Source organism: Paracoccus bogoriensis, from assembly GCF_019431455.1.
In the GTDB taxonomy this organism is placed as follows: domain Bacteria; phylum Pseudomonadota; class Alphaproteobacteria; order Rhodobacterales; family Rhodobacteraceae; genus Paracoccus; species Paracoccus bogoriensis.
Genome location: NZ_JAHYSR010000018.1, coordinates 1 through 55,499, shown reverse-complemented (window position 1 = coordinate 55,499; position 55,499 = coordinate 1). Strand labels below are relative to the sequence as shown.

Here is a 55,499-nt window from a genome sequence, read left to right as displayed (position 1 = left end):
CCGGCGAAGCCCGCGATCCCCAGCGAGGCCACCAGTGCCGTCTGCAACAGCACGTAAAGCGCATCGAACCCCATGATCGAGGGTGTCAGCACCCGGTTCGCGGCGACGGTCTGGAACGTCACTGTCGAGACCCCGACCGAAACGCCCACCAGCGCCAGTGCAGCCAGCTTGTTCGCCCTCAGCCCCAGGACAAAGCCGCGATTGCCGCCGCCCCCCAGCCCCTGCCACATCCACAGCGCCGACACCGCTGCCAACAGGCAGGCCAGCCCCGCCAGCACCCAAACGGGGCGCAAGGCGGCGGGACGCGCCGCAAGCGTCAGTGCCTCAGCCATGCGCGGGCCTGCGATGCAGAAGCCACAGGAACAGACCCGCGCCCAGAACACCCAGGATCAGTCCGGCGGGCAGCTCGTAGGGCGCCACCACGACGCGCGCGACCAGATCACAGGCCAGAACCAGCACAGCCCCGGCAAGCGCCACGACCGGCAGCGTCTGGCGCAGGTTGTCGCCCATCAGCCGCGCGACCAGATTGGGCACCACCAGCCCTACGAAAGGCAGCATCCCCACCGTCGTCACGACCATGGCCGTAACCACCGACACGGCCAGCAGGCCAAGACGCATCACCGCATCGACGGAAAGACCAAGTCCCGTCGCCACTGAATCGCCCAGCCCCAGAATCGCGAAACGATCGGCCGCAAGCCAGGCCAGCACCGCCGCTCCGCCCGCGATCCACAGCAACTCATACCGCCCCGCAATGGCGCCCGAAAATTCGCCGCTGCCCAGCCAGGTGCCAACGAACTGCATCAGATCATGCTGCCAGGCAACAAAGGTCACCACCGAGCCGACGACGCCCGACAGGATGATCCCCGCGATGGGGACCAGCATCACCTCTCGCGCGGGAAGGCGGCGGATCACCGCCAGAAACAGCGCCGTCGCGGCCATTGCGGCCAGGCTGGCCACCACCATCCGCAGCCAGAGCGGGCTTGCCGGTGCCCAGATCGTGATGGCCAGCAGGCCCAGGGCCGCGCCCTCGGCCGTGCCCGACGTGTCCGGCCCGACGAAACGGTTGCGCACCAGCGCCTGGATCAGCACGCCCGCCACCGAAAGGGCAGCCCCGGTCAGGGCCACGGCCAGCATCCGCGGCAGGCGCGATTCCACTAGGACCAGCATCGCCAGCGGATCCTGCCGCAGCATCCGCAGATCGACCTGCGCGGCGCCGATGGTCAGGCTGGCCAGCATCAGCGCGATCAGTGCCAATGACAGGGCTGGCAGGATGCGCATCAGTTGCGGGTTTCGGCGCCCTCAAGCGCCTGGGTCAGCTGGCCGATCAGCGTCATCATCGCACCGTATCCCCCGGCCGAGATATAGGCCGCGCCAGGGTCCAGATTGACCACCTGCCCCCGCGACCAGGCTGTCGTCTGCTCGACCAGACCAGAGCGCAAGGTCGCCTCGGCCCCCTGCCCTTCCTCGCCGATCGCGGCGCTGCGATCGACGACGATCAGCCAGTCGGGATTCACCTCGGCGATGAATTCATGGGTGATCGCCTGACCATGCGTGGCCGTGTCCAGCCCAGGCGCGGCCTCTTCCAGCGCGGTCGCATCGAAGATCCAGCCGAAGCGCGACCCGGCCCCATAGGCCGACATGCGCGTGCCGTTGGTCAGCACGATCAGCGCCCGCCCCTTCGCCTCCGAGGCCGCCCGCAACCGCTCCAGCGCAGCGTCCAGTTCGCGGGTCAGCGCCTCGGCCTCGGCCTCGCGCTGGAAAAGCCGACCATAGCCTGCAATTCGCGCCTTGGCGCTGGCCATCAGGTCTTCCTCCAGCGTCATGTCGATGGCGGGCGCCACCTGCGACACCGCCTGCAATTGCGCCGCCGATCGGCCGCCGACGATGATCAGATCCGGTCCGACCCCGGCCAGCGCTTCCAGATCGGGCTCGAACAGCGTGCCGACGCGCTCGGCCCCGGCCACGGCCTCGGCCAGAGCGGGCACCGTCACGCGCTCGATCGTGGCCACAGGCGTCACACCAAGCGCGATCAGCGTGTCCAGCGCGGCCATGTCATGGACCGCCACCCGTTCGGGCGCGGCCTCCAGCGACACCTCGCCCTGGGCGGTGGGGATCACGACGGTATCGGCCAGTGCCGCCGAGGACAGGCCAAGGGTTGCAAGAACAGCAACTGCCAGAAGTCGCATGTCATTTCCTTTCGGGTCAAAGCCGGGCTTCTGGTTACGCCCCGGCCGCTTGCACGGCTTAGCGCGTCATCATCGCAGGGTAAAGAATAACAGTGCATTTTTGTCAGGTTATAAGGTCTGTTTGTTGACAAATTGCATCAACATTCGCTACCCGCCCTGCAGGACCGCATGACAGGAGTTCCCATGCAACTCACCGCCACCTTCCCGACGGAACGCGGCCCCGCCCTGATGGGGACGATGGCCAAGCATTTCGGCCACAAGATCCAGGTCGAGGCCTCCGACACCCGGGCAAGGCTGCACTTCGCGGCAGGCACTGCGACCATCGCGCTGACCCCGACCGGCCTGCACCTCACCGTCGAAGCGCCCGAGGCCGAACCGCTGGACATGCTGCGCGGCGTCGTCGAAAGCCACCTGCTGCGCTTTGCCCATCGTGAAGCCCCGCACCCGCTGGACTGGCAAGCCGCCTGAGCCCTTTGCCTTGGGCCAAGTATCCCGGGGGCAATCCCCGGAACAGGGATGGGGGGCAGCGCCCCCTGCCCGGCGCCCCCCCGCGACGCCCTTTCCTCTGGTTCTCGGGCGCCCTTCGCCCTATGTCAGAGGCCATGCATAAGATCGCCCTGCCCGTCCGCCCCGACCTGGCCGCAAAGGCCGAAGACGTTGGCTTCACCTTCGCCACCATGCATGGCGAGCCCTATTGGGATGAAAGCTCGGCCTACCGCTTCACGCTGGCCCAGATCGAACAGGATATCGAAGATCCGGCGACCCAGCTTCACGCCATGACGCGCGAGGCCGTGGCCGCCATCGTCGGCTCGGAAAGGTTGATGGCGCGGCTAGGCATCCCCCCGGCGCATTTCGACCTGATCGCCGACAGTTGGGCGCGCAACGAGCCCGAAATCTATGGCCGCATGGATCTGGCCTATGACGGCACCGGCCCGGCGAAGCTGCTGGAATACAACGCCGACACCCCGACCTCGCTTTACGAAAGCGCAGCCTTCCAGTGGCAATGGCTCGAGGATCAGATCGCGGCCGGCCACCTGCCCGAAGGCGCCGACCAGTTCAATGGCATCCACGAGGCGCTGGTCGAACGCTTCCGGGGCCTGTTCGCGCCCGATACCGATATCCACTTCACCGCCATCGCCGGCAACCCCGAGGATTACGCCACCGTCGAATCCATGGCCTGGGCCGCGCGCGAGGCCGGGATGGGCGCCCATTACAGCGATCTCGACAAGATCGGCGTCAGCCATGGCGGCCAGTTCCTCGACGCCGAAGGACGGGTGATCGGCACGCTCTTCAAGCTCTATCCGTGGGAGGACATGCTGGCCGACGACTACGCCCGCCATATTGCCGGTTCGGGCTGCCTGTTTCTGGAACCCGCCTGGAAGGCGGTCGTGTCCAACAAGGGGCTTCTGCCGGTCCTGTGGCAGATGTTCCCCGGCCATCCGAACCTGCTGCCCGCCTTCTTTGCCGATGACGTGGCCGATGCGCTGGTCTCGGGCGGACGGCCCGCGCCCGAGGTAGCCCGTGCCTTCGACATGGCGGCCGCGACGCTGCGCCGGGGCCATGTGGTCAAGCCGCTCTTTTCGCGCGAAGGGGCAGGCGTCAGCATCGTCGAGGCGGGCGAAGTCTCGGAATCCAGCCCGGCGGGCGATTACGACCGCCACCCGCGCATCGTGCAGGCCTATCACCCTCTGCCCGCGTTCGACGGCTTCCACCCGGTAATCGGCGCCTGGATCGCGGGCCATGATTGCGTCGGCATGGGCCTGCGCGAGGACCGTTCGCGCATCACGCAGGATCTGTCGCGCTTCAAGCCGCATTTCATCGCGGATTGACCCGCGAAACGTCAGGCGTAGCGATGCGCCAAGGAGGGGATATGAGAAAACGTTCCAGAACCGTCGCGCTGACCATTCTCGGCGCCGCCGCCTTTACCGTCGCCGGCTGCCGCGAGGAACAGGTCGAGGCGCAGGCCTTTCCCGATCTGGCAAGCTGTCAGGCCGCCGCCGCGCAGGGCGGGCTGTTCACCGCCGCCGAATGCGAGGCGGCTTTTGCCGAGGCCGAGGCCCTGCATGTCGAGGCCGCGCCCCGCTATGACAGTCTCGAAGTCTGCGAGGAACAGCATGGCGTCGGCAATTGCAGTTCCGAGGCACAGCAGGCGGGCGGTTCGGGCAGCATCTTCATGCCGCTTCTGGCAGGCTACCTGATTGGCTCGATGCTGGGGCGCGCAAGTGCCGGTCAGGCCGCCGCGCAACCGATGTATCGCAACGCGCAAGGCGGATATACCAACGCCGCACGGACCACGAATTTCGGCAGCAATACGGGCCGCGCGACGGTCAGCGGGCAGCAATTCACCCGCCCCGCCGCCACTGCCGGACAGCCGCCCATGACCCGCGCCACCGCCGCATCCAGGGGCGGTTTCGGCGGCACCGGCAGCGGCGCGACCCGCAGCTTCGGCGGCTGACGGTCAGGCGCTTCGGATATCCGGGAACCGGACCGCGTTTCGTGCATTAAGCCAAGGCCCTGCCTGATTCTGAAGGGTTCCCGGCACATGGGCCACGACCAGGACAGGAGTTTCCGATGAGCCGACGCCACCTTGCCCTTGCCGCAATCCTGACGATGGGGGCCGCGGGCGCCTCGGCTCAGGATATTACCGTTTCCTCGAAGATCGACACCGAAGGCGGGCTTCTGGGAAACATGATCCTGATGGCCTTGCAGGATGCGGGCCTGCCGGTGCGCGACCGCCTGCAACTGGGCGGCACGCCGATCATGCGCGATGCGATCACCACCGGGCAGATCGACATTTATCCCGAATATACCGCGAACGGCGCCTTTTTCTTCAACGAGGCCGACAGCGAGGTCTGGAAGGATGCCGAGGCGGGTCTGGCCCGCGTGGCAGAACTGGACCTGGAACAGAACAACATCGTCTGGCTGACCCCCTCGCCCGCCAACAACACCTGGGCCATCGCGCTGCGGCAGGACGTGGCCGAGGAGAACGGGCTGACCACCATGTCCGAGATGGGCGCCTGGATCGCGGGCGGCGGGCAGATCGTGCTGGCCGCCTCGACCGAGTTCGTGACCTCGCCCGCCGCCCTGCCGGCCTTTCAGCAGACCTACGGTTTCACCCTCGCGCCGGACCAGCTGATCCAGCTTTCGGGCGGCGACACGGCGGCGACCATCGCGGCGGCAGCACAGCAGACCTCGGGCGTGAACGCCGCGATGGTCTATGGCACCGATGGCGGCATCGCCCCCGCAGGCCTGGTCGTGATGGAGGACGACCAGGGCGTGCAACCCGTCTATCAGCCCGCCCCGATCGTCCGGGCCGAGGTGCTTGAGGCCCATCCCCAGATCGCCGAAATCCTCGAGCCGATCTTCCTGGCGCTGGATCTCGAGACCCTGCAGGAACTGAACGGCCGCATCCAGGTCGGCGGCGAGCCTTCGGACGCGGTCGCCCGTGAGTGGCTGACGGAAGCGGGCTTCATCGACGGATGATCGCCCGGCTGGACCGCCCCGGCCTGCTGTTCGCGCTGATCGGCCTGGCCGGGTTGGCCCTGCCGCTGGTGCAGTTCCGGCCGAACCGCATCCTGCCCGGAGAGGGTCTGGCCCTGCATCAGGCCCTGCCTTGGGGCTGGGCGCTGACGGCTGCGCTGGCGGCACTGTTTCTGGTCGCGCCGCGCCTGCCCCTGCGGGCGCGGATTGCGCTGCCGCTGGCGGGGGTGCTGGGGCTGATGCTGGCCCTTGGCGCGGCGGCTGCGGTCTTGACACCCGAGGGCGACCGGATGGCCCGCATTTCGCCATCAACCGGGTTCTGGCTGGCGGGTCTGGCTTTGTCGCTGATGCTGGCCGATGCCATCGCGCGGTTGAACCCGCCCCTGCGACTGCGCTGGCTGATCCTCGGCGGTGCGATAGCGGGGATCGGCGCGGTTCTGGCCTCGGGCGCGCTGGATCAGGTCTCGGTCATGCGGGAATATCAGGCGCGTCAGGCGGTCTTTCTGCGCGAGGCGCGGGCGCATCTGGCGCTGGCCTTCGGTTCGCTGGCGCTGGCGCTGGCGGCGGGTCTGCCGCTTGGCGTGCTGCTGCATGGCCGTATGCGGATGCGCGGGCCGGTCCTGTCGGCGCTGAATATCCTGCAGACAATTCCTTCGCTGGCCATGTTCGGCATCATGATCCCGCTCTTTGGCTGGATCGCGGCGACCATCCCCGGCGCGGCGCAGGCAGGCATCTCGGGCATCGGTCCATTTCCCGCGCTGGTCGCGCTGTTTCTTTACGCATTGTTGCCGGTCGTGGCGAATACCCTGGCGGGGCTGGCCTCGGTCCCGCAGGCTGCGCTGGAGGCTGCGCGCGGCCTGGGCATGACCCGCGCGCAGGTGCTGGTGCAGGTGATGCTGCCGCTTGCGCTGCCCGTGCTGCTGGCGGCGGTGCGGATCGTCCTGGTCCAGAGCATCGGCCTGGCCGTGATCGCCGGGCTGATCGGGGGCGGCGGCTTCGGCACCTTCGTCTTTCAGGGCCTGAATCAGACGGCGATGGATATGGTCCTTCTGGGCGCGCTGCCCACCATCGCGCTGGCGCTGGTCGCAGGCATCGCGCTGGATCTGCTGACCCGCGCCAGCCGCCGCGAAAGGACCGCCCCATGATCGAGATCCGCAACCTGACGCGCCGTTTCGACGAGGTTCTGGCCGTCGATGATGTCAGTCTGACCGTGCCGACCGGCCAGATCGCGGCGCTGGTCGGCACGTCGGGTTCCGGCAAGACGACGCTTTTGCGGATGATCAACCGGCTGGTCAAGCCAAGCGCCGGACAGGTGCTGATCGACGGAGAGGACACGGCCGACCAGCCCGCCCACCTGCTGCGGCGGCGGATCGGCTATGCGATCCAGGGCCACGGCCTGTTCCCGCATCAGAGCGTGGCGCGCAACATCGCAACGGTGCCGCGCCTTCTGGGCTGGCCGCGCGACAGGATCGCGGCGCGGGTGGACGAGCTGCTGACCCTGTTCCAGCTGGACCCCGCCGCCTATCGGGACCGGATGCCGCAGGATCTGTCGGGTGGCCAGCAACAGCGGGTAGGCGTGGCGCGGGCGCTGGCCGCGCGGCCCGACCTGCTGCTGATGGACGAGCCCTTCGGGGCGCTGGACCCGGTGATCCGCGCACAGGCGCAAGAGGATCTGCGCGCCGTCCAGCGCCGCCTTGGGACGACGGTCATCCTGGTGACGCATGACATGGACGAGGCGATCCGTCTGGGCGACCGCATCGCGGTGATGGATCAGGGGCGGCTTGTCCAATATGCCCCCCCGGCCGAGATCCTGACCGCGCCGGCCTCGGATTTCGTCCGCGACCTGATCGGCGACAAGCAGCGGCCCTTCTATCTGCTCTCGCTGTCGCAGGTGGATGCCCTGCGCAGCCCAGGCCATGCCTCGGGCGCGCCGATCCCGCCCGAGGCCAGCCTGCGCGACGCGCTGGCCGAATGCCTGTGGCGCGGGGCCGAGGCGCTGCCCGTGGCCGGGGGCGGCATCGTCACGCTGGCCGCCCTGCGCGCGGCCGCCCGGCCCGAGGCAGGGACGGCATGACGGGGCGCATCCTTCTGGCGCTGGCCGGGATCGGGCTGCTGGCCTTTCTGGTCCAGCCCCAGGCCTTCGCGCCTCTGTTCCAGCCCTTCACCCGCAACGGCGCGCCCGCGATCTATACGCAGACCCCGCTTCTGGCGCTGACGCTGTCGCATCTGGCGCTGGTCGCGCTGGCGGTGCTGGCCTCGACCATCGTGGCATTGGCGCTGGCGGTTCTGGTCACACGGCCTGCGGGGCGCGAATTCCTGCCCCTGGCGCGCACGATCACAAGCGTCGGCCAGACCTTTCCGCCCGTCGCGGTGCTGGCGCTGGCCGTGCCGCTGATGGGGTTCGGCACCGGACCGACGTTGCTGGCGCTGTTTCTCTACGGCCTTTTGCCGGTCTTCGAGAACGCGCTGGCCGGGCTGACCGGCCTGCCCGCCCCCGTGCGAGAAGCCGCCCGAGGCATGGGCCTGACGGCCCGTCAGCGGCTATGGCAGATCGAGCTGCCTCTGGCCCTGCCGGTGATCCTGACCGGGATGCGGCTGACGGCGGTGATCTCGCTTGGCACGGCGACGATCGGATCGACGGTCGCGGCCCGCACTCTGGGCGAGGTGATCATCGCGGGGCTTCTGTCGGGCAACACGGCCTTTGTGCTGCAAGGCGGGCTGATCGTGGGCATCCTGGCCGTGATGATCCACGAGGGGTTCCAGCGGGCCGAACGCATCGCGGCCCGCCGGGCCGGTGCGGCTTAGCCCGTGACGGCTGCACATCCCGGATGTCGCGCATTCAGCCCCGGATCGTGCAGTCGCACAGGCAATAGCCCGAGCCGGCGATGTCAGGACGGCCATCCGGTCACACCCCGCAGCGTCACGACAGGCACGGTTCCCATCGCGCTGCGCGGCGAAACAGGCGTCGAAATCCGAGGCGCCCGGAACAGACTGTTGTTCCTTGGTCCGGTCCAGCAACAAATAACGGCTTTCGGCCCGACCGAGCCGCTCTTCGGCGATCAGCTTCAGGGCGATCCTCATATCCTCGGAAACCTCGATGAAATGGCGGGCATGGCGGGTTCGGGCCTTTTCGGCAGCGGCATCGGCATCGGCGGGCTTGGCCACGTCACCATCGCTTGCCCTGTCCAGAGGGCGGTGCCAGCGCCCGCCAAGCGTCGTTTCGGGCAGGCGCGCCCGTGTTTCAAGGCCGTTGCGGATCGCCACAAAGGCCGTGCCGGGCAAGGCCGCGTCATCCGCTGTCCCCGAGGCCATCCGCATCTCGACCGTCAGAAGGCGACGATTCGGGTCGTCCAGTCCTCGGGCTGCATCGGCGCGCCGTCCTCGCGGCGCCAGAAGATGTCGGGCAGCCGTCCTGTGGACATGGCTGGCTGTGCAGGAACCGCTTTTGCCGCAAGGACCGGATGGGACGCGCGAAAGGCGATGACGCGGCGAAGAAAGGCCAGAAGATCCGGATCAGCCCTGCCCCGGTTCACCCAACCGGTCGGATTATCCTGGGCATGGGCATTGTCGTTACCGCCCTGCGAATTGCCCAGATCATCGCCCGCCCGCAGCATCGGCCTGCCCTGGGCCAGCATCAGCGTGGCGTCAGGTTGCCGCGGCAGCGGTCGCGGCGTGCCAGGATGACGGGATCGCCGATCGGCCCTTCGGCACCCATGTTATCTGTTATCGGACAAGTCATGGTTGTGTCCGTCGCGATGATCCACGCCATGAGCCTTGTTGTGCCTGTCGTTGTCGCTGACAATGTCCATCAGCGTGAAACCCGTCATGGCCACGACGAAGTTCACACGGAAGGTCGCGGGCCGCCCGTCATGGTCGAACCGCACCGCAAATACCGCGACGCGCTTGGCGGGCTTGTCGATCAGGAAGCGATCATCGCCAAAGGCAAGAACGGCAAGGGCTCGATTGCGGTGATGCCCAGTCCGGTCAGATGATCCACCGGGCCCGAGGCCAGGCCGGATAGGCTCCGGCGTCGGGGATGTCGCTGCGCCCGGCGGTCAGGCCCTTCACATGCGCCATTCAGATCACCGTCCCGGTCATGGGGCATCATCAGCCGAAAGGGCGGGGCACCAGGATCGGTGCGGCGATCTTCCTTGATCAGCCCCGCCTGCCAGTCATGGCCGTGCAGGATGTCGGGCGGCCAGCCGCCTGCGCTTTCGGCGCCGATCCGGGCAGCGATCCAGGAGAGCGCCGCGAAACGCTGCGGATTGCCGGGGCAGTCGCGCCCGTCTGGTCCCAGATAGGGTCTGTCCGGCGGCACAAATAGATGCGGCGCATTGCTCGCCAGAAGCTCCAGACCGCCCGCCCTTCCCGTCAGCAGCAAGGTCGCCAAAGATTCGGCCACAACCTGCCTGCCCCCAAGCCAGTCTCGATTGTTCGGGATCGCTCAGCCCCATTCAAAGCTCTCGAACCGGATCGTCTGCGCATAGAGCCCGACCGGCTGATAGCACCAAGACCCTGTTCAGAAATCATTTTCACGCTCAACATGCAGAAACCGGAACGCAGATCCGGACTTGCTTTTCGTGAACGCTAACACCTTGCCTTGCCTCCCGCTATAGTCGCGGCCTGGCACTGGGAATCACCCGCGGCAGGAGGTCGAATGATGGTGGAATGGTGGCGAGATGCAGTGATCTACCAGATCTATCCACGCAGCTTTCAGGACAGCAACGGCGATGGCATCGGCGATCTGCCGGGCATCACGCGCCGGCTGGACCATGTGGCGGCGCTGGGGGTGGATGCGATCTGGCTGTCGCCCTTCTTCACCTCGCCGCAAAAGGACATGGGCTACGATGTCAGCGATTACTGCGACGTGGACCCGCTCTTCGGTACGCTTGCCGATTTCGACGCGATGGTGGCGCGTGCGCATCAGCTTGGGCTGAAGGTCATCATCGACCAGGTGCTCAGCCATTCCTCGGACAAGCATCCGTGGTTTCAGGAAAGCCGCCAGTCGCGCGACAATCCCAAGGCCGACTGGTATGTCTGGGCCGATCCGAAACCCGATGGCACGCCGCCGAACAACTGGCCCTCGGTCTTCGGGGGCCCGGCCTGGGAATGGGAGCCGCGGCGCCGGCAATACTACCTGCACAATTTCCTGATCGAGCAGCCCGACCTGAACCTGTGGAACCCCGATGTGCAGGACGCGCTGCTGAAGACGATGCGCTTCTGGCTGGAACGCGGCGTGGACGGCTTCCGGCTGGACACGGTCAACTACTATTTCCATGACGACAAGCTGCGCGACAACCCGCCCAATCCCGACCACAAGGGCCCCGAAACCTACGGCTTCCAGCGCCATGTCTATTCCAAGAACCGCCCCGAGAACATCGCCTTCCTCAAGCGGATGCGGGCGCTGACCGACGAATACGATGCCCGCATGATGGTCGGAGAAGTGGGCGATAGCGGCCAGTCGGCCATCGACATCATGGCCGCATACACGGCGGGCAGCGACCGGCTGCACATGTGCTACAGCTTCGAGATGCTCAGCCCGGAATTCACCGCCGCGCATTTCCGCCGCTGCATCGAAGGCGTGCACAAGGGCGCCCCGGATGGCCATAGCTGCTGGTCCTTTTCGAACCATGACGTGGTCCGGCATGTCACGCGCTGGTCGGCTCATGCACGCGACCAGGACGCGCTGGCGCGGCAATCGGCGGCCATGCTGCTGTCCTTCCCCGGCACGATCTGCCTCTATCAGGGCGAGGAACTGGGCCTGACCGAAACCACCCTGGTCTATGAGGAGCTGACCGACCCGCCCGCCCTGCGCTTCTGGCCCGAGGTCAAGGGCCGCGACGGCTGCCGCACGCCGATGGTCTGGGATGCAAGCGAACCCCATGCCGGCTTCTCGACCGTCAAGCCCTGGCTGCCCATCAAACCCGAACAGGCCGCGCGCGCGGTAGCGGGCCAGACGGCAAATGACAGCGTTCTCGCCGCCTATCGCGACACGCTGGCCTTCCGCAAATCGCAGCCCGCCCTGCGCTATGGCGCGACGACCTTCCTCGACCTGCCCGAGCCGATCCTCGGCTTCACCCGAGCCCATGACGGGCAGAGGCTGACGGCGCTCTTCAACCTCTCGCCGGACCCGGTCGCGTTGACGGTCAAGGACGAAACCGCGCTGACCGGCCCCTCGGCCGCCACGCTGAGCGGCGAACGGCTCGACCTGCCGGCCAACGGCTTTGCCTGGCTCGCCGGCGCACCCAGGCTTTCGGTCTGACATCACGTCCGGTCCGGCGCTCAGCCGCCGGGCCGCCGCACGAATAGCGCAAATCCCAGATACAGCCCCGCCGCCGCAAAGATCATCCCCCAGAAGGGGCTGGCAAACCAGAACTCGACCCCCGCCCAGGCCAGAGGCAGCACGACGCACAGAACCCGCACCCAGAGCGGGCGAAAGAACGGTGCCTCGGGATCGACCAGCTTCATGTGCAATCCTTCCCTTGCCTTGGCTCAAATGTCCCGGGGGGCCGGGGGGCTGGCCCCCCGGCCGTCGCGGGACGCAAAAGACCCCGCTGCCATGGCGGGTCGGCGGCGAAGGCCGCCGCGATATGATCGACAAAGGCGCGTGTCTTGCGCGGCATGGGCCGGATCTGAGGCCAGACCACGCTGATCGGCAGAGGCTCACGCACCAGTTCCGGCAGAACCTGCACCAGCCGCCCCGTCCGCAGCGCATCATGCACGATGAACAAGGGCAGCAGCGCCAGCCCCAGCCCGCCCACCGCCATGTCGCGGATCGCCTCGCCGTTATTGGCCGAGACGCGCCCGCTGCGCGGCGGCGCGACCCCCTCTGCCCAGGGCCAGATCTCGCCCAGTCGTGCATTCAGATAGCCGATCGCCTCATGCCCGGCCAGATCGGCGGGCGTCTCGATGGCGCCATGCAGCGCCAGGTAATCGGGGCTGGCGACCAGCACGCGCGGATCTTCGCACAGACGCCGCGCCATCAGGCTGCTGTCCTTCAGATGCCCGATCCGCAGCCCCAGATCGAAACCCGACCGGCCCAGATCGGTATGGCGGTCGTCGTAATCCAGCACGATCTCCAACCGCGGATGGGCGCGCGCGAAATCCGCGATGACTGGCCCCAGATGGCGGATACCGAAACTCATCGGCGCGGCGATGGCCAGCCGCCCCCGCAGCTCGGCCTCGGGGTCCGAGGCGCTTTCGGTCGCGGCGATCAACTCGGCCAGCGCCGGGCGCAGCCGCTCGGCCAGGGCCAGGGCGCTGTCCGTGGGGGTGATCCGCCCGGCATGACGGGTAAACAGCGCGACGCCCAAGGCGGCCTCGAAATCGCTGATGCGCTTGCTGACCACGGATTTCGAAAGATCCGCCCGCGCTGCCGCCCCCGAGATGCTGCCCGCATCCAGAACCGCCAGAAAGGTCTCGATATCCGCGATGTCCCAGCCCATGGGGAAACCCTATCACGACCGGATGAGTTCGCAAGAACCGAACGCGGCGTTGTCAGCCTGACGGGTGCCGCGAACGCCCGCCTTGCCCCATATTCAAGGGCAAGCACGCACAGGAGGCCCCCATGGAACTGACCGGAATCCATCACCTGACGGCGATCACGGCCGATGCGCCCGCCAACAACCGCTTCTATACCGAAACGCTCGGCCTGCGCCGGGTCAAGAAGACGGTGAACCAGGACGACACCTCGGCCTATCACCTGTTCTTCGCCGATGGGGCGGGCAGCCCCGGCACCGACATTACCTTTTTCGACTGGCCCGCGCCTCGCGAGCGGCGCGGCACGAACGCGATCACCCGCACCGGGCTGCGCGTCGCCGAGGACAGCCTCGATTACTGGGCCAGTCGCCTGAACGGGCTGGCGGGCAAGATCACGACGCTGGATGGCCGCGCGACCCTGGATGTCGAAGACCCCGAGGGCCAGCGCCTGCGCCTTGTCGCCGCCCCCGATCCGCAGGGGCAGCCTTGGCAGGGCACCGACATCCCCGCCCAGCACCAGATCCGCGGCTTGGGGCCGATCACGATTTCCGTCCATGACCTTGCGCCCACCGAGGCGGTGCTGACCCGCGTGATGAACATGCGGCGGGTGCGCGACTATGCCAGCCCCGACGGCGAGGGTCAGGTCCATGTGTTCGAGATGGGCCCGGGCGGTGCCGCCGCCGAACTGCATGTGGCGGTCCAGCCGGGCCTGCCGCAGGCCCGTCAGGGCGCGGGCGGGGTTCATCACGTCGCCTTCCGCGTGCCGGACAATGCGGCGCTGACGGAATGGGCGCGCCATATTGCCGGTTTCCGCATCCCGAATTCAGGCGAGGTGGAACGCTTCTACTTCCGGTCGCTTTACTTCCGTGAACCGGGCGGCAATCTCTTTGAACTGGCCACGGACGGGCCCGGCTTCGATGTGGACGAACCGTTCGAGACGATGGGCCAATCCCTCTCGCTGCCGCCCTTCCTGGAAGGCAAGCGCGCGCAGATCGAGGCGGGGCTGAAGCCCTTGGCCTGACACGCCGCGCCTGGCGAAAGGAGACGCGATGACGACGATTCTGGGGATTTCGGGCAGTCTGCGAAAGCTGTCCTTCAACACCGGCCTTCTGCGCGCGGCGCAGGAGGTGGCGCCCGAGGGCGTCACGCTGCGGATCGGCAGCATCGCCGAGGTTCCTCTTTACAATGCCGACGACGAGGCGGAGCATGGCGCGCCACCTGCCGTCATCGCCCTGCGCCAGGCGCTGGAACAGGCCGACGGGCTGCTGCTGGTCAGCCCGGAATACAACAACGGCGTTCCCGGCGTCTTCAAGAACGCGATCGACTGGATCGGCAGCGGCAAGGCGGCCGCCCTGTTTCAGGGCAAGCCTGTCGCGGTGATCGGCGCATCGCCCGGCGGCTTCGGCACGATGCTGTCACAAGCGCATTGGCTGCCCGTGCTGCGCGCTCTTGGCACGCGCCATTGGCAAGAGGGGCGGCTGCTGGTGTCGAAGGCGGGCGATCTCTATGACGACCAGGGCAACCTGACCGACGACGAGACGCGCCGCAAGCTGGCCGATTTCGTCGCGGGCTTTGCCGCCAGCATCAGCCGCCGCGACCAGGACACCCGACATTGATCGTGTCGCGCTGACAGGCATCGCAGGACCGTATCCCCACGACCGGGTCTGATCTTCTGCGTCATTCGGGGATGACAGGCCCCCATCGCCGGGGGCCTTGAGCTTACGCCCTGGCCAGCCAGGCGCTGGCCGCCTCCAGGTCCGCCTGCGTCATTTCGTGGCCCGCTGCGATCACGCGCGCATCCAGGTCCGCGCCCGATCGCGCCAGCCAGTCGTTCAGCGCCGGAGCATGGGCGCCATAAGGGTCACGGGCGCCTTCCAGCGTCAGCACCCGCAGCCCGGACAGGTTGGCCTCGGGCACGGGGTCCAGCGCCAGCATGGGCCGTATCAGGATCGCCCGCCGGATCAGGTGGGGATGCAGCGCCATCACCGCCCCCGCGAAATTCGCGCCGTTGGAATAGCCCAGCACCGTGATCTGTTCGGGGTCGAGGTCATAGGCCAGCATCGCGCCCTGCCAGAACGCCGCGAAAGTCTCGGCCTCGCTGCGGATGTCGGCCTGATCGAAGCGGGTCATGGTCAGGCGGCGGAAGAACCGTGTCACGCCTTCGTCGGTCGAGCGGCCGCGCAGGCCCAGCAGGTTCGCACGGGGAGCGACGCGATGGGCCAGAGGCATCAGGTCGGTCTCGGAGCCGCCGGTGCCATGCAGCAGGATCAGGGTCGAGCCGTCCGGCTCCTCGGGCGCGTAAAGGCGGTGAATGAAGGGCAGGTCGCGCATGGGTTTCCTTTCCTCGCCCGGTCGGGCGAATTGCGGCAGGCGCAGCCGCAGGTTGGCCGTGTCGGTCGCACGAGAGTGAACGCGCAGGGCCTGGCCGGGTTCGGCCTTGTCCACCGCCATGCCTGATCCGTTGGCCGTCGCCGCGACCAGCAACCCCCCAGAATCGCGCATGTAGAGGGGTTCAGAGGGATGCGAAAGACCGCTCGGTCGCGCTGTATGAGGCGCTTGGCAACGAAAAAGCGCTGCATTTCGCGCGCGATCACCGCGACATCATCGCGCGCTTTGGTCGTTTTCCTCATCGCAACGCCATCCTTGGACGCGACACCACCCCGGACGAAGCCGCGTTCCTGAAAACCCATTCCGGCTTCTGAGATTCTGGATGCAGCGGGGATGATCGGACTGTAAATGTCGCCAGAAAGGGGGCGACATGCGGATCTGCGTCATCAATACCGGCGGCACCATCAGTTGCGTGGGCGCGCCTCTGGCGCCCATGCCCTCGGGCCGGTTCGCGGATGCGGCGCGGCAGGTGCTGGGCCCGGCCCTTGACGCGGCGCTGCCCGGCATGGCGCTGCATTTCGACACGGGCCTGCGCTTTGACAGCCCCTCGGGGATGCTGGACAGCACCGATCTGCGCCCCTCGGACTGGTGCCGCATCGCGCGCCGCGTGCTTGAGCTTTACGCCGATCACGACGCCTTCGTGATCCTGCACGGCACCGACACGATGGATTACAGCGGCGCAGCGCTGGCGCTGCTGCTGAACGTGCCCGATGCGCTTGGTTTGCCGCGCGCCTGCCTGTCGAAGCCCGTGATCCTGACCGGCGCGCAGCTACCCCTGTTCCGCGAGACGCCGGACGGGCTGGTCCTGAACGCGGGCAGCGACGCGCTGGCCAACCTGACCGGCGCGCTTGAAATCGCGCGCCTGCGCCTGCCCGAGGTGGGACTGTTCTTCGACGGACGCCTTCTGCGCGGCAGCCGGGCGCTGAAGGTCTCGACCACACGATTTGCAGGCTTCGACAGCCCGCATCTGGCCCCCCTGGCCGAACGCGGCATCGGCATCCGCATGGGCGCAGCGCGCCCCCTGCCCGGCCCCGCCGCGCCCGAACTGGCGCTGGATGCGCCCGAGGCGCGGGCGGTGGCGCTGGCGCGGCTGGACCGGATCGCCGCGCGGATCGACGCCCAGCGGATCGTGCAGATCCCCGCCGTGCCTACCGATCACCGCGCCTCGGCCCCGCTCTTGGCGCAGATGGTCCGCGCGGCCTTGGCGGATGGCGCCACGGGGCTGGTGCTGGAGGGCTTCGGCGCGGGCAACATGCCCCAGGGCGCGGGCGCGCTGGAACAGGCGCTGCGGGCGGCGCGCGTGCCGGTGCTGATCGCCAGCCGGGCGGTGGCGGGGCAGGTCGGCGCCTTCGATTACGCGGCAGGCGCGTGGCTCGCGGGGACCGGCGCGATTGCGGCGGGTGACATGACGCCGGTCGCGGCCTTGGCCAAGCTGATGATCCTGAACGCCGACCCCGACACGCCCGATCTGCGCGCGATGCTGCCCCGCAGCCTTGCCGGCGAATGCGCGGCCCCCGACCGGATCCAGGATGCGCTGTGGCCCGGTCAGGCGATCAGCGCAGCCGACGCCGCTTTGCGGCTGGAAAACGACCCCGCGCAAGGCCCGCGCCTGGTCCGCAAGGGCGCGGTCCTGTGGCAGGCCCCCGGTCCGGGGCGGCTTGAGATGCAGGGCGACCGGCTGGCCCTGATCGCCCCTGACGGCGCGATCCGGTGGCACAGCGCGCCGCAGCCGGGCGGGCTGCCTGTCCTGACGGCGCAGGGTCTGCTGCTGGTCGATCCGGCCCGTCGCGCCGCGCCTGTCACTGCGCTGGCGTGCTGACAGCGCGCCGCCCTTGCGCTAGTCAGGACGGACAAGGCGCGAAACCGACGGGGAAACCATGCCGCTGATCCATGTGCTGAACGGGCCGAACCTGAACCTGCTGGGCCAGCGCCAGCCCGAGATCTATGGCCGCGAGACCCTTGCCGATGTCGAGGCCCTGTGCCGCGAGGCCGCAGCCCCCCATCAGATCCGCTTTCTGCAATCGAACTGGGAAGGCCAGATTGTGGACTGGATCCACGAGGCCCGGCACGAGGCCGCGGCCATTGTCATCAACCCCGCCGCGCTGACCCATACCTCGGTCGCGGTGCTGGACGCGCTGATGGCCTTTGAAGGCCCGGTGATCGAGGTCCACCTGAGCCAGGTCCACAAGCGGGAACCTTTCCGCCACCATTCCTATGTCTCGAAACGCGCCGATGGGGTCATCGCCGGTCTGGGGATCGAAGGCTATGCCGCGGCCCTGCGGCGGATCGTGCAGCTTCTGGGCTGAGCAAGCCGCCGGAGACCTGCCCTGGGAGGAGGGCGGCAGGCACCGGCGGCTTGACATTCCGATCAGGGGGCAATCGGAGGATCATGCGAGCGCGCTTCTCGCTCTTTCGGGATACCACAAGACCGCGTCAGGATCATCGGTCCGCCCGCTTGTTGGCGCTGCATTGCAGAATGCCGCGCGGATTGCCGCCCGAATGCGCGGCATCTGCCTGCCTGGCGGGCAGTTCACGGATCATTGGACGGGACGAAGCCGGTCCAGATAGCGCGAGGACCACCAGGACACATCCTGTTCGATCACCCCTTGCAGCAATGCGGCATGGCGGCGGCGACGCTCGACAGAGGACATGGCCAGGGCCTCTGCCATCGCCTCGGCCATTTCCTGCGGGTCATGGGGGTTCACGATCAGCGCATCGGTCATGGTCTCGGCTGCGCCCGCAAAGCGGGACAGGATCAGCACGCCCGGATCGGCCACGTCCTGCGCCGCGACATATTCCTTGGCCACCAGGTTCATCCCATCTGCCAGAGGCGTGACCAGTCCGATTCGCGCCTGCCGGTAAAGCCCCGCCAGAACCGCGCGCGGAAAGGGCCGGTGGATGAAGCGGATCGGCGTCCAGTTCAGCGTGGCGAACTGCCCATTGATGCGGCCGGCCAGATGTTCGGTTTCCTCGCGGATGTCCTGGTAGGCCTCGACCTCGCCGCGTGTGGGCGGAGCGATCTGAAGAAAGGACACCTGCTCGATCAGGTCGGGACGGGTATCCAGCAGCATCTGATAGGCGCGAAAGCGTTGCGGGATGCCCTTGGAGTAATCCAGCCGATCCACGCCGATCATCATGCGCGCGCCGGTCAGGCTTCGCATCCGATCCTCGTCCGGGGCCTGCCGGGCCTCGGCGATGAAGGCGCTGGCGTCGATGCCGATGGGAAAGACACCGGCGCGCAGCGTCCGCCCGCACAGCCGGATCATGTCGCGGTCGATGGGCTGGAATTGCGACAATTGCCGTGCGCTTTGCACGAAGGCGCCCAGATCGCGGCGGGTCTGAAAGCCAAGCAGATCATAGTGGGAAAGCCACTGGAACAATTCGGACGGGTTCGGCAAGGCCGCGCAATCGGCCGGCCCCGGAAAGGGGATGTGCAGGAAATGCCCGATGGGCACGCTGACGCCTCTTTCGCGCAGGGCGGCGGCCAGCGGGAAAAGCTGGTAATCCTGCACCCAGATCCGGTCATCCTGGCGCAGATGTGGCACCATCAGGTCCGCGATGCGCCCCGCCACCCGGCGATAACCCTCCAGATACTCGGGCACGATCCGCATCAGATCGGCGCGACCGTGACAGAGCGGCCACAGGGTCGAGTTGGAATAGCCCGCATAATAGCTGTCGTGATCCTCCTGGGACAGATCGAAGGACAACCGACGGAAGCGCGCGCCGGGATGGTCGTGAAGATGATCGGCCGGCGCTTCGGATGGCTGGCCCGAAAAGCCGATCCAGACCCCGCCGGACGCGCCAAGCGCATCTTCAAGCGCGACGACCAGCCCTCCCGAGGGATTGTCGCCAAGAGGCAGGCGGTTCGAGACGACGACAAGGCGGGAAGAAGTCTGACTGGTCATGAAAGCTCTCGGCTGAATGAATCGTCCAGCCAGGCGGCCAGCGCTTCGGGATCGGGCAGGGTGTAGCGGGCGACCGAGGCGCCGGACCCGATCTTGACGGCGAAACCGCCAAGCTCTTGCGCCTTGGCCATGGCAGGTTCGTCGGTCGTGTCGTCGCCCGCATAGACCGGGATCCGGCCAGCGAAGGCCGGCATCTTCATCAGCCGCGCCAGCGCGTCGCCCTTGCCGATGCCGGCGGGGCGCAGTTCGACCGCCATCTTGGCGGGTTGCAGGGCAAGGCCCGGATGGGCCTCGGCCAGACGCTGCGACACATCCTCGACGAAGGCACGCAGGGCAGGGTCGGCGCGGTAATGCAGTGCGACGCCGTGGGGTTTTTCCTCGACCAGCACGGCGGGGTGGGGCCTGGCCAGCGCGCGCGCTTCCTGGTGCAGGCGCGCGATGTCCAGATCGGGATGGCGCGCGGCCTGGATCCGACCGGGACCGGGCGAGAATTCGGCGCCGTGACTGCCTGCAACAATGCCCGGAAAATCCGGCAGATGCCTGCGCAGATCGGCCACGTCACGCCCCGAGATCAGCGCCACCGCACCCCCTTGCCGCTGCATCAGCCGCGTCAGGCGGTGCGTCAGCGCAGGCGTGACCTGCACCGCGTCGGGCCGAGGCGCGATATCGACAAGGCAGCCGTCGAAATCCAGAAACAGGGCGGCAGAGGCAGGCAGCGGCGGAGGCGTCATGGCATGTCCCGGTCGTGATCCGTCGCGCGATCAACACGCGAAGCCGCCGAAAGGTCCGGGCCGCGCGGATTTTCGCGCCCTCAGAACTCGACGCCCGGCTGTGCCTTGATGCCCGCGCGGAACGGGTGCTTGACCTGCACCATCTCGGTCACCAGGTCGGCGGCCTCGATCAGCGCGTCCGGGGCGCCGCGTCCGGTCAGGATCACATGGGTCATCGGCGGCTTTTCGGCCCGAAGGAAGGTCAGCACCGCGTGGGGGTCCAGATAGCCGTAGCGAAAGGCGATGTTGATCTCGTCCAGCAGGACCATGCGGATCGCGGGGTCGCGGATCAGCGCCTTGGCCTTGTCCCATCCCGCCTCTGCCGCCGCCACGTCGCGGGCCTTGTCCTGCGTCTCCCAGGTGAAACCCTCGCCCATGGCGTGAAACTGGCAGAGATCGGCGAAATGGGCGGTCAGCAGGCGACGCTCGCCGGTGTCCCAAGCGCCCTTGATGAACTGGACAACCGCGCAGGGCATCCGGTGGGCGATGGCGCGCATGATCATGCCGAAACCGCTGCTGGATTTACCCTTGCCCGGCCCGGTATGCACGATGACCAGCCCCTTTTCGCCGGTCCGGGTTTTCATCATCCGGTCGCGCGCGGCCTTCTTTCTGGCCATTTTCGCGGCATGGCGCGCCTGTTCATCGGCCTCTATCCGGGTCATCGGATCACTCCTTTCGGTTGACAAAGCGGCCTGTCGCGCCTTTGGTAGCCTCGTGCTGGTTCCCGCCGCAAGGCGGGCCAAGAGGGAATGCGAAGGGCCGCCACCGGCCTGAAAGCAGCCGCCCCCGCGACCGTGACCGGAAAGGTCGCCCGATGCCACTGGTCCTGCGCCCCATCCGGCGACGGGCCGGGAAGGTGGGCCGACCGTAGGGCCGAAGCCCTGAATCCGCAAGCCGGGAGACCTGCCAGCGCCGATGACAACGGGCGAACGGGGTGTTTCGCGACCGGCAGAAGGCGGCGGGGACGACCCGTCCGTCCTGTTGGCCCATCCCCGACGCCAAGGCGAAAGGACGGGCCGCAATGCGCGCCATCTTGCATGTCTGCACCACCTGCCGCGGTATCGCGCCAGAGACCGATCCCGAGGCGCCGCGTCAAGGCTTGGCGCTGCTTCGGGCCCTGGCTGCGCAGGCACCCGATCAGGTGCAGATCCGGGGGGTCGAATGTCTGTCGGCCTGTTCGCAGGGCTGCGCCATCGCGCTGAATGCGCCGGGCAAATGGTCCTATGTCTATGGCCGCCTGACCCCCGAGGACGCCGCCGAGATCGCCGCAGGCGCGCGCGCCTATGCCGCCACCGCCGACGGAATCGTGCCCTGGCGCGAACGCCCCGCCATCTTCCGCAAGCAGAGCCTTGCGCGAATTCCCCCGCAGGAGTGACCATGACCGACCTTGTCAAAACCCCCGTCACCGTGATCACCGGCTTTCTGGGCTCGGGCAAGACGACGCTGATCCAGCATCTGATGGCCCATCCGAACGGGCTGCGCCTGGCTGTCATCGTCAATGAATTCGGCACGATGGGCGTGGATGGCGACATCCTGAAGGGCTGCGCCGACGACAATTGCCCGGCCGAGAACATCCTGGAACTGTCGAACGGCTGCATCTGCTGCACGGTCGCCGACGACTTCATTCCCACGCTGGAATCGCTGATGGCGCTGCCCTGCAAGCCCGATCACATCCTGATCGAAACCTCGGGGCTGGCGCTGCCCAAGCCCTTGCTGAAGGCCTTCGACTGGCCCGCGATCCGGTCGCGCATCACCGTGGACGGGGTGATCGCCCTGGCCGATGCCGAGGCCGTGGCGGCGGGCCGTTTCGCCCCCGACCTGGCCGCCGTGGATGCGCAACGCGCCGCCGATGACAGCCTGGACCACGAAACGCCCCTGTCCGAGGTCTTCGACGATCAGATCGCCTGCGCCGATGTCGTGTTGCTGACCAAGGCCGATCTGGCGGGCGATGCGGGCCTGGCCGCCGCCCGCGCCGTGATCGAGGCCAGGGCGCCCCGTCCTCTGCCCATCCTGACCGTGACCGAGGGCGTGATCGACCCCCGCCTGATCCTGGGCCTCGGGAAGGCTGCCGAGGACGACCTGGACGCCCGCCCCAGCCATCATGACGGCGCAGGCGATCACGAGCACGAGGATTTCGACACGGTCGTCATCGACCTGCCCGAGATCGACGACCCCGCCGACCTCTGCGCCCGCATCGTGCGGCTGGCCGAAGAGCAGCACATCCTGCGCGTCAAGGGCCACCTGGCCGTCGCGGGCAAGCCGATGCGCCTTCTGGTCCAGGCAGTGGGCGCGCGGGTGCGCCATCAATACGACCGCCCCTGGGGCGAGGCTCCGCGCCGCTCGCGGCTGGTGGTGATCGCGGAACATGACCATATCGACCCGGTCGCGATCCGGGCCGTGCTTGAGGCTGTCCCCGCCTGATGCATGTGATCTTCCGCGAACAGGTCGGGCTTGATCGGACCGACGCTCCCTTCGATCCCGGGCAGACGCCGGGCGACCTGGTCGTGCTGTCTTTCTCGGACAGCGACCTGGGGGCTTTTGCGGAAGGGTGGCGGCGCGCGGCGGGAGGGTTGCCTTCGACCCGGCTGTGCAATCTGGTGGCGCTGCGCCATCCGGTCTCGGTCGATACCTATGTCGAACGGACCCTGTCGGGGGCGCGCGGCATCCTGATCCGGCTGATCGGCGGCGAGGCCTGGTGGCCCTATGGGCTGGCATCGGTCCAGGATCTGGCGCGCAGGCGCGGGATCGCGCTGGCGGTCCTGCCGGCGGATGGGCGCGACGATCCGCGGCTGGACCGGGCCTCGACCGTGCCCGCGTCGGTCCTGCGCGTGCTGCGGCGTCATTGCGACGAGGGCGGGGCGGTGGCCGCGCAGGCGGCGCTGGCGCAGCTGGCCATCGCGGCGGGGCTGCAGGCCGCGCCGGTGCCGGGGATCAAGACGCTGCCCGCGATGGGATTTTATGACCCGGACCACGGTGTCGTCGCCGATCCGGGGAAGGTGCAGGCGCTGGTCACCTTCTATCGCAGTTGGCTGGCAGCGGCGGATGTGGCGCCGATCGACGCGCTGATCCATGCGCTGCGCGATCGCGGCATCATGGCGATGGGGGCATTCGCGCCGTCCCTGAAGGCCGAGGGGCTGGCGGAATGGCTGGCAGGGGCGCTGCCGGGCGGGCCGGAGATGGTCGTCAATGCAACCGGGTTTTCGGGGGGCGCGGTCGCTGGGTATTTGGGCAACGGAGAAATGGCAGGGGTCGCGCCCTTTGGTGGGTGGTCCTGCCCGGTCTTTCAGGTGGTGTTGTCAACCAACCGGCGGCGCGACTGGCTGGTGACAGAGCGGGGGCTGTCGCCCTCTGATCTGGCCATGACCGTCGTGCTGCCCGAGGTGGATGGCAGGATCCTGGCGGGCGTCATCAGCTTCAAGGGCGTCGCGCCGCGCGATCCCGATCTGGAATATGCGCGCTTCGTCCATCGCCCGGATGCGGAACTGCTGGGGCAGGCGGTGGACCGGATCCTCGCCTGGCGCGGGGCGGCGCGTGATGTGGCGGTGGTGCTGTCGGCCTATCCTGGCCGCGACTGGCAGCAGGCCCATGCGGTCGGGCTGGACGCGCCCGCATCCGCGCAGGCGGTGGGGCGGGCCTTGGGGGTCGCGCTGCCCGGTCTGCCGCAGGGTGTGATTCGTTGGCCGCTGGCCGATTACCGCCGCGCGCTGGCCCGCCTGCCGCAGCGATTGCGCGACGATCTGCATGAGGCCTGGGGTCCGCCCGAGGAGGACCCCGATTGCGTGGAGGGCGCCTTTGCCCTGCGCGCCAGCCGCCACGGGCCGGTGATCCTGGCGCTGCAGCCCGAACGCGGCCACCGTATCGGACGCGAGGACAGCTATCACGACCTGACCCGCGTGCCGCGTCACGGCTATGTCGCCTTTTATCTGTGGCTGGCCGAGCAGGGTCTGGGCGCGATGATCCATATGGGGGCGCATGGCACGCTGGAATGGCTGCCGGGCAAGGCCGTCGCCTTGTCGGGAGAGTGCTGGCCGCAGGCGCTGGCCGGGCGGATGCGGGTCATCTATCCTTTCATCGTCAATGATCCGGGCGAGGCCGCACAGGCCAGGCGTCGTCTGGGTGCGGTGACCCTGGGCCATATGCCCCCGCCGATGCGCGCGGCCTCCTTGCCGCTCGGAATGGCGGGGTTGGAGCGCAGCCTGGACGAATATTCCACCGCGGACGGGCTGGATCCCGCGCGCCGCGACCGCCTGATCGCGGCCATCCGCGACGAGGCCCGCGCCCTGGGTATCGAGGAAGACCTGGGCATCCCGCCCGACGCCGGGGCAGCAGAGGCGATCGCTCGCATCGACCGCTTTGTCTGCGACATCAAGGAAAGCCAATATGGCGAGGGTTTGCATGTCTGGGGAACCGGACCCTGCGGGGCCGCGGAACGTGACGGCCTGATGGCGGCGCTGGCGGGGCGCTTCGTGCCGCCGGGGCCGTCGGGCTCGCCCTATCGGGGTCGGTCGGATGTGATGCCCACGGGGCGCAACCTGTATGGCGTCGATCCGCGCGCTGTGCCCACGCCATCCGCCCATGCGCAGGGGGTTAAGCTGGCCGAGGAACTGCTGCGTCGTCACCTGCAGGATCACGGCGACTGGCCACGCGGTCTGGTCGTCGATCTGTGGGGCAGCGCCACGATGCGCACGGCGGGCGAGGATTTCGCCATGGCCCTGCATCTGGCCGGGCTGCGGCCAACCTGGGATGCGGAATCGGGACGGGTGACGGGGGTCGAGGTGCTGCCTCTGGCCCTGCTGGGGCGGCCGCGCATCGATGTGACCCTGCGCGTTTCGGGGCTGTTTCGCGACCTGTTCCCGGTGCTGGCGCAGCTTTTCCAGACCGGGGCCGACACCCTGGCCGCGCGGGACGAGGAAGCCTGCCAGAACCCCTATCGCGGCGGGGCGCGCGTCTTTGGTCCTCAGCCCGGGCAATACGGTCTGGCCATGGGCACGGCGGCTACGGAGTTCACCGATGCCGCACGCGTGGCGGCGGGCGAAGCCTGGATTGCTGCCTCGAGCTGGGCCATCGGCACGGATGGGGTCAGCCGTCCGGGCCGCGCAGAACTGGAGGCGCGGCTGGCCTGCGCCGACAGTTTCGTTCACGCGCAAGACCTGCCGGAAACCGACCTGCTGCTGGCCGCCGATTATGCCGCGCATGAGGGGGGCTTTGCCGCCGCCATGGCGCGGATTGGCGGGCGCGCCGCGCTCTATCATCTGGATGCCACGCAGCCGGGCCGCCCCCGCGCCCGCAGCCTGACCGAAGAGATCGCCCGCACGATCCGCGCCCGCGCCACCGATCCGGCCTGGGCCAATGCGATGACGCGCCACGGCTATCGCGGGGCGGCCGAGATCGCGGCCACGCTGGATCATATGGCGGCCTTCGCGCATCTGGCGGGGGCGGTGCCCGCGCATCTCTTCGACCTGTATCACGACGCGACCCTGGGCCGCCCCGAGATCGTGGATTTCATGGAGGACGCGAACCCCGAGGCGCTGGCCGCGATGCGCGATCTGTTCCGGCGGCTGCATGAGGCGGGGCTGTGGGTGACGCGGCGCAACTCGATCGCGGCGGGGCTGTCGTGATCCGCGGCTGGTGCCCCGGCGCGCTGCGCCCGATGGATTCGGGCGATGGCTGGGTGGTGCGCATCCGCCCCCCCGGCGGGCGGCTGGACGCGGCCCAGGCCCAGGCCATCGCGGATGCGGCCGAGGCGCATGGCAATGGCGTGATCGAACTGACCGGGCGGGCCAATCTGCAACTGCGCGGCGTGACGCCTGCCAGTCATGTGCCGCTGATCGAGGCATTGCGGCCCCATGGGCTGATCGACGCCGATGCACGCGCCGAAGGGCGGCGCAACATCATCGTGACCCCCTTTGCCGATGCCGAGGCCGACCGGCTGGCCGCTGAACTGGCCAAGGCCCTGGTCGCCAGCGACCTGGCCCTGCCCGCCAAGTTCGGCTTTGCGGTCGATCCCGGCGCGGCGCCGGTGCTGACCCGCGACCCGGCCGACATCCGTATCGAGGCAGGCCCGACCCTGCGCGCCGATGGCCTGGATCGCGCAGCGCCCTATCGCGGGCCGCAGGATGCGCTGGCCTTGGCGCGGTGGTTCCTGGATCAGGGCGGCGCGCCGGACGGGCGGGGCCGCATGTCTGCGCTGATCGCGGCAGGCGCACAGCCGCCCGGCGCGGTGCTGGCAACGCCGAACCCCGCCCCTCGCCCCGCCCCAGGCTTGGTGCCAGAGGGCCTGCTGGTCGGGCTGGAATTCGGGCAGATCGCGCCGGACACGCTGCGCCGCCTCGGGCGGCTGGCGCCCCTGCGCCTGACGCCGTGGCGGATGGTGCTGATCCGGGGCGCGCACCGCCTGCCCGCGATCCCCGGCCTGATCCTCGATCCGCATGATCCGCGCCTGCGCCTGCGGGCCTGTCCGGGCGCACCCGCCTGCCCCCAGGCCCAGGCTGCGACCCGCCCCCTGGCCCGCGCGCTGGCACCGCTGATCCCGGCGGATGCGGTGCTGCATGTCAGCGGCTGCGCCAAGGGCTGCGGCTGGCCGCGCGCGGCGGATGTGACGCTGACCGCGACGGGCGCGGGCTTCGACCTGATCCGCCATGGCCGCGCCCAGGACGCCCCGGCGCTGCGCGGCCTCGACCCCGACCAACTGCCCAAGGTTTTGTGATGCCCCATGATTACGAAAAGGACGGCGCCGCGATCTATCGCCAGTCCTTCGCCACCATCCGGGCCGAGGCCGATCTGGCGCGTTTCGACGCCGATGAGGAACCGGTGGTCGTGCGCATGATCCATGCTGCGGGCCTGGTGGGGCTGGAGCGCGACGTGGCCTTCACCCCCGGCATGACGCGGGCGGCCCGCGCCGCGCTGGCCGCCGGTGCGCCGATCCTCTGCGACGCGCATATGGTCAGCGAGGGCGTGACCCGCGCCCGCCTGCCCGCAGACAATGCGGTCATCTGCACCCTGCGCGACCCGCGCGTGCCCGACATGGCGCGCGACATGGCCAACACCCGCAGCGCTGCCGCGCTGGAGCTGTGGCGGCCGCATCTGGCCGGTGCCGTCGTGGCCATCGGCAATGCGCCGACCGCGCTGTTTCACCTGCTGAACATGCTGGAAGATCCTGCCTGCCCTCGCCCCGCCGCGATCATCGGCTGTCCCGTGGGATTCGTCGGTGCGGCAGAATCCAAGGACGCGCTGCTGGCCGCGCCACCCGCCCCGTCGCTTGTCGTGCGCGGCAGGCTGGGCGGATCGGCCATCACCGTCGCCGCGATCAACGCGCTGGCCAGCCGGAGAGAATGATGGGACGTATCATCTGCGCAGGACTGGGGCCGGGCGATCCCGACCTGATCTCGGTCCGGGCCGACAGGGCGGTGCGCGCCGCGCGCCATGTGGCCTATTTCCGCAAACCCGGCCGCCCCGGTCAGGCGCGGCGCATCGTGCAGGGGATGCTGGCCCCGGATGCGGTCGAATATCCGATGGAATATCCGGTCACGACCGAGATCCCCTTTGACCATCCCGATTACAACGACGCGCTGGCGGGGTTCTATGACCTCTGGGCCGCGCGTCTGGCGCAGTTGGCGCAGACCGAGGATGTGGTGGTCCTGTGCGAGGGCGACCCGTTCCTTTATGGCAGCTTCATGCATCTGCAGGTGCGCCTGACCGGACTGGCCGAGGTCGAGGTGATTCCCGGCATCCCCGGCATGGTCGGCTGCTGGAACGCGGTGGGCCAGCCCATGACCTGGGGCGACGACGTGCTGACCGTGCTGATGGGCACTCTGCCCGAGGCGGATCTGATCCGCCACATGCAGGGCAGCGACGCGCTGGTGGTGATGAAGACCGGCCGCAACTTGCCCAAGCTGCGCCGCGCGCTGGCGGCATCCGGACGCCTGGCCGATGCCTGGCTGATCGAACGCGGCACCATGCCCGGCCAGCGCATCGCGCCCCTGGCCGATGTGACCGATGACGATTGCCCCTATTTCGCGACACTGCTGGTCCATGGCCATGGACGGCGCCCCATGGCGCGGAGGGCGGAATGAGCGGCTGGATCACCGTCGCGGGGCTGGGACCGGGCGCCGAGGCCATGGTGACGCCCGAAGTCGTCTCCGCGCTGGATCAGGCGACCGACGTGATCGGCTACATCCCCTATGTCGCGCGCGTGGCAGCGCGTCCCGGCCTGACCCTGCACGCCAGCGACAACCGGGCAGAGCTGGACCGCGCCCGTCACGCCCTGTTCCTGGCGGCGCAGGGCGCGCGGGTGGTCATCGTGTCTTCGGGCGATCCCGGCGTCTTCGCCATGGCCTCGGCCCTGTTCGAGGCGCTGGAGGATATCGGCGGCGACCCCGACATCCGCATCCTGCCGGGCATCACCGCGATGCTGGCGGCGGCGGCGCGGGCGGGCGCGCCCCTGGGGCATGATTTCTGCGCGATCAACCTGTCGGACAACCTCAAACCCATGGCGCTGATCGAACACCGCCTGCGCCACGCGGCGCGGGGCGATTTCGCGATGGCCTTCTACAACCCGCGCTCGGCCAGCCGGCCCGCAGGCCTTGCCCGCGTGCTGGAGGTGCTGCGCGAGGAATGCGAACCCGAACGCCTGATGATCTTTGCCCGCGCCGTCACCACGCCCGATGAATCGTTGCGCGTGGTCACGCTGGAGGAGGCCACGCCCGAGATGGCCGACATGCGCACCGTCGTCCTGGTCGGCAACCGCGCCACGCGGCGGGTGGGGCGATGGGTCTATACGCCGCGGGGGGCGGTCTGATGCAGCCAGTCCAGCGCCTGTTCCGGCGTGGCGACCTGCGGCCGATCGGGCGCGGCGGGGCGGTCGATCAGCACGACCCGCACGCCCAAGTCTTGCGCCGCGTCCAGTTTCGCGCTTGCCCCCGCCCCGCCGCTGTTCCTGGCGACCAGATGGGTGATGCCATGCGCGGCCATCAGCGCCCGGTCGCCCGCGACCGTGAAGGGGCCGCGCGCCAGCACGACCTGCGCGCCGGGCAGGGGCGGCGCATCCGGCGCATCGACCAACCGCAACAGCCAGCGATGCGGCAGGGCGGCAAAGGGTGCCAGGCTCTGCCTGCCGATGGCCAGGAACACACCCGTAGGCGCGTCGGGCAACGCGGCGACCGCGCCCGCGATGTCGGGGACGCGCTGCCAGCCGGGATCGACAGGCCAGGCGGGGCGGCGCAGCATCAGCATCGGCACCCCCGCCGCGTGGCAGGCGGCATCGGCGTTGCGGCTGATCTGCGCGGCGAAGGGATGGGTCGCATCGACCACCGCGCCGATATCGTGGTCCCGCAGGTAACGCGCCATGCCCTCGGCCCCGCCGAAGCCGCCGATCCGCGTGGGCAGGGGCTGGGCTGCGGGCGCCTCGGTGCGTCCGGCATAGGAAAAAACCGCCGGCAAACCGGCTCGGGCCAGCAGGGCGGCCAGGCGGCTGGCCTCGCTTGTGCCGCCCAACAGCAGGATGCGTCGCATGTCTGACCCTTGGCTGACGATCATCGGGATCACCGAGGATGGCCCGGACAGCCTGCCCGGCGCAAGCCTGCGCGCGCTGGCGGCGGCCGAGGTCGTCTTTGGCGGTCCCCGCCATCTGGCCTTGGCTGGGGTGGGCGTGCGGGGGCGGGCCTGGCCGGTGCCCTTCGACCTGGCGCCGCTTCTGGCGCTGCGCGGGCGGCGAGTGGCGGCGCTGGTCTCGGGCGATCCCTTCTGGTGCGGCGCGGGGGGCAGCATCGCGGCGGCGCTTGCGCCCCATGAATGGTGCGCCCTGCCCGCGCCGGGGGTGCTGTCGCTGGCGGCGGCACGCCTTGGCTGGCGGCTGGAGGACACGGTGACCCTGGGCCTGCATGCCGCCCCCTTTACCCGGCTGCGCCCGCATCTGGCGCGCGGCTGCCGCATCATCGCGACTTTGCGCGACGGCGATGCGCCCGCCGCGCTGGCCGATTGGCTGGTCGGCGCGGGTGCGGGGGCGGCGCGGCTGACGGTGCTGGAGCGTCTTGGCGGGCCGTCCGAACGGGTGCGCACCACCCGCGCCGATGGGTTCGCGCTGACCTGCGCGGCGCCGGTGGCGGTGGCCATCGACGGGGCGGATCTGCCGCGCGGCTTCGGCCTGCCTGCGGTGCCGGGGCGGGCGGATGGGCTGTTCACCCATGACGGGCAGATCACCAGATCGCCCATCCGCGCGCTGACCCTGGCGGCCTTGGCCCCGCGCGCGGGAGAGATGCTGTGGGATATCGGCGGCGGTTCGGGATCGGTCGCGGTGGAATGGGCGCTGGCCGGGGGCCGCGCCATGACAGTCGAGCCGCGCGCGGACCGCATCGCCATCATCCGCGCCAATCTGGACGCCTTCGGCCTGGGCGGGCGCGTCACGGTGATCGAAGGCTCGGCGCCCGAGGCGCTGCCGCCCGGCACGCCCGATGCGGTCTTTGTCGGCGGCGGCGCGTCTCAGGCGCTGCTACAGGCGCTGTGGGCCCGCCTGCCCCCCGGCGCGCGGCTGGTCGCCAATGCCGTGACGCTGGAGACGGAATCGCTGCTGACCCGCTGGCACGCCGATCACGGCGGCCGCCTGCTGCGCATCGACATCGCCGAGGCCGCCCCCCTGGGCCGGATGCGCGGCTGGACCCCCGCCCGCCCGATCGTGCAATGGAGCGTCACATGCGCATCGCCGGAATAGGCTGCCGCCCCGGCACCCCCCTGCCCGCCCTGCTGGCCGCGCTTGAGGCCGCGGGCGGCGCCGATGCGCTGGCGACCATTCCCGAACGCGCGCCCGAACTGCGCCCGCTGGCCCATGCGCGCGGCCTGCCGCTGCATCTGGTCGCCGTCGCGGGCATCGCCACGCCCACGCAATCCGCTCGTATCACCGCCGCCTTCGGCACGGGATCGGTGGCCGAGGCCGCAGCCATCGCAGCCGGCGGCCGCCTGACCCATCCGCGCCGGACCTTCGGCCCCGTCACCATCGCCATCGCAGAGATTCCATGACCGTCCATTTCATCGGCGCAGGCCCCGGCGCGCCCGACCTGATCACCCTGCGCGGGCGCGACCTGATCGCGGCCTGCCCGGTCTGCCTCTATGCCGGGTCGCTGGTGCCTGCCGCGCTCTTGTCTCATTGCCCGCCCGGCGCGCGGATCGTGAACACCGCGCCCCTGTCGCTGGACCAGATCATCGCCGAGATGCAGACCGCCCATGCCGCAGGTCAGGATGTGGCGCGGCTGCATTCGGGCGACCTGTCGGTCTGGTCCGCGATGGGCGAACAGATCCGCCGGTTGCGGGCGTTGGACATCCCCTTTGACGTGACACCGGGCGTGCCCAGCTTTGCCGCCGCCGCCGCCGCGCTGCAGACCGAGCTGACCCTGCCCGGCCTTGCCCAATCCGTGGTGCTGACCCGCACGCCGGGGCGCGCCTCGACCATGCCCGAGGGCGAGAGGCTGGCCGCCTTCGCCGCGACCGGGGCGACTCTGGCGATCCACCTGTCGATCCACGCGCTGGATCAGGTGGTGGCCGATCTGACGCCGCATTACGGCCCCGACTGCCCGGTGGCCATCGTCTGGCGGGCGACTTGGCCGGACCAGCGCGTGATCCGCGCGACCCTGGCCACGGTGGAGGCGCAGGGCATCGACCGCACCGCGCTGATCCTGGTCGGCCCCGCGCTGGCGGGCGAGGGGTTCGAGGACAGCCGCCTTTACGCCGCCGATTACGACCGCCGCTATCGCCCCGTGGGCGACGCACCGAGGTTCCCGGAATGACGCGCCCCCTGACGCCGGGCCTGATGATCTCGGCCCCCGCATCGGGGACGGGCAAGACGATGCTGATGCTGGGCCTGCTGACCGCGCTGCGCCGGCAGGGGCTGGTGGTGCAGCCCTTCAAGTCGGGGCCGGATTACATCGACCCGGGGTTTCATCTGGCGGCCTCGGGGCGGGCCAGCTTCAACCTGGATGCCTGGGCGATGGAGCCAGGGCGCCTGATCGCCCATGCGGCCGGCCAGCCGCCCGCCGATCTGGTCCTGGCCGAGGGGTCGATGGGCCTCTTCGACGGGGTCGCGACGAAGGGGGAAACCGGCATCGGCTCCAGCGCCGAGATCGCCCAGATGATGGGTTGGCCCGTGCTGCTGATCCTGGATGTCAGCGGACAGGCCCAATCGGCGGCGGCCACGGCGCGGGGCTTTGCCACGCTGCGCCCCGATCTGCCCTTTGCGGGGGTGGTGCTGAACCGCGTGGCCTCGCCGCGCCACGACCGGCTGATCCGCGAGGGGATGGACCAGGCGGGCATCCGCGTGCTGGGCAGCCTGCCGCGTCAGGGCGACATCACCCTGCCCGAGCGCCATCTGGGCCTGATCCAGGCCGAGGAAACGGCGGGCCTGCAGGCCATCCTGGACCATGCGGGCGATTTCATCGCGGCGCATTGCGACCTGGAGGCGATCATCGCCGCCGCCGCCCATCGCGCCCTGCCCGAGGCGCCTGCGCCCCGACCGCTGACGCCCCCCGGAGGGCGGATCGCGCTGGCCCGCGACGCGGCCTTCAGCTTCGTCTATCCGCATGTGCTGGAGGAGTGGCGGCGCGCCGGGGCCACGATCCTGCCCTTTTCGCCACTGGCCGATGAGGGGCCCGATGACAGCGCGGACTGCTGCTGGCTGCCGGGCGGATACCCGGAGCTGCACGCGCCCCGGCTGGCCGCCTGCGACGGGTTCCGCAGCGCCATGCACCACTTTGCGGCGACGCGGCCGGTGCATGGGGAATGCGGCGGCTACATGGCGCTTGGGGCCGGTCTGGTGGATGCAGACGGGGTGCGCCACCCGATGCTGGGCCTGCTGGGGCTGGAGACCAGCTATGCCAGGCGCCGGATGCATCTGGGATACCGCCTGGCCGAGCCGCTGACCGCCCTGCCGGGGCTGGGGCGCGTGGCGCTACGCGGGCATGAATTCCACTATGCCACAATCCTGTCCCAGCCCGACGCGCCCCTGGCCCGCGTGACCGATGCGACCGGCGCCGAGGTTCCCGAAACCGGCAGCCACCGCGAAGGCGTCACCGGCACCTTCTTTCACATGATCGCCCCCGCCTCGGCTTGACGCGGATGGGGCGATCACGTCTAGGTGATGGCACTGCATGGTGCCCGCCAGACGCTCAGCGTTGGGCTTCATCGGGAATGGGGAAGGGCGGACCAAATCGCGGCGCCCGAAGCCCCAGCCGCCCCCGCGACTGTATGCGGCGAGCGCACGTCACCAACGCCACTGGAGCGATCCGGGAAGGCCGACGCCGCGCCACGACCCGCAAGCCAGGAGACCGGCCATGTCAGCCAACCCCATGCCGTCGGGTGGACGGCCAAAGGAGTGTGATATGCATATAGAAGAAGGCGTCGTGACCGGCGCCAAGATCGTTCTGAGCTACGCAACCGCTGCGACCGCAGGACTTTATTCGCTGAAGCTGGCCCTTGACGCGCTGCGGGCGCAAGGGGCTGCCTCGCTTGCCGCCCGATCCGCGCTGGCCACTGCCGCGACCTTCGTGTTCTTCGAGGTTCTGCCGACCTGGCCCGTGGGCGTCTCCGAGGTGCATCTGATCCTCGGCTCGACGCTGTTCCTGATCTTCGGGGCGGCGCCGGCTGCGATCGGCCTGGCGCTTGGGCTGCTGATCCAGAGTCTGTTCTTCGCGCCCTCCGATCTGCCGCAATACGGCATGAACGTGACGACACTGCTGGTGCCCCTGTTCGGTCTGAGGGCGCTGGCCCGGCGGATCATCGCGCCGGGCACGGCCTATGTGGACCTGCGCTATGGCCAGGCGCTGGCGCTGTCGGCAGCCTATCAGGGCGGCATCGTCGCCTGGGTCGCGTTCTGGGCCTTTTACGGACAAGGGGCCGAGGCGCTGCCCGGCATCCTGTCCTTTGGCGCGGCCTACATGCTGGTCCTGGCGCTGGAGCCGCTGGTCGATCTGGCGGTGCTGGCCGGGGCCAAGGCGGCGCGGGGCCTGCGCGGCAGCGGGCTGGTCACGCCACGGCTCTACGCATGATCGAACTGGTGCTGATCGGGGCGGGCACCGGCCATCCCGACCACCTGACCCTGCAGGGCGTCCGCGCCCTGCAGGAGGCCGACCTGGTCCTGATCCCCCGCAAGGGCGCGGGCAAGGAAGATCTGGCCCATCTGCGCCACGCGATGCTGGCGCGGCACCGGCCGGGCGGCGCTGTTGTCGAGGTCGATCTGCCCGAGCGGAGCCGGGACATGCCCTATCTTCAAGGGGTCGAGGCATGGCACGACGCCGTCGCCGCGGCCTGGGCTGCGGCGGTCGATCCGCGACAGGGCGGCACGGTTGCCATGCTGGTCTGGGGCGATCCGTCGCTTTACGACAGCAGCCTTCGGATCGCGGCCCGCCTGGGCTGGCGCACCAGGGTCGTGCCCGGGATCACCGCGATCCAGGCGCTGTGCGCGGCGCATACCATTCCGCTGAATTCGCTTGCAAACGAAGTCCGCGTCACCACAGGCCGCCGCCTGCGAGAGCAGGGCTGGCCAAGGGGCTGCGACCGCATCGTGGTCATGCTGGACGGCGACTGCGCCTTTCGCACGCTGCCGCCCCAAGGACTGACGATCTGGTGGGGCGCCTATCTGGGCATGGCAGAACAGCGGCTGGACCACGGCCCCCTGGCCGAGGCCGGTCCGCGCATCGAGGCCGTTCGGGCCGAGGCGCGGGCGGCGCATGGCTGGATCATGGATTGCTATCTTCTGGCCCTTGCCGACCAGCCATGAGGGGCGCAGGGCGCCTGCACCGGCAGGGCCGGGTCCGTCAGCCGCCAAAGCCGAAATCCGCCCAAGGCTTGAATGCCCGCGCAATGCGCAACCCGCGCCCGACAGGCGCGATGACAAGGGCGCTGACATTCGCAGGCGTCGCGGGGCTGCACAGCAGACGACATGCCGCAGGCAGATCCGGCCCCGCCTGCAACGATCCTGGCCCGGCTCTGACGACCCGCGGGTCCGCAGCCTGAGGAAACCGGGATGGCCTTCGCCATTTCCGCAAGGGCCATCCTGGCAGTTTCAAGCCTGCAACGACCTGACGCCGACCTCTCCCTCCTCGCGCGACTTGATCGCGGCCACTGCCGCGATGCTGCCTGCCGCCGTGGTGAAATAGGGGATCTTGTCGTAGAGGGCGACGGCGCGGATCTCGCGCGAATCGGTGATGGCCTGGGCACCCTCGGTCGTGTTCAGGACCATCGCGATCTCGCCGTTCTTCAGGCGGTCAACGATGTTCGGGCGTCCCTCATAGACCTTGTTCACGCGGGTCGAGGCGACTCCCTGAGCCTCCAGAAAATCCGCCGTGCCAGAGGTCGCGACCAGCGTGAACCCCATCGCAACCAGGTCGCGGGCAGCCTGCGCCAGAGCGGGCGTCTTGTCGGCATCCTTGACCGACAGAAAGACGCGGCCTTCAGAGGGAAGATGCGTGCCAGCGCCCATCTGCGCCTTGAGGAAGGCGCGCGCGAAGTTGCGGTCCCAGCCCATGACCTCGCCCGTCGAGCGCATCTCGGGGCCCAGAAGCGTATCCACGCCGGGGAAGCGGGCAAAGGGCAGCACGGCCTCCTTGACCGAGAACCAGGGCGTGATCGGGTCGGCCAGCGTCATCGGATCGGCAAAGGGCAGGTCATCCTCGGGGCCGACACCTTCGGGATAGGGGGCGCGCAGGGGGAAGTTCGACATGGGCTCGCCCGCCATCAGCCGCGCGGCGATCGAGGCAATGGCGCTGTCGGTGGCCTTGGCGACGAAGGGGACCGTGCGGCTGGCGCGCGGGTTGACCTCCAGCACGAAGATCTGGCCGTCCTTCAGCGCGAATTGCACGTTCATCAGACCACGCACCTTCAAGGCGCGGGCCATGGCTTCGGTCTGGGCTTTCAGCTCGACAATGGTCGCGCGGTCCAGCGTATGCGGCGGCAACGAACAGGCGCTGTCGCCGGAATGGACGCCCGCTTCCTCGATATGTTCCATGATGCCGGCAACGTGCACATTTTCACCATCCGAGAGCGCATCGACATCGACCTCGATTGCGCCGGCCAGATAGCTGTCCAGCAGGACCGGGCTCTTGCCCGAAACCGTCACCGCCTCGGAGATGTAGCGCTTCAGATGGTCCATATCGCGCACGATCTCCATCGCGCGACCGCCCAGCACGTAGGAAGGGCGGATGACCAGCGGGAAGCCAATGCGCTCTGCGATTTCAATAGCTTGCGCATCACTGCTGGCGATGCCGTTGACCGGCTGCTTGAGGCCCAGATCGTTCAACAGTTTCTGAAACCGCTCGCGGTCCTCGGCCAGGTCGATGGCGTCGGGGCTGGTGCCCAGGATCGGGATTCCCTCTGCCTCCAGCGCATTGGCCAGCTTCAGGGGCGTCTGGCCGCCGAACTGGACGATCACGCCGTGCAGCGTGCCATTCTTCTGTTCGGTATGCAGGATCTCCAGCACATGCTCCAGCGTCAGCGGCTCGAAATAGAGGCGGTCCGAGGTGTCGTAATCGGTGCTGACCGTTTCAGGGTTGCAGTTGACCATGATCGTCTCGTAGCCCGCGCCGGTCAGCGCAAAGCAGGCGTGACAGCAGCAATAGTCGAACTCGATCCCCTGGCCGATCCGGTTTGGGCCGCCGCCCAGGATAACAACCTTCTTGGCGTCGGTCGGACGGGATTCGCATTCCACATCGCCCATCGCGGGGGCCTCATAGGTGGAATACATGTAGGGGGTCTGGGCCTCGAACTCGGCCGCGCAGGTGTCGATGCGCTTGAAGGCCGGGCGGATGCCCAAGGCGCGGCGGGCGCGTCGGACCTCTGCCTCGTCAAGGCCGGTCAGACGGGCCAGGCGGGCATCGGTGAAGCCCATCATCTTGACCTGGCGCAGGCCCTCCTCGTCCGAGGGCAGGCCGTTCTCGCGGATCTGGTGCTCGGCATCGACGATCTCGCGGATGCGGGCCAGGAACCAGGGGTCGAAGCGGGTGACGCGCTGGATCTCGTCATCGGTCAGGCCGAAGCGCATCGCCTCGGCGATGACGCGGATGCGGTCGGGAGTCGCCTTGGACAGGGCCGCGATCACGGCGGGCTTGCCCTGGTCGGCGGCGCCCTCGATGGCGATCTCGTCGAGGCCGGTCAGGCCGTTCTCCATCGAGGCCAGCGCCTTTTGCAGCGACTCGTGGAAAGAACGACCGATGGCCATGACCTCGCCCACGGATTTCATCGCCGTGGTCAGCTCGGGCTTCGAGCCCGGGAATTTCTCGAAGGCGAAGCGCGGGATCTTGGTCACGACATAGTCGATCGAGGGCTCGAAGCTGGCCGGCGTTACCTTGGTGATGTCGTTGTCCAGCTCGTCCAGCGTATAGCCGACAGCCAGTTTCGCGGCGATCTTGGCGATGGGGAAGCCCGTCGCCTTGGAGGCCAGCGCCGAGCTGCGCGACACGCGGGGGTTCATCTCGATCACGACCATGCGGCCATCGGCGGGGTTGATCGCCCATTGCACGTTCGAGCCACCCGTCTCGACGCCGATCTCGCGCAGGACCGCAATCGAGCCATTGCGCATGATCTGGTATTCGCGGTCCGTCAGAGTCAGGGCCGGGGCGACGGTGATGGAATCGCCGGTATGGACGCCCATCGGATCGACGTTCTCGATCGAGCAGACGATGATGGCATTGTCGTTGCGATCACGAACGACCTCCATCTCGTATTCCTTCCAGCCCAGAAGGGATTCGTCGATCAGCACCTGCGCCACCGGCGATGCGTCGAGGCCTGAGCGCACGATCCTTTCGTAATCGTCTCGGTTATAGGCGACACCGCCGCCCGTGCCGCCCAGCGTGAAGGCCGGGCGGATGATCGCGGGCAGGCCGATTTCTTCAAGCGCGTCCATCGCTTGGGCGACACCAGCATTCACGTCGTATTTGCCGTTCGCGCCCTTGGGGGCGGCGATGATCGTCGCCTTGGGGTTTTCCAGGCCGATCCGCTCCATCGCCTCGCGGAAAAGCTTGCGGTCCTCGGCCATCTCGATGGCGGCGCGCTGCGCGCCGATCAGCTCGACCCCGTAGCGGTTGAGCACGCCGTTATCGGCCAAGGCCAGCGCCGTGTTCAGACCGGTCTGCCCGCCCATCGTCGGCAAAAGCGCGTCGGGGCGCTCCTTGGCGATGATCTTCTCGACAATCTCGGGGGTGATCGGCTCGATATAGGTCGCGTCGGCCATCTCGGGATCGGTCATGATCGTAGCCGGATTCGAGTTGACCAGGATGACCCGGTAGCCTTCCTCGCGCAGGGCCTTGCAGGCTTGGGCGCCGGAATAATCGAATTCGCAAGCCTGTCCGATCACGATGGGGCCTGCGCCGATGATCAGGATGGACTTGATATCGGTTCTCTTCGGCATGGCCGCTCCCGGATGTGCTGGATTTGCGTAAATCGACCGGGGTTATAGTCAAGACCGCCTTGGGCGCAAGGTGCGGCGGGCCGCGCATGGCCGCAAATTGCACGTCAGACAAAGCCGGGCCGGGCCAGCAGTGCCAGCGCGGCGCTGTAGCGGTTCTGACCCTCGGATTGGGTCAACTGCGCGCGCGCCAGAAACGATATGATGATCCGCTCGGTCGCAGCGGGTTCGGCCAGATCGGACAGGCTGGACGTGCCAAACTGGCGCTGCGCGGCCTTGATGAATTCGGCGTTCTGGCGTTCGATCGGAAGCTTACCGAAGCTGGGGCCGAAGCCCAAGGCCGTCTCGAACACCTTGCGCAGGGGCGGGTTGCCCATCACCTCGTACCACTGGGTCGCGGCGCTTTTCCCGCTGCCAGCGAAAGCCGCGATCTCGCGCCGCGCATTGAGGGCAAGACGCAGGTCCTCGTCCCCCGCGCCGACGCGGCGTTCGTATTCGCGCTGGATGAAGGCTTCACCCAGCCTTTCTCCAAGATCGACGGAGGATCCGCCAGAGGCGTTGAAGCCCAAAGCTTCCGCCATGCGCAGATAGCGCTTGTCGCTGAGCCGGTTCACCAGCGCGTTGCGATCGCCAAGATCGGACTCCAGAACCTTGCGGATAAAGGCCTTGTTGGCGACATCACCTTCCAGCCCGAAGGCCGAAAGGACCGCGCTGAGCATACGGTAATCGCCGACCAGCACTTCCGGCGAGGCGAGCTTGTCGGGATTGTCGCGCAGATAGTTCGTCGCGCGCTGCACGACGGCATCACGGCGCAGGATCTCGATCTGGCGCGCTTCAGTCCTTTGCAGGATCTTCCAGCCCAGAAGCCCCCCCGCGCCGGTGCTGATCGGCATCATCGTCCTGTCCTCACTGACGGGCGATGGCGAAAAGGCGCGCCTCGCGAGGCAACAATTCGCGCAAACGGCGCATCGCCTGATAGGGATTGTTCTGAACGGCGTGCTCGCTGGCTTCAGCCAGCAGCATGCGACTGTCACGGTCGTCGAAGACCTGGCTGAGTTGCTCGATCGCCCGGATCAGGTCGCGGCGGCCGATGGCGACCTCGATATCGCCTGACAACATCAGCTGCGCAAGATAACATGCGCGAGAAACAGGCGTTGTCGCCGCTTCGGGATGGATCGCGTCGCGCAGACGCAGCACATTGACATTGGGGGTCTTGATCGAAATGCGCGACCGGCGGTCGCCATTCTCAATCACGGCGCCGTTGATCAGGATACGCTCGTTTGGGGCGAGCTTGAGAACGAGGCCGCTCATGCCGCAACCTCGCCACGCAGTCCTTTCATGATGGACAGATTGATATCAATCAGGGCATCCGTGCTGGCCTGGCCGGCAAGAGCGGAATGGCCGTGCCGGAGACAGAAGCCGGCCAGCGATAGAAGGCCCGCTCGCAGCGTGTCCGGCAGAGCATTGCCGGAATCGGCCAAGTCGGTGGCCAGTATGGTCCAAAGTTCATTGTTCAGATGGACGGCGCGCACGGCCTCTGCCGTCGTGCATTGCCGGGGCGCCTGACACATCAGGCGGGTGACGCGCGAGAAGGCGTCGTATTCTGCGTCTCGGGGGTTGCGCACTGCTGCGCTTTTATACCCGTGTTGGGCGAGAGGCGTGACCGCGTTCAAGGATGTTTTCCCGTTCTGGAGTGTCTTAAGGGTAAGGGGGCGCCCGTGGGCGCCCCGAAAGACGTCAGCGGAACAGCGCCAGGATCGCCGAGGGCGCCTGGTTCGCAATGGACAGCGCCTGGATACCCAACTGCTGCTGGGTCTGCAGCGCCTGGAGACGGGCCGAGGCTTCCTCCATGTCGGCATCCACCAGAGCGCCCATCCCGGTCTTCAGCGAGTCCGACAGTTTGCCGACGAAGTTCGCCTGATCCGAGATACGTTTGCCGGCCGAGCCGAGGTCGGCGGCGCCCTGAACCGCGATGTCGATCAGCGCTTCGATCTCGCCGATCGCAGTCACTGCGTCTGCCCGGCTGTTGATCGAGGTGATTGTTGCACCAGCAATCGAGGCTTCGAAATCGACGCCGTTCACAACGATCTCTCCGGCGGTGGTGGCAACCGTGCTGTTCACACGGTCCAGCGACCCCAGGACGGTGAAGCTGGTTCCGCCTGCGCCGTTGACATCAGTGGCCAGGAGGTTGATGCCGTTCAGCTGTGAAGCACTGACAATCGAGGTGATCTGCGCCATCTTGGCGTCGATATCCGTCTGGATCTTGCCGAAGTCTGCCGCGTCATTCGCAGCACCGATAGCCAGATCCTTCATTTCACGCAGAAGGTCGGCAATCTGCTCGGCGCCGGCGCGCGCGGTGGCGACCACTGCATCGCCGACATTGAGGTTCTTCTGGATGGTCTTGAACGCCGACTGGTCGGTTTCCATGACCTTGGCGATGGCCCAGACGGCGGCATTGTCCTTGGCGTTGGCCACGGCCTTTCCGGTCGAGATCTCGGCCTGTGCCTTGCCCAGATTGGCGTTCACCGATTTCAGGGTCTGAAGCGCGACCATGGCGCTGTTGTTGGTCAGAATGCTGGACATGTTGTCCTCCGCTTGAAAAAGGCGCTTTGCGCCCGGGTTTGCATCTTCGGCCTTCTGACCCCGGGATTTTCCCTGCCCTTTCGGCATGTGACCGGTTTAACCGCCGGTGATTGACAAGTAGTGAATTACCCTCTTTCGCTCAAACGAAGTTCACCAAGCATTTTATCAAAAGCGCCGCGGCATCGGCGCCAGCGTCGTGGCACTGCGGCGGCATCCCGCATCGTCATAAGTCTGCAGGGACTGGGCAGAAACGATAATGTCGCGAAGATCCTCGGCGGCTTGGCGCGCGCCCTTCAGCGATGCCTCGGCCAGGGCGCGCAGCTCTCTCAGTGCAGGCTCGAGGATGCGGCGCTGGCCATCATCCACGCCACCTGCCAGCGCCTTTTCCAGAAGATCCAGCCCCTTTTGCGCCGCCCTGACATCACCCGAAAGGATTGCGGCCTTGATCTCGGTGATTCGCTGTGCCGCGGCGGTCATGCCGAACCCCCACGCGACAGGAAGCGGTCAAATCCGAGATCGACCTGACGCGCCAGGATCGCGGCGTGTTCGCGCGTCAGGAAGCTGCCGAAATGATCCTCGCCCGCGCCGCCGGAAAAGGCGCCCGACATTGGCTTGGGCCCGCAGTATTTCAGCATCTCTTCGAGGAAGGCACGTTCAAGCTGTTCGGCCGGATTGCCCCGAACCGATGACCCCGCCGCGACTTCGGGCAGATGTGTCGGATTTATTCCAATCACGATCCATATTCCTCTTATTACGTCAGACTGGGCGCAGCCTAACCTTCGGCGGTAAATAATAAGTAAGGATCTCGCATTATAACGAGCCTCAAAGAAGGATCGTGCGCGATGATCGACTTGACCCGCCTTGCAGCCTCAGGGATGCTCATTGACGTGGCGCGCCCCCGCGATGACCCGGAATCCGAGAGCTGGGATTTCACGCTGATCGAGGCAGCTTTGGCCGAGCAACCGCCGGATCCGGAGATGCCTGCGACAGCGGATGATTCGGCAAGCCACGAGCCCGCCATGGCACATGTGGCCCTGGCCGAGGATGCGGCCCGGAGGTTGTGCACCGATTCGGCTGCCGATATTCATGCCGTGTCGGACCTTCAGGCCCCGGACCCGCTGGAGGCCTGGCTGGATGCTCAGACGGGGCTCTCTGCATGGCTGGCGCCCGAACCGGCAACGGACATTCGGATGACGGGTCTTGAGGCGCCGCATTGGCCGAAAGTTTGTGATATATCTCTTCCCAAGGTCGCTGCGCCCTTTGGCTCGGTCCCGCTCGCCAAGGCGCTTGGGAAAACTGCGGCGCCTGAAGCATCGGTCGAACGCGCCGACGATGCTTGGCTCTCTGTTCCGGTGACGGGCGCGGTTGCGAACCGGGCGGCGGTCACGGTCGAGCCCCTGACGCCGAGCAACACGCCGGCCACCCCGCCGATAGCGCCTGCGAGCCCCCCCAAGGCGCCACAGGGGGAAGACCCGCAAGCATACGCCGCATCTTTGACGCTTCACGACCGGGTTCACGCGAAGCGCGCGTTCACGGAGCCGTTCGACACGGCCATCGACGATATCGCAAGCTTTGAGCCAGCGCGTCTGTCTCTGGCCGATGGCGATGCGAAGGCGCCTGTGGTGGACGAGGTTCCACCTTCTTCGATCATGACGACAGCGCCGAAAGCAGCCCCAGACCGCCAGATTGCCGCGTGGTCGGTGACCCATTGGCCAAGGCTGGCCGAGAAGGACACGCTGGGGATGGACCTCGACACGTTTGGAAAGACTGCCCAAACCGTAATCGAGACGACGCGACCGCTGGAAACCGGCGCGGCGCCAGCCAGGCCCGCGCCGCGACTTGCCGCGATCCCGACGGGCATCGAGGAAGTGCCGGATCACGCGCCCATGCGTGACATGCCTCTGCTTGGAGCCGCGCCTTTCCGGCGCGGGCCTGACCCGGCGATGCAGCCTGCGGCACGCCAGATCGTGGCAGCCCTGATACCGTCTCAGACGAGCGGGGCGGTGCAGGCCATCACCGTCGGCGGCGTCACCGAGATTGCCCTGTCGCCCGAGGAACTGGGCCGGGTGCGGATCTCGGTCTCTGGTCAGGACAAGCCGCTTGTCGTGATCATGGCCGAGCGCCCCGAGACGCTGGAATTGCTGCGCCGAAACGCTGGCCTTCTGAGTGCCGAACTGCATGACGCCGGACTGGAGGGTGGCACCCTGTCCTTCCGCGACGGCCCGCCGCCCGAACCCCTGCGGCTACTGCGCGACACGACCGAAAAAGGCACCGAGGCGACCGCGATACCGGCGATCCCCGTGGCGATCGAGCAAGAGACCGGAAGACTGGCGGGACAGCGCCGAATCGACATCAGAATATAGGAGATCTCAATGAATGTGACAGCTGTCGGCAATGGCACGGCTACCCGCCAGACCGTTTCCGGGTTTTCGAGCGCGACCTCAGGCGCAGATTTCGAGACCTTCCTGCGAATGCTCACCGCGCAATTGCGCAACCAGGACCCGTTGAATCCGATGCAGGGGACGGATTTCGCCGTCCAGCTGGCGACATTCGCCGGGGTCGAGCAGCAGGCTCACACGAACAAGCTGCTGGCGCAGATGGCGGGGGCCTCGGGCGGGGGAAATTTTGCCTCGTGGATCGGAAAAGAGGCGCGGACCACGGCGCCGGTCTGGTTTTCGGGGCGGCCGATCACGCTGGACATTGCGCCGGATCCTTCGGCCGATAGCGTTCAGCTTGTCACGCGCAGCGGCGCAGGCACGGTAATCGAACGGACAGAGATCGGGCCCGGCAGCGGTCAGGTTGACTGGACGGGGCAGCGCCAGGACGGCAGCCGACTGCCCGAGGGGCAATACAGCTTTACGCTGGAGAGCCGCCGCGATGGCCGCCTTGTGGCGGAAACAAAGGTCGGCGCCTATGGGCTGATCACCGAAGCGTCCTTTGGCGCGGACGGCACGCGACTGATCTTTCAAGGCGGCGGCTCGGCGCCTGCCAGCGAGGTCACGGCCTTGCGCGCGGCGCCCTGACCTGTCCGGTCTTGACGCAAGGGCCGCAAGCGTGCAGGCCACGATCAGCCAGAGAGGGGGCCGCCATGAGCTTCGACCGACAGATCCGGATCGCGCCGTCGATCCTTTCCGCCGACTTCGCCAATTTCGGCGCCGAGATCCGTGCCATCGAGGATCAGGGCGCCGATTGGGTCCATGTGGACGTGATGGACGGGCATTTCGTGCCGAACCTGACCTTTGGCCCCCCGGCGGTCAAGGCGTTCCGGCCGCATGTCCGCAGCTTCATGGATGTCCATCTGATGATCGCGCCGGTCGATACCCATATCGAGGCCTATGCCGAGGCGGGCGCCGACATGATCACCGCCCATGTAGAGGCTGGCCCCCATCCTCATCGCACATTGCAGGCGATCCGTGCGACCGGAAAGAAGGCCGGGATCGCGATAAACCCCGGCACTCCGGCCGAGACCGTGTCCTGCCTGCTGGACCTCTGCGACATGGTGCTTGTGATGACGGTCAACCCGGGATTTGGCGGTCAGAAATTCATCCATTCGCAACTGGACAAGATCGCGCGGCTGCGCGCGATGATCGGGGACAGGCCCATACATATTCAGGTCGATGGCGGCATTGATCCGGTCACGGCGCCCTTGGCGGCGAGGGCCGGGGCGGATGTGCTGGTGGCGGGCTCGGCCGTCTTCAAGGGCGGCTCGGTCGAGCGGCCAGAAGTGTATGGCGCCAATATCCGCGCGATCCGCGAAGCAGCAGAGGGCTGAGCTCCGGGGATGCCCCCTTCGCAGCCGTTATGCTGCAGGGCAATCCAGTGGTGCCGTATCGGACTGCGGCGAGGGGCCGGAAAGCGATGCGCCTGAACACGTGAAGCATCAGAATGCGATGCCCCCCGCACAGATCAGCAAGGGGTTTGACATTGTCCCTGGCTGAGGCTTCGCTAGCCGGGCGACAAACAGCGAGGACAGGATGGATCTGGGGATCAGGGGGAAACGCGGGCTGGTCTGCGCCGCGTCAAGGGGGTTGGGGCGCGGCTGCGCCGAGGCGCTGGCCGCCGCTGGGGTCGATCTGGTGATCAACAGCCGGACCGAGACCGATATCGTGCGCACCGCCAAGGAAATTGCGGCGCGGCATGGCGTCGCGGTCACACCAGTCGCTGCCGATATCACGACCGAAGCCGGCCGGGCAGCCGTGCTGGAGGTCTTGGGGCAGGCCGATATTCTGGTGACGAATGCGGGCGGGCCGCCTCCGGGCGATTGGCGCGACTGGACGCGGGACGATTTCATCCGCGCGCTGGATGCCAACATGCTGTCGGCGGTCGCGCTGATGCAGGCCCTTGTGCCCGGCATGATGGAGCGTGGCTGGGGCCGCGTCGTCAACATCACCTCGCAATCGGTGCGGGCGCCGATCCCCGTGCTGGGCCTGTCCAACAGCGCGCGTGCCGGGCTGACCGGCTTCGTCGCGGGCATGTCGCGGCAGGTGGCGCGGCACGGCGTCAACGTGAACAACCTGCTGCCGGGCATCCACGCGACCGATCGCGCCGAGGCTCTGGATCGCGGCGTGTCGCAGGCGCAGGGCATCTCGATCGACGAGGCCCGGGCGCAGCGCAAGGCAACGATCCCGACCGGCGATTACGGCACGGCCGAGGATTTCGGGGCCACCTGCGCGTTTCTGTGCAGCCAACATGCGCGGTTTATCGTGGGACAGAACATCCTGCTGGATGGCGGCGCGACCAATCTCACGGTCTGATCAGGCGGTTGCGGACCGGTTGCGGCGCTGCTAGGGCAGAAACCCGACGGAAACACTCCGACCAGAAGACAGGCAGATCGTGACGCAGCCCGCCCGACTGGAGGTCCAGAACCTGACCCGCAGCTTTGACGGGCGACGGGTCGTGGACGACGTGTCCTTCCGGGTCGAGGCCGGTCAGGTCGCCTGTCTGCTGGGCCCTTCGGGCTGCGGCAAATCCACCACGCTGCGTCTCATCGCGGGCGTGGACATGCCGGACCGGGGACGCATTCTGGTCGATGGCCGGGCAGTCTGTGACGGCAATCTGCGGCTGCCGCCCGAAGCGCGGGCCATCGGGCTGATGTTTCAGGATTTCGCCCTGTTCCCGCATCTGCCGGTCAGCGAGAACGTGGCCTTTGGCCTCAAGGGCGGATTCCGCGCGAACCGCGCCCGCGTCACCGACCTGCTGGAGCGGGTGCACATGCTGCGTCACCTGGACAGCTATCCCCATGAACTGTCGGGCGGCGAGCAGCAGCGGGTCGCGCTGGCCCGCGCATTGGCGCCGCGTCCGGGCGTGCTGCTGATGGACGAGCCCTTCAGCGGCCTGGACGAGCGTCTGCGCGACGGCATCCGCGACGAGACGCTGGCCCTGCTGAAGGACGAGGGCACTGCCGTCCTTCTGGTCACGCACGAGCCCGACGAGGCGATGCGGATGGCCGATCTGATCCTGCTGATGCGGTCGGGTCGGATCGTGCAGCAGGGCGCGCCCTACAATCTATACAATGCGCCGGTGGACCGTCAGGCGGCGGCGTTCTTCAGCGACATCAACGTCTTGCAGGGGCGTGTGCAGGGGGCGCTGACCGACACGCCCTTTGGGCAATTCCTGACGCCGGGACTGCCCGATGGCTGCGAGGTCGATATCGTGATCCGGCCCCAGCATCTGCGGATCGACTTTGACCGGGCCGGTCAGGGGCCAGCGCCCACGCCGGAGAACGGGCAGGCGGCGCTGGCCCGGGTGGTGCGCGCCCGCTATCTGGGCCGCGAATCGCTGGTCGAATTCGCCACCGAGCACAGCGGCATCACGCTGAATGCCACCGTGCCGGGCGTATTCCTGCCGCCTGCGGGCACGCCGATGTGGCTGATGCTGCGGCGCGACCGCTGCTTTGTCTTTCCGCGCGGATAGCCCGTCAGAGCTGGCCCGTCGCGGCACGATAGGCCTCGATCACACGAGCCAGATGCAAGCGGCGGGCCTGGGGGTCGGCCAGGCGCGCGGCAAGGCGGCGCGCACGGGTGGCGATCTGCGCGCAGGTTTCGGGATGGGCGCGGGCCCAGGCCAGCTTCTCGGTCAGATCAGCCGCGCCCGGCTCCAGCGGGATAACATGGCGCCAGGGGCGGAAGAGGCCGGTGACGAAGCTCTCGGTGCCGTCATCCTCGGCCAGAACGACGGCCTCGTCCTGGATCAGCGGCAGCAGGTCGCTGTCGCCCTCGGTCGAGGCCAGGCTGATCGCATAGCGGCCCGCCGGATGGTCTGCCGCCAGACGCGGCGGCGTCAGCCCCGCCTGCGCCAGCGCCTGTTCCAGCCGCGCGTCAGGCAGGATCGCGGCGTCAAGACCCGGCAGTTCAAGGCTGGCCAGCCGCCAGCGCGGCAGGCCCGTCAGCGCGCGCAGGGCCTGCAAACCGCCATGGCCTGCGGCCAGCGCGTGAAGCATCTGTTCGGCGCTGCGGCCATCGGCGCCGCGGCCCGAGAGCCTGCCGCGCCAGACCGCCAGATCGGGCCGGTCCGCCAGCGCCGGGCGTCGCGGCAGCGGCGCGCCGGGAAAGCCATCATTGCCGATCCGGTGCAGCCATGGCGCGGGCCACAGATAGACATTCGCCGCGCCGCGCCGGCGCAGGCAGGCCAGCAGCGGCGCCTCGGCCGGAAGGTTCGGCCCCGAAGGACGCATATCCAGCCAGTAGCAGCCGCCGGTCGCCACCTGCGCGATGTCGTTGGCCACCGGCGCAACGCGCAACAGCCCGGGGCGCTTCGCCTCGAGATAGAAACCCTGCGGCCCGCGGCGCAGGGGCAGAAGGCGGCCATCGGCCCCACGCAATTCGGCCCGGTCGAGGTCCAGGCAAACCGCCTGTTCATGGGGCGCGCGCAGCGCAGGGGTCAGGCTCAGCCGGGCCGGGGCGGCCAGTGCGGTCAGACGGCGCGCCAGCCGCAGGCGGCTTGTGGGCGTGTAGCCGGCGCCCGGCAGTGGCGTTTCCAGCATGGCGCGCAGGCGGGGCAGGTTGTGCAGGCGCGCCTGCCGCACCCCCGCGCCGGGCAGGTCGGGGATGCGCGGCAGGTCGAACCAGGGCGACAGGGCGCGGCGATAATCCTCGGGGGTGGCTTCGTCGATGTCGATCTCGATGAATTCGGGCCTGCCCGCAAAATGCTGCCGGACGCCTTTCAGATGCGCCTGCCATTCCTGGGCCCAGAGATCGGCCAGATCGCCCAGGGCCACGCCGCGCCATGCCGCATGGCTACGCGCATAGGCGCCGCCGCGATGCAGGTAGCGGCTGGCGATCCAGTCTTCGACCCGGCGCGTGTTCAGCATGAAGACCGCGCCCGGATAATGCGCGTCAAGGAAGGCGTAATCCTTGAAGGCCTCGATGATGGGCATGTTCAGGAAGCGCGCCGATTCCATGTCGGTGAAGGCCGTCACCCGGTCGGCCCAGCGCGCCAGGGGCCGGGCGCCGGTCAGCTTGGCATAGGCGATGTCCTCGGCCAGGGCGCCTTCCAGCCAATGGGCGGCAGGGATGCCATTCATGTCGAAGAGCCGCGCGATGAAGGTCGTGCCGCATTTGTTGAAACCGATCTGGAAGAATTTGGGCAACATGCCGGGCCTGTCCTTGCGCGGGGCGACCTTGGCGCGCGGCGGGTCGGGGTGTCAACCAGAGCGGCAGGACAGGGTCGGAAAACGGCGTTTCGGGGCGCGCAAGCGACAAGACGCTTGCCTTGCGCGCGGGCTGCGGCTAGGGGTGAGGTCGGAATTCGGGAGACACCGGCACGCCTGCCGGGGCCGAAGGAGAAGCCGCCCCGGCAAGCTCTCAGGCGAAAGGACCGCTTTCCGCAAGAACTCTGGAGAGTGGTCGCAAGACCCGCCGAAGGGATAACGATCTCAGGCGCCCGGTTCGGGCAGGGACAGAGGGGGCATCGTGGCACGGATCATCCGTGTTCAACCGATGCCGGCTGTCCGGCTGTTTCGCAGGAGGGCCTGATGGCCGAGACGCTTCGCCGGACCGGGCTTTACGATCTGCATGTCGAACGGGGCGCCCGGATGGTGCCTTTCGCGGGCTGGGACATGCCCGTGCAATATCCGATGGGCGTGATGGCCGAGCATCTGCACACGCGCGCCCGTGCGGGACTGTTCGATGTCAGCCATATGGGGCAGGTTCTGGTCACGCCGAAGGACGGCCGGATCGAGACCGCCGCCCTGGCGCTGGAAAGCCTGATCCCCGCCGATGTGCTTGGCCTGCCCGAGGGGCGGCAGCGCTATGGCCTGTTCACAAATGATGCGGGCGGGATTCTGGACGATCTGATGTTCGCCCATCGGGGGGATCACTTCCTGCTGGTGGTGAACGCGGCCTGCGCGGAACAGGACATCGCGCATCTGCGGACGCTGAGCGGCGTGACCGTCACTCCGGTCACGGATCGCGGCCTGCTGGCGCTGCAAGGCCCCGAGGCCGAGGCTGTTCTGGCACGGCTGGTTCCGGGCGTCGCGGCGATGCGTTTCATGGACAGCCAGGTGCATGACTGGGATGGGATCGCCCTGTGGATCTCGCGTTCGGGCTATACGGGCGAAGATGGGTTCGAGATTTCGGTGCCTGCCGAGCGGCTGGAGGCCTTTGCCCGCGCGCTGCTGGACCAGCCCGAGGTCGCGCCCATCGGCTTGGGCGCGCGCGACAGTCTGCGGCTGGAGGCCGGGATGCCGCTTTACGGCCATGACATGGATGCGGGCGTGACCCCGGCCGAGGCCGGCCTGGCCTGGTCGATCCCCAGGATCCGCCGTCCGGGCGGTGCGCGGGCGGGCGGGTTTCCGGGCGCCGCGCAGGTGCTGGAGGCCCCGGGCGGAACCCGCCGCGGCCTGCGCCCCGAGGGCCGTGCGCCGATCCGCGAGGGCGTGGCGCTGTTCGACGCCGCGGGTCGCGCGATCGGGACGGTCAGTTCGGGGGGCTTCGGTCCCTCGGTCGGAGGGCCGGTCGCCATGGCACGCATCCCCGCCGACATTCCCGATGGCGCCGTGATCGAGGCCGAACTGCGTGGCAGGCGCCTGCCCGTCACTGTCTGCCCCCTGCCCTTTGTCACGCCTTCCTACAAACGCTGAGGTTCTGTCATGCTGAAATACACCAAAGACCATGAATGGCTGCGCGCCGAAGGCGACGAGATCGTCGTGGGCATCACCCGACATGCCAGCGACCAGCTGGGTGATGTCGTCTTTGTCGAACTGCCCGAGGAGGGCCGGGAAGTCGAAGCCGGCGAAGAGATCGTGGTGATCGAGAGCGTGAAGGCGGCCTCGGACATCGTGGCTCCGGTCGCGGGCGTCATCACGGCGGTGAACGGCGCGCTGGCCGACAGCCCCGGCGACGTGAATGCCGATCCGATGGCGGCCTGGTTCTTCCGCATCCGGCCTGCCGATGCGGGCGCGATGGACAGGTTCATGGACGAGGATGCCTACAAGGCGCTGATCGGCTGAGGCCCTTGCCGGGCCGAGACCCGGCAGGCGCCGGGGGTTTCACCCCCGGACCCCCAGGGTATTTGGACAACGAAGAAGAGGGGGCTGCGCGCCCCGATGGAGGCGTGATGGGCCGCTGGACCGCGACCGACTACAACCCCGACGATTTCGCCAACCGCCGCCATATCGGGCCGTCCCCGGCCGAGATGGTCGAGATGCTGAAGGCCGTGGGCGCCGATAGCCTGGATCAGCTGATCGAGCAGACCATACCCGCCACGATCCGGCGGGATGACCGGCTGGACTGGCCTGCCCTGTCGGAGGCCGGGCTGATCGCGCGGATGCGCGAGGTTGCCGCGAAGAACCGCGTGATGACCAGCCTGATCGGTCAGGGCTATTACGGAACCGTCACGCCTCCTGCCATCCAGCGCAATATCCTTGAGAACCCGGCCTGGTACACGGCCTATACGCCCTATCAGCCCGAGATCGCGCAGGGGCGGCTTGAGGCGCTGTTGAACTTCCAGACCATGGTGGCGGATCTGACCGGGTTGCCGGTGGCGAATGCCAGCCTGCTGGACGAGGCAACGGCGGCGGCCGAGGCGATGGCCATGGCACGGCGTCAGTCGAAGTCCAGGGCCGATGCGTTCTTTGTGGCTCATGATCTGCATCCGCAGACCATCAACGTGATCGAGACGCGGGCGGCGCCCTTGGGCATACGCATCGTCAAGGGCTCGGTCGATGATCTGGTCGCCGATCAGGTCTTTGGCGCGGTGTTCCAATATCCCGGCACCTATGGCCATGTCCGCGACCTGACGCCGGAGATCGAGGCGTTGCATGCGGCGGGCGCGCTGGCCGTGGTGGCGACAGACCTGTTGGCCCTGTGCCTGCTGAAGGAGCCGGGCGCGATGGGGGCCGACATCGCTGTGGGCAGCGCGCAGCGTTTCGGCGTGCCGATGGGTTATGGCGGCCCGCATGCGGCCTTCATGTCCTGCCGGGACGAGCTGAAGCGGGCGATGCCCGGCCGGATCGTGGGGGTCAGCATCGACGCCGCAGGACGGCAGGCGCTGCGCCTGTCGCTGCAGACGCGCGAGCAGCATATCCGCCGCGAGAAGGCGACCAGCAATGTCTGCACCGCGCAAGCGCTGCTGGCTGTCATGGCGGGGTTCTATGCGGTCTTTCACGGCCCGGTGGGCCTGCGCGCCATCGCGCAGCGGGTGCATCTGCACGCCGTGACCATTGCCAACGCGCTGCGGGCGGCCGGGGCCGAGGTCGCGCCCGAGGCGTTCTTTGACACGATCACGGTCAAGGTGGGCGTCGGCCAGGCGGGCATTCTGGCCGCCGCCGAACAGCGCGGCATCAACCTGCGCCGCGTGGGCCGCGACCGCGTGGGCATCAGCGTGGACGAGACGACCGATGCCGGGGTGATCGCCCGCCTGCTGGACGCGTTCGGGATCACCGACCCGGCGGCGGCGGCCAGCGCGCCCGCGATCCCGGACGACCTGCTGCGGGAAAGCGACTATCTGACCCATCCGGTCTTTCACATGAACCGCGCGGAATCCGAGATGATGCGCTATATGCGCCGCCTGTCGGACCGGGATCTGGCGCTGGACCGGGCGATGATCCCCTTGGGCTCCTGCACGATGAAGCTGAATGCCGCGGCCGAGATGATGCCGATCACCTGGCCCGAATTCGGCGCGCTGCATCCCTTTGCGCCCCATGACCAGGCGGCGGGCTATCACGAGGCCATCGCCGACCTGACCGAGAAGCTGTGCCGCATCACCGGCTATGACGCCTTCTCGATGCAGCCCAACAGCGGCGCGCAGGGCGAATATGCAGGGCTCTTGACGATCCAGGCCTATCACAAGGCGCGGGGCGAGGATCGCGACATCTGCCTGATCCCGGTCTCGGCCCATGGCACGAACCCGGCCAGCGCCCAGATGTGCGGGATGCAGGTGGTCGTGGTGAAATCGGCGCCGAACGGCGATATCGACCTGGAGGATTTTGCCGACAAAGCCGCCAAGGCCGGCTCTCGGCTGGCGGCCGCGATGATCACCTATCCCTCGACCCATGGCGTCTTCGAGGACACGGTGCGGCAGGTCTGCGATATCACGCACAAGCATGGCGGGCAGGTCTATATCGACGGCGCGAACATGAACGCGCTGGTGGGCCTGGTGAAGCCGGGCGAGATCGGGGGCGATGTGAGCCACCTGAACCTGCACAAGACCTTTGCCATCCCGCATGGCGGGGGCGGGCCGGGCATGGGGCCGATCGGGGTCAAGGCGCATCTGGCGCCCTTCCTGCCCGGCGACCCCCGCACGGGCAAGGGCGCAGTCTCGGCGGCGCCTTACGGGTCGGCCTCGATCCTGTTGATCTCCTGGGCCTATTGTCTGATGATGGGCGGTGAAGGATTGACGCAGGCAACGCGCGTCGCGATCCTGAATGCCAACTACATCGCCAGCCGGCTGGCCGGGGCCTATCCGATCCTGTTCATGGGCAATCGCGGCCGGGTCGCGCATGAATGCATCATCGACACGCGGCCTTTCGCGGCCCATGGCGTAACCGTGGACGACATCGCCAAGCGGCTGATCGACAATGGCTTTCACGCCCCCACGATGAGCTGGCCGGTCAGCGGCACGCTGATGGTCGAGCCGACGGAAAGCGAGACAAAGGCCGAGATCGACCGATTCATCACCGCGCTGCTGGCCATCCGGGACGAGATCGCCGACGTGGCCCAAGGCCGCATCGCGGCGGACCAGAGCCCGCTGCGTCACGCCCCCCACACGGTCGAGGATCTGGTCCGTGACTGGGACCGTCCCTATTCGCGCGAGCAGGGCTGTTTTCCCCCGGGGGCGTTCCGGGTTGACAAATATTGGCCTCCGGTCGGGCGGGTGGACAACGCCCATGGCGACCGAAACCTGGTCTGCACCTGTCCGCCACTGGAAAGCTACACGCAGGCGGCGGAGTAGGGCTGCTGGGTGTCGCGGCGTCTTGACATCGACGCCGCGACGGTTAAACCGGCGCACACGTGGGGTCGTAGCTCAGTTGGTAGAGCGCGTCGTTCGCAATGACGAGGTCAGGGGTTCGATTCCCCTCGGCTCCACCACTAACGTCTTTTTCAATGAAAACAACGACTTGTGCGCCTGATGCTGATACGCTGACAGCGCCATGCTGATAGCGGTCCGAGGGCCAGCCTTCCGGCCCCGGTGTTTTCGATTCGGCTTTCCCGTCAGGCGCGCGAGACGCGGATGAGGCCCTGCTTCACGGCCTCCTGATAGCTGACCTCCCCGTGCCCCTCGAAGGTCAACACAAGCTCGCCCCCTGGGCTGCGACGATGCGGGATGCCCGAGGCGGTCAGCGCTTCCTTCACGGCCTGCGGGTCCACGCGGTCAAGCGATTGCACAAAGCGTTCGGCCAGCCGGTCGAAGCCGGTTGCGTCATTGGTCATCATCAGATTGCGAACCGCCTGCTGCATCTCTCGGGACAGCTTCGGGTCGCCCTCGATGAAGTCCCCGAACAGGTCGCTGTCGTGAACGCCCATCGCCTCAACCCTGTCCATCACCGAGTCATAGAAGCCTGCATGTGCGGCCTCGATCTGGCGGGCAAGGTCGGCAGGTTCCGCCCCCGACTGGCGGGCCATGCGCTCGATCATCTCCGGGCCAACCTGTCCGGTCTCGACCAGCGCATTCAAGGCGGCCATCTGCGTTCCGGGCGGCAGCGACTCGACCAAGGCCGTCAGCGCGCCCTCGGCATCGTCAGAGGCGCGGAAGGTGTCGCCTTCGGGTTGCCCCTCCGGTGCCTGCTGGGTGGCCTCTGCGGCGCTCTCCCGGTCGCTCCCGGCATCGCCGCTAAAAGAAAAGCTGCCGTCCGGATTGCGGGCGATCAGGCCAAGGGTCGCAGCAAGGCCCATCTCCATCCGCTGCCCCATGACCTCGACGGTATCGTTCGGGCGACATGACCTGCCCCCAAGGGGAATGTCCAGCCCGATGTTGAACTTCGTGGGGTGAGGGGTGGCGTTGCTCTCGCTGAGCCGCAGGCTCGGGGTGTCCAATCCAAACGGAGAGCAACACCATGAAGACAGCCACCACATCCCCGGTCGCGCTGGCCAGCACGGCCGAGTTGAACGCGGCGGTCGAGGAGGCGCGCGACGCGGTCGGGGCGAGCTTCGAGCGCTTCTGCCTGATCGCCGGCTTGGCGAGTCTGGCGCAGATGCTGGAGGAAGATGCGACGGCGCTGGCCGGGCGCCGCATGCGCGCGCGGCCGACAGGCCGGGATACCGCTGGGGGCGGACCAAGGGGCCCTTGGGCTTTCACGGCGGCAGGTGGAGATGGAGCGCCCGCGGGCGCGATCGAAAACCACCGGCAAGGAGCTGGCGCTGCCCAGCTGGAAGGAGGCGGCCGAGCCCGGCTGGCTGGACCAGTGGGCGATAAGCCTGATGCTGATGAACGTGGCCACGCGCAAGGTGGGGCGCGCGGTGCGCCTGCCCGAAGCCGGAGTGCCCTCCGAGCCGGGCTCGGGGCTGTCGAAATCGGCGGTGTCGCGGCGGTTCAAGGCGCTGACCCGGGCGCGCCTGGAGGCGTGGATGGCCTCGGACCTGTCGGGGCTGGATCTTCTGGTGATCCAGATCGACGGGCTGCACATGAACGACAAGCTTCTGATGCCAGGCGCGGTCGGGGTCGATGCCGATGGCCGGAAGCACCCGCTGGGCGTGGTCGAGGCTGCAACGGAGAACGCCGCGACCGTTCAGGCCTTGCTCGACAACCTGGTCGACCGGGGCCTGGACCCGAAGGTCTGCCGCCTGTTCATCGTCGTCGGCGCCAAGGCCCTCACCCAGGGGAATCGCATATGACCTTGGCGGTCTGAGCGGCACCCCTTGCGGCTGAGGGTGGGATGGATTCTGGGGATTTG

At 68.2% G+C, this 55,499-nt stretch carries 54 protein-coding genes, 1 tRNA gene, 3 pseudogenes and 3 riboswitches (1 of these 61 running past the window's edge); of the genes and pseudogenes, 37 read left to right on the top strand and 21 right to left on the bottom strand.

The window, feature by feature from the left end; translation table 11 throughout:
* The 3 genes from KY389_RS10215 to KY389_RS10205 form a co-directional block, all read right to left on the bottom strand.
* On the bottom strand, positions 1-230 hold the 5' end (the start) of the coding sequence (locus tag KY389_RS10215) for an iron chelate uptake ABC transporter family permease subunit (protein ID WP_425517177.1). The gene continues 661 nt to the left of window position 1, outside the view; 230 of the gene's 891 nt are visible here — the first part of the coding sequence; the start codon lies at positions 228-230; the stop codon falls past the left edge of the window.
* A 94-nt stretch (positions 231-324) separates the two neighbouring features.
* On the bottom strand, positions 325-1,278 hold the full coding sequence (locus KY389_RS10210) for an ABC transporter permease (protein WP_219830829.1): 954 nt from the start codon (positions 1,276-1,278) through the stop codon (positions 325-327).
* The gene (locus KY389_RS10205) at positions 1,278-2,186 is read right to left on the bottom strand and encodes a siderophore ABC transporter substrate-binding protein (RefSeq protein ID WP_219830828.1); all 909 of its coding nucleotides are present in this window, start codon (positions 2,184-2,186) and stop codon (positions 1,278-1,280) included. The genes KY389_RS10210 and KY389_RS10205 overlap by 1 nt, the downstream gene beginning before the upstream one ends.
* Before the next feature lie 183 nt (positions 2,187-2,369).
* On the opposite strand from KY389_RS10205, the gene KY389_RS10200 reads away from it, so the two are divergent.
* The 7 genes from KY389_RS10200 (at position 2,370) to KY389_RS10170 (ending at position 8,471) form a co-directional block, all read left to right on the top strand.
* A complete protein-coding gene (locus KY389_RS10200; protein WP_219830827.1) occupies positions 2,370-2,654 on the top strand; it encodes a DUF2218 domain-containing protein in 285 nt (94 codons plus the stop codon).
* Between the two features lie 134 nt (positions 2,655-2,788).
* Positions 2,789-4,015 (top strand): glutathionylspermidine synthase family protein, encoded by a 1,227-nt coding sequence (locus KY389_RS10195; RefSeq protein ID WP_219830826.1) that lies wholly within the window; start codon positions 2,789-2,791, stop codon positions 4,013-4,015.
* Between the two features lie 41 nt (positions 4,016-4,056).
* Positions 4,057-4,641, top strand: coding sequence for a DUF1190 domain-containing protein (locus KY389_RS10190; RefSeq protein WP_219830825.1), 585 nt, complete (start codon positions 4,057-4,059; stop codon positions 4,639-4,641).
* Positions 4,642-4,757: 116 nt separating this feature from the next.
* Entirely contained in the window at positions 4,758-5,669 is a 912-nt protein-coding gene (gene osmF, locus KY389_RS10185; RefSeq protein ID WP_219830824.1) for a glycine betaine ABC transporter substrate-binding protein OsmF, read from the top strand.
* Positions 5,636-6,811: an ABC transporter permease gene (locus KY389_RS10180; protein ID WP_343222940.1), complete on the top strand. Its 1,176-nt coding sequence runs from the start codon at positions 5,636-5,638 to the stop codon at positions 6,809-6,811. The genes osmF and KY389_RS10180 overlap by 34 nt, the downstream gene beginning before the upstream one ends.
* On the top strand, positions 6,808-7,740 hold the full coding sequence (locus KY389_RS10175; protein WP_219830823.1) for an ABC transporter ATP-binding protein: 933 nt from the start codon (positions 6,808-6,810) through the stop codon (positions 7,738-7,740). The genes KY389_RS10180 and KY389_RS10175 overlap by 4 nt, the downstream gene beginning before the upstream one ends.
* On the top strand, positions 7,737-8,471 hold the full coding sequence (locus KY389_RS10170) for an ABC transporter permease (protein WP_219830822.1): 735 nt from the start codon (positions 7,737-7,739) through the stop codon (positions 8,469-8,471). Before KY389_RS10175 ends, KY389_RS10170 begins: the two co-directional genes overlap by 4 nt.
* A gap of 521 nt (positions 8,472-8,992) precedes the next feature.
* Here the strand turns inward: KY389_RS10170 and KY389_RS10165 are convergent.
* The gene (locus KY389_RS10165; RefSeq protein WP_219830821.1) at positions 8,993-9,301 is read right to left on the bottom strand and encodes a hypothetical protein; all 309 of its coding nucleotides are present in this window, start codon (positions 9,299-9,301) and stop codon (positions 8,993-8,995) included.
* A 45-nt stretch (positions 9,302-9,346) separates the two neighbouring features.
* Between KY389_RS10165 and KY389_RS10160 the strand changes: the two genes are divergently transcribed.
* On the top strand, positions 9,347-9,658 hold the full coding sequence (locus tag KY389_RS10160) for a hypothetical protein (protein WP_219830820.1): 312 nt from the start codon (positions 9,347-9,349) through the stop codon (positions 9,656-9,658).
* 173 nt (positions 9,659-9,831) lie between these two features.
* Here the strand turns inward: KY389_RS10160 and KY389_RS15395 are convergent.
* A pseudogene (locus KY389_RS15395) lies at positions 9,832-10,068 on the bottom strand (glycogen/starch synthase); the annotation flags it as partial.
* Between the two features lie 258 nt (positions 10,069-10,326).
* Between KY389_RS15395 and KY389_RS10150 the strand changes: the two are divergent.
* Complete coding sequence (locus tag KY389_RS10150; protein WP_219830847.1) at positions 10,327-11,928, top strand: alpha-glucosidase; 1,602 nt, start codon at positions 10,327-10,329, stop codon at positions 11,926-11,928.
* A gap of 20 nt (positions 11,929-11,948) precedes the next feature.
* Here the strand turns inward: KY389_RS10150 and KY389_RS10145 are convergent, their stop codons facing one another.
* Positions 11,949-12,134, bottom strand: a complete 186-nt coding sequence (locus KY389_RS10145) for a hypothetical protein (RefSeq protein WP_219830819.1) — start codon at positions 12,132-12,134, stop codon at positions 11,949-11,951.
* Positions 12,131-13,111, bottom strand: a complete 981-nt coding sequence (locus KY389_RS10140) for a LysR family transcriptional regulator (RefSeq protein WP_219830818.1) — start codon at positions 13,109-13,111, stop codon at positions 12,131-12,133. The genes KY389_RS10145 and KY389_RS10140 overlap by 4 nt, the downstream gene beginning before the upstream one ends.
* A 122-nt stretch (positions 13,112-13,233) precedes the next feature.
* On the opposite strand from KY389_RS10140, the gene KY389_RS10135 reads away from it, so the two are divergent.
* Positions 13,234-14,166, top strand: a complete 933-nt coding sequence (locus KY389_RS10135; RefSeq protein ID WP_219830817.1) for a ring-cleaving dioxygenase — start codon at positions 13,234-13,236, stop codon at positions 14,164-14,166.
* 28 nt (positions 14,167-14,194) lie between these two features.
* A complete protein-coding gene (locus tag KY389_RS10130; protein WP_219830816.1) occupies positions 14,195-14,761 on the top strand; it encodes an NADPH-dependent FMN reductase in 567 nt (188 codons plus the stop codon).
* 103 nt (positions 14,762-14,864) lie between these two features.
* On the opposite strand, the gene KY389_RS10125 is transcribed toward KY389_RS10130, so the two are convergent.
* Positions 14,865-15,596 (bottom strand): alpha/beta hydrolase, encoded by a 732-nt coding sequence (locus KY389_RS10125; RefSeq protein ID WP_219830815.1) that lies wholly within the window; start codon positions 15,594-15,596, stop codon positions 14,865-14,867.
* Positions 15,597-15,679: 83 nt separating this feature from the next.
* On the opposite strand from KY389_RS10125, the pseudogene KY389_RS15390 reads away from it, so the two are divergent.
* The 3 genes and pseudogenes from KY389_RS15390 to aroQ all read left to right on the top strand — a co-directional run.
* Positions 15,680-15,847: pseudogene (locus KY389_RS15390) on the top strand (DUF924 family protein); the annotation flags it as partial.
* Between the two features lie 56 nt (positions 15,848-15,903).
* Positions 15,904-17,352, top strand: coding sequence for an asparaginase (locus KY389_RS10115; RefSeq protein ID WP_219830814.1), 1,449 nt, complete (start codon positions 15,904-15,906; stop codon positions 17,350-17,352).
* A 58-nt stretch (positions 17,353-17,410) separates the two neighbouring features.
* Positions 17,411-17,839, top strand: a complete 429-nt coding sequence (aroQ, locus tag KY389_RS10110) for a type II 3-dehydroquinate dehydratase (RefSeq protein WP_219830813.1) — start codon at positions 17,411-17,413, stop codon at positions 17,837-17,839.
* A 231-nt stretch (positions 17,840-18,070) separates the two neighbouring features.
* On the opposite strand, the gene KY389_RS10105 is transcribed toward aroQ, so the two are convergent.
* The 3 genes from KY389_RS10105 to cobO form a co-directional block, all read right to left on the bottom strand.
* Complete coding sequence (locus tag KY389_RS10105) at positions 18,071-19,438, bottom strand: alpha,alpha-trehalose-phosphate synthase (UDP-forming) (RefSeq protein ID WP_219830812.1); 1,368 nt, start codon at positions 19,436-19,438, stop codon at positions 18,071-18,073.
* Complete coding sequence (gene otsB / locus KY389_RS10100; protein WP_219830811.1) at positions 19,435-20,169, bottom strand: trehalose-phosphatase; 735 nt, start codon at positions 20,167-20,169, stop codon at positions 19,435-19,437. The genes KY389_RS10105 and otsB overlap by 4 nt, the downstream gene beginning before the upstream one ends.
* Positions 20,170-20,249: 80 nt before the next feature.
* Entirely contained in the window at positions 20,250-20,870 is a 621-nt protein-coding gene (cobO, locus tag KY389_RS10095; protein ID WP_219830810.1) for a cob(I)yrinic acid a,c-diamide adenosyltransferase, read from the bottom strand.
* Positions 20,871-20,909: 39 nt separating this feature from the next.
* Positions 20,910-21,133: riboswitch (cobalamin riboswitch) on the top strand.
* Positions 21,134-21,229: 96 nt separating this feature from the next.
* On the opposite strand from cobO, the gene KY389_RS10090 reads away from it, so the two are divergent.
* From KY389_RS10090 to cobJ, 7 genes are read left to right on the top strand one after another with little or no spacing between them, the layout of a single operon-like run.
* On the top strand, positions 21,230-21,583 hold the full coding sequence (locus KY389_RS10090) for a DUF1636 family protein (RefSeq protein ID WP_219830809.1): 354 nt from the start codon (positions 21,230-21,232) through the stop codon (positions 21,581-21,583).
* A gap of 2 nt (positions 21,584-21,585) precedes the next feature.
* On the top strand, positions 21,586-22,629 hold the full coding sequence (gene cobW, locus KY389_RS10085; protein ID WP_219830808.1) for a cobalamin biosynthesis protein CobW: 1,044 nt from the start codon (positions 21,586-21,588) through the stop codon (positions 22,627-22,629).
* Complete coding sequence (gene cobN / locus KY389_RS10080; RefSeq protein WP_219830807.1) at positions 22,629-25,826, top strand: cobaltochelatase subunit CobN; 3,198 nt, start codon at positions 22,629-22,631, stop codon at positions 25,824-25,826. Before cobW ends, cobN begins: the two co-directional genes overlap by 1 nt.
* Positions 25,823-26,914: a precorrin-3B synthase gene (cobG, locus tag KY389_RS10075; protein WP_343222939.1), complete on the top strand. Its 1,092-nt coding sequence runs from the start codon at positions 25,823-25,825 to the stop codon at positions 26,912-26,914. Before cobN ends, cobG begins: the two co-directional genes overlap by 4 nt.
* The gene (locus KY389_RS10070; protein WP_219830806.1) at positions 26,914-27,543 is read left to right on the top strand and encodes a precorrin-8X methylmutase; all 630 of its coding nucleotides are present in this window, start codon (positions 26,914-26,916) and stop codon (positions 27,541-27,543) included. Before cobG ends, KY389_RS10070 begins: the two co-directional genes overlap by 1 nt.
* Positions 27,543-28,280, top strand: coding sequence for a precorrin-2 C(20)-methyltransferase (gene cobI, locus KY389_RS10065; RefSeq protein WP_219830805.1), 738 nt, complete (start codon positions 27,543-27,545; stop codon positions 28,278-28,280). Before KY389_RS10070 ends, cobI begins: the two co-directional genes overlap by 1 nt.
* Positions 28,277-29,005 carry a precorrin-3B C(17)-methyltransferase gene (cobJ, locus tag KY389_RS10060; protein WP_219830804.1) on the top strand — a complete coding sequence of 243 codons (729 nt, stop codon included), beginning with the start codon at positions 28,277-28,279 and terminating at the stop codon, positions 29,003-29,005. Before cobI ends, cobJ begins: the two co-directional genes overlap by 4 nt.
* On the opposite strand, the gene KY389_RS10055 is transcribed toward cobJ, so the two are convergent.
* Positions 28,981-29,718, bottom strand: coding sequence for a cobalt-precorrin-6A reductase (locus KY389_RS10055; protein ID WP_219830803.1), 738 nt, complete (start codon positions 29,716-29,718; stop codon positions 28,981-28,983). The two genes, cobJ and KY389_RS10055, sit on opposite strands and share 25 nt — an antisense overlap.
* Between KY389_RS10055 and cbiE the strand changes: the two genes are divergently transcribed.
* From cbiE to cobF, 6 genes are all read left to right on the top strand, one after another.
* Positions 29,717-30,913: a precorrin-6y C5,15-methyltransferase (decarboxylating) subunit CbiE gene (gene cbiE / locus KY389_RS10050; RefSeq protein WP_219830802.1), complete on the top strand. Its 1,197-nt coding sequence runs from the start codon at positions 29,717-29,719 to the stop codon at positions 30,911-30,913. The two genes, KY389_RS10055 and cbiE, sit on opposite strands and share 2 nt — an antisense overlap.
* Positions 30,895-31,218: a cobalamin biosynthesis protein gene (locus KY389_RS10045; protein WP_219830801.1), complete on the top strand. Its 324-nt coding sequence runs from the start codon at positions 30,895-30,897 to the stop codon at positions 31,216-31,218. Before cbiE ends, KY389_RS10045 begins: the two co-directional genes overlap by 19 nt.
* Positions 31,215-31,982, top strand: a complete 768-nt coding sequence (cobM, locus tag KY389_RS10040) for a precorrin-4 C(11)-methyltransferase (protein WP_219830800.1) — start codon at positions 31,215-31,217, stop codon at positions 31,980-31,982. The genes KY389_RS10045 and cobM overlap by 4 nt, the downstream gene beginning before the upstream one ends.
* Entirely contained in the window at positions 31,979-33,301 is a 1,323-nt protein-coding gene (locus KY389_RS10035; protein WP_246588064.1) for a cobyrinic acid a,c-diamide synthase CobB, read from the top strand. The genes cobM and KY389_RS10035 overlap by 4 nt, the downstream gene beginning before the upstream one ends.
* Before the next feature lie 21 nt (positions 33,302-33,322).
* Positions 33,323-33,538, top strand: a riboswitch (cobalamin riboswitch).
* A gap of 31 nt (positions 33,539-33,569) precedes the next feature.
* Positions 33,570-34,235: an energy-coupling factor ABC transporter permease gene (locus tag KY389_RS10030; protein ID WP_219830799.1), complete on the top strand. Its 666-nt coding sequence runs from the start codon at positions 33,570-33,572 to the stop codon at positions 34,233-34,235.
* On the top strand, positions 34,232-34,966 hold the full coding sequence (gene cobF, locus KY389_RS10025) for a precorrin-6A synthase (deacetylating) (protein WP_219830798.1): 735 nt from the start codon (positions 34,232-34,234) through the stop codon (positions 34,964-34,966). The genes KY389_RS10030 and cobF overlap by 4 nt, the downstream gene beginning before the upstream one ends.
* Before the next feature lie 285 nt (positions 34,967-35,251).
* On the opposite strand, the gene carB is transcribed toward cobF, so the two are convergent.
* The 7 genes from carB to KY389_RS09990 form a co-directional block, all read right to left on the bottom strand.
* On the bottom strand, positions 35,252-38,590 hold the full coding sequence (gene carB / locus KY389_RS10020) for a carbamoyl-phosphate synthase large subunit (protein WP_219830797.1): 3,339 nt from the start codon (positions 38,588-38,590) through the stop codon (positions 35,252-35,254).
* Positions 38,591-38,694: 104 nt separating this feature from the next.
* Positions 38,695-39,483 (bottom strand): DUF1217 domain-containing protein, encoded by a 789-nt coding sequence (locus tag KY389_RS10015; protein WP_219830796.1) that lies wholly within the window; start codon positions 39,481-39,483, stop codon positions 38,695-38,697.
* A 10-nt stretch (positions 39,484-39,493) separates the two neighbouring features.
* Complete coding sequence (gene flbT, locus KY389_RS10010; protein ID WP_219830795.1) at positions 39,494-39,898, bottom strand: flagellar biosynthesis repressor FlbT; 405 nt, start codon at positions 39,896-39,898, stop codon at positions 39,494-39,496.
* Positions 39,895-40,260, bottom strand: a complete 366-nt coding sequence (flaF, locus tag KY389_RS10005) for a flagellar biosynthesis regulator FlaF (protein ID WP_219830794.1) — start codon at positions 40,258-40,260, stop codon at positions 39,895-39,897. The genes flbT and flaF overlap by 4 nt, the downstream gene beginning before the upstream one ends.
* A gap of 64 nt (positions 40,261-40,324) precedes the next feature.
* Complete coding sequence (locus KY389_RS10000) at positions 40,325-41,170, bottom strand: flagellin N-terminal helical domain-containing protein (RefSeq protein ID WP_219830793.1); 846 nt, start codon at positions 41,168-41,170, stop codon at positions 40,325-40,327.
* Positions 41,171-41,335: 165 nt separating this feature from the next.
* Positions 41,336-41,647 (bottom strand): hypothetical protein, encoded by a 312-nt coding sequence (locus tag KY389_RS09995; protein ID WP_219830792.1) that lies wholly within the window; start codon positions 41,645-41,647, stop codon positions 41,336-41,338.
* Positions 41,644-41,904, bottom strand: coding sequence for a hypothetical protein (locus KY389_RS09990; RefSeq protein WP_219830791.1), 261 nt, complete (start codon positions 41,902-41,904; stop codon positions 41,644-41,646). The genes KY389_RS09995 and KY389_RS09990 overlap by 4 nt, the downstream gene beginning before the upstream one ends.
* Positions 41,905-42,012: 108 nt before the next feature.
* Here KY389_RS09990 and fliK point away from each other — a divergent pair, with 108 nt between their 5' ends.
* The 5 genes from fliK (at position 42,013) to KY389_RS09965 (ending at position 47,083) form a co-directional block, all read left to right on the top strand.
* Positions 42,013-43,533, top strand: a complete 1,521-nt coding sequence (gene fliK, locus KY389_RS09985; RefSeq protein ID WP_219830790.1) for a flagellar hook-length control protein FliK — start codon at positions 42,013-42,015, stop codon at positions 43,531-43,533.
* Between the two features lie 9 nt (positions 43,534-43,542).
* A complete protein-coding gene (locus tag KY389_RS09980) occupies positions 43,543-44,193 on the top strand; it encodes a flagellar hook capping FlgD N-terminal domain-containing protein (protein WP_219830789.1) in 651 nt (216 codons plus the stop codon).
* A gap of 65 nt (positions 44,194-44,258) precedes the next feature.
* A complete protein-coding gene (rpe, locus tag KY389_RS09975) occupies positions 44,259-44,942 on the top strand; it encodes a ribulose-phosphate 3-epimerase (protein WP_219830788.1) in 684 nt (227 codons plus the stop codon).
* Positions 44,943-45,144: 202 nt separating this feature from the next.
* Positions 45,145-45,924, top strand: coding sequence for an SDR family oxidoreductase (locus tag KY389_RS09970; RefSeq protein ID WP_219830787.1), 780 nt, complete (start codon positions 45,145-45,147; stop codon positions 45,922-45,924).
* A 79-nt stretch (positions 45,925-46,003) separates the two neighbouring features.
* Positions 46,004-47,083, top strand: a complete 1,080-nt coding sequence (locus tag KY389_RS09965; RefSeq protein WP_219830786.1) for an ABC transporter ATP-binding protein — start codon at positions 46,004-46,006, stop codon at positions 47,081-47,083.
* Between the two features lie 4 nt (positions 47,084-47,087).
* Here KY389_RS09965 and KY389_RS09960 read toward each other — a convergent pair whose 3' ends face one another.
* Positions 47,088-48,761, bottom strand: a complete 1,674-nt coding sequence (locus KY389_RS09960; protein ID WP_219830785.1) for a hypothetical protein — start codon at positions 48,759-48,761, stop codon at positions 47,088-47,090.
* Between the two features lie 146 nt (positions 48,762-48,907).
* Positions 48,908-48,998, top strand: a riboswitch (glycine riboswitch).
* Positions 48,999-49,142: 144 nt separating this feature from the next.
* Between KY389_RS09960 and gcvT the strand changes: the two genes are divergently transcribed.
* The 4 genes from gcvT to KY389_RS09940 all read left to right on the top strand — a co-directional run bounded on the left by gcvT (position 49,143) and on the right by KY389_RS09940 (position 53,697).
* Positions 49,143-50,249, top strand: coding sequence for a glycine cleavage system aminomethyltransferase GcvT (gene gcvT / locus KY389_RS09955; RefSeq protein ID WP_219830784.1), 1,107 nt, complete (start codon positions 49,143-49,145; stop codon positions 50,247-50,249).
* A gap of 12 nt (positions 50,250-50,261) precedes the next feature.
* Entirely contained in the window at positions 50,262-50,618 is a 357-nt protein-coding gene (gene gcvH, locus KY389_RS09950) for a glycine cleavage system protein GcvH (protein ID WP_219830843.1), read from the top strand.
* A 107-nt stretch (positions 50,619-50,725) separates the two neighbouring features.
* The gene (gene gcvP, locus KY389_RS09945; protein WP_219830783.1) at positions 50,726-53,560 is read left to right on the top strand and encodes an aminomethyl-transferring glycine dehydrogenase; all 2,835 of its coding nucleotides are present in this window, start codon (positions 50,726-50,728) and stop codon (positions 53,558-53,560) included.
* Positions 53,561-53,621: 61 nt separating this feature from the next.
* Positions 53,622-53,697: transfer RNA gene (locus KY389_RS09940), tRNA-Ala, on the top strand.
* Positions 53,698-53,820: 123 nt separating this feature from the next.
* On the opposite strand, the gene KY389_RS09935 is transcribed toward KY389_RS09940, so the two are convergent.
* Complete coding sequence (locus KY389_RS09935) at positions 53,821-54,642, bottom strand: RAD23 family protein (protein WP_219830782.1); 822 nt, start codon at positions 54,640-54,642, stop codon at positions 53,821-53,823.
* 20 nt (positions 54,643-54,662) lie between these two features.
* On the opposite strand from KY389_RS09935, the pseudogene KY389_RS09930 reads away from it, so the two are divergent.
* A pseudogene (locus tag KY389_RS09930) lies at positions 54,663-55,434 on the top strand (transposase); the annotation flags it as partial.
* Positions 55,435-55,499 lie beyond the last annotated feature (65 nt).

Bases quoted from the DNA above. Each gene is read 5' to 3' on its own strand.
- KY389_RS10210 (WP_219830829.1), bottom strand. From the start codon at position 1,278: ATGCGCATCCTGCCAGCCCTGTCATTGGCACTGATCGCGCTGATGCTG.
- KY389_RS10205 (WP_219830828.1), bottom strand. From the start codon at position 2,186: ATGCGACTTCTGGCAGTTGCTGTTCTTGCAACCCTTGGCCTGTCCTCG.
- KY389_RS10200 (WP_219830827.1), top strand. From the start codon at position 2,370: ATGCAACTCACCGCCACCTTCCCGACGGAACGCGGCCCCGCCCTGATG.
- KY389_RS10195 (WP_219830826.1), top strand. From the start codon at position 2,789: ATGCATAAGATCGCCCTGCCCGTCCGCCCCGACCTGGCCGCAAAGGCC.
- KY389_RS10190 (WP_219830825.1), top strand. From the start codon at position 4,057: ATGAGAAAACGTTCCAGAACCGTCGCGCTGACCATTCTCGGCGCCGCC.
- osmF (WP_219830824.1), top strand. From the start codon at position 4,758: ATGAGCCGACGCCACCTTGCCCTTGCCGCAATCCTGACGATGGGGGCC.
- KY389_RS10175 (WP_219830823.1), top strand. From the start codon at position 6,808: ATGATCGAGATCCGCAACCTGACGCGCCGTTTCGACGAGGTTCTGGCC.
- KY389_RS10170 (WP_219830822.1), top strand. From the start codon at position 7,737: ATGACGGGGCGCATCCTTCTGGCGCTGGCCGGGATCGGGCTGCTGGCC.
- KY389_RS10165 (WP_219830821.1), bottom strand. From the start codon at position 9,301: ATGCTGGCCCAGGGCAGGCCGATGCTGCGGGCGGGCGATGATCTGGGC.
- KY389_RS10160 (WP_219830820.1), top strand. From the start codon at position 9,347: ATGACGGGATCGCCGATCGGCCCTTCGGCACCCATGTTATCTGTTATC.
- KY389_RS10150 (WP_219830847.1), top strand. From the start codon at position 10,327: ATGGTGGAATGGTGGCGAGATGCAGTGATCTACCAGATCTATCCACGC.
- KY389_RS10145 (WP_219830819.1), bottom strand. From the start codon at position 12,134: ATGAAGCTGGTCGATCCCGAGGCACCGTTCTTTCGCCCGCTCTGGGTG.
- KY389_RS10140 (WP_219830818.1), bottom strand. From the start codon at position 13,111: ATGGGCTGGGACATCGCGGATATCGAGACCTTTCTGGCGGTTCTGGAT.
- KY389_RS10135 (WP_219830817.1), top strand. From the start codon at position 13,234: ATGGAACTGACCGGAATCCATCACCTGACGGCGATCACGGCCGATGCG.
- KY389_RS10130 (WP_219830816.1), top strand. From the start codon at position 14,195: ATGACGACGATTCTGGGGATTTCGGGCAGTCTGCGAAAGCTGTCCTTC.
- KY389_RS10125 (WP_219830815.1), bottom strand. From the start codon at position 15,596: ATGGCGGTGGACAAGGCCGAACCCGGCCAGGCCCTGCGCGTTCACTCT.
- KY389_RS10115 (WP_219830814.1), top strand. From the start codon at position 15,904: ATGCGGATCTGCGTCATCAATACCGGCGGCACCATCAGTTGCGTGGGC.
- aroQ (WP_219830813.1), top strand. From the start codon at position 17,411: ATGCCGCTGATCCATGTGCTGAACGGGCCGAACCTGAACCTGCTGGGC.
- KY389_RS10105 (WP_219830812.1), bottom strand. From the start codon at position 19,438: ATGACCAGTCAGACTTCTTCCCGCCTTGTCGTCGTCTCGAACCGCCTG.
- otsB (WP_219830811.1), bottom strand. From the start codon at position 20,169: ATGACGCCTCCGCCGCTGCCTGCCTCTGCCGCCCTGTTTCTGGATTTC.
- cobO (WP_219830810.1), bottom strand. From the start codon at position 20,870: ATGACCCGGATAGAGGCCGATGAACAGGCGCGCCATGCCGCGAAAATG.
- KY389_RS10090 (WP_219830809.1), top strand. From the start codon at position 21,230: ATGCGCGCCATCTTGCATGTCTGCACCACCTGCCGCGGTATCGCGCCA.
- cobW (WP_219830808.1), top strand. From the start codon at position 21,586: ATGACCGACCTTGTCAAAACCCCCGTCACCGTGATCACCGGCTTTCTG.
- cobN (WP_219830807.1), top strand. From the start codon at position 22,629: ATGCATGTGATCTTCCGCGAACAGGTCGGGCTTGATCGGACCGACGCT.
- KY389_RS10070 (WP_219830806.1), top strand. From the start codon at position 26,914: ATGCCCCATGATTACGAAAAGGACGGCGCCGCGATCTATCGCCAGTCC.
- cobI (WP_219830805.1), top strand. From the start codon at position 27,543: ATGGGACGTATCATCTGCGCAGGACTGGGGCCGGGCGATCCCGACCTG.
- cobJ (WP_219830804.1), top strand. From the start codon at position 28,277: ATGAGCGGCTGGATCACCGTCGCGGGGCTGGGACCGGGCGCCGAGGCC.
- cbiE (WP_219830802.1), top strand. From the start codon at position 29,717: ATGTCTGACCCTTGGCTGACGATCATCGGGATCACCGAGGATGGCCCG.
- KY389_RS10055 (WP_219830803.1), bottom strand. From the start codon at position 29,718: ATGCGACGCATCCTGCTGTTGGGCGGCACAAGCGAGGCCAGCCGCCTG.
- KY389_RS10045 (WP_219830801.1), top strand. From the start codon at position 30,895: ATGCGCATCGCCGGAATAGGCTGCCGCCCCGGCACCCCCCTGCCCGCC.
- cobM (WP_219830800.1), top strand. From the start codon at position 31,215: ATGACCGTCCATTTCATCGGCGCAGGCCCCGGCGCGCCCGACCTGATC.
- KY389_RS10035 (WP_246588064.1), top strand. From the start codon at position 31,979: ATGACGCGCCCCCTGACGCCGGGCCTGATGATCTCGGCCCCCGCATCG.
- KY389_RS10030 (WP_219830799.1), top strand. From the start codon at position 33,570: ATGCATATAGAAGAAGGCGTCGTGACCGGCGCCAAGATCGTTCTGAGC.
- cobF (WP_219830798.1), top strand. From the start codon at position 34,232: ATGATCGAACTGGTGCTGATCGGGGCGGGCACCGGCCATCCCGACCAC.
- carB (WP_219830797.1), bottom strand. From the start codon at position 38,590: ATGCCGAAGAGAACCGATATCAAGTCCATCCTGATCATCGGCGCAGGC.
- KY389_RS10015 (WP_219830796.1), bottom strand. From the start codon at position 39,483: ATGATGCCGATCAGCACCGGCGCGGGGGGGCTTCTGGGCTGGAAGATC.
- flbT (WP_219830795.1), bottom strand. From the start codon at position 39,898: ATGAGCGGCCTCGTTCTCAAGCTCGCCCCAAACGAGCGTATCCTGATC.
- KY389_RS10000 (WP_219830793.1), bottom strand. From the start codon at position 41,170: ATGTCCAGCATTCTGACCAACAACAGCGCCATGGTCGCGCTTCAGACC.
- KY389_RS09995 (WP_219830792.1), bottom strand. From the start codon at position 41,647: ATGACCGCCGCGGCACAGCGAATCACCGAGATCAAGGCCGCAATCCTT.
- fliK (WP_219830790.1), top strand. From the start codon at position 42,013: ATGATCGACTTGACCCGCCTTGCAGCCTCAGGGATGCTCATTGACGTG.
- KY389_RS09980 (WP_219830789.1), top strand. From the start codon at position 43,543: ATGAATGTGACAGCTGTCGGCAATGGCACGGCTACCCGCCAGACCGTT.
- rpe (WP_219830788.1), top strand. From the start codon at position 44,259: ATGAGCTTCGACCGACAGATCCGGATCGCGCCGTCGATCCTTTCCGCC.
- KY389_RS09970 (WP_219830787.1), top strand. From the start codon at position 45,145: ATGGATCTGGGGATCAGGGGGAAACGCGGGCTGGTCTGCGCCGCGTCA.
- KY389_RS09960 (WP_219830785.1), bottom strand. From the start codon at position 48,761: ATGTTGCCCAAATTCTTCCAGATCGGTTTCAACAAATGCGGCACGACC.
- gcvT (WP_219830784.1), top strand. From the start codon at position 49,143: ATGGCCGAGACGCTTCGCCGGACCGGGCTTTACGATCTGCATGTCGAA.
- gcvP (WP_219830783.1), top strand. From the start codon at position 50,726: ATGGGCCGCTGGACCGCGACCGACTACAACCCCGACGATTTCGCCAAC.